This window comes from Pseudoclavibacter sp. RFBG4 (assembly GCF_002931515.1).
In the GTDB taxonomy this organism is placed as follows: Bacteria; Actinomycetota; Actinomycetes; order Actinomycetales; family Microbacteriaceae; genus Pseudoclavibacter.
Map to the genome: position 1 here is coordinate 112,436 of NZ_PSYC01000024.1, position 57,671 is coordinate 170,106.

50 protein-coding genes (2 of these 50 running past the window's edge) are annotated in these 57,671 nt (G+C 68.4%); 43 read left to right on the forward strand and 7 right to left on the reverse strand.

Features of this window, described 5'->3' with window-relative positions; genetic code table 11:
- From C5E10_RS07525 to C5E10_RS07555, 7 genes are all read left to right on the forward strand, one after another.
- On the forward strand, positions 1-576 hold the 3' portion of the coding sequence (locus C5E10_RS07525; RefSeq protein ID WP_104331114.1) for an alpha/beta hydrolase. Its footprint begins 63 nt before the window's first position; only the last 576 of its 639 coding nucleotides appear in the window; the start codon falls outside the window, past its left edge; it ends in the stop codon at positions 574-576.
- A 133-nt stretch (positions 577-709) separates the two neighbouring features.
- The gene (locus C5E10_RS07530; protein WP_104331115.1) at positions 710-2,311 is read left to right on the forward strand and encodes an ABC transporter substrate-binding protein; all 1,602 of its coding nucleotides are present in this window, start codon (positions 710-712) and stop codon (positions 2,309-2,311) included.
- A gap of 4 nt (positions 2,312-2,315) precedes the next feature.
- Positions 2,316-3,350 carry an ABC transporter permease gene (locus tag C5E10_RS07535; protein WP_104331116.1) on the forward strand — a complete coding sequence of 345 codons (1,035 nt, stop codon included), beginning with the start codon at positions 2,316-2,318 and terminating at the stop codon, positions 3,348-3,350.
- The gene (locus C5E10_RS07540) at positions 3,347-4,306 is read left to right on the forward strand and encodes an ABC transporter permease (protein ID WP_104331117.1); all 960 of its coding nucleotides are present in this window, start codon (positions 3,347-3,349) and stop codon (positions 4,304-4,306) included. Before C5E10_RS07535 ends, C5E10_RS07540 begins: the two co-directional genes overlap by 4 nt.
- On the forward strand, positions 4,303-5,967 hold the full coding sequence (locus C5E10_RS07545) for an ABC transporter ATP-binding protein (RefSeq protein WP_181062686.1): 1,665 nt from the start codon (positions 4,303-4,305) through the stop codon (positions 5,965-5,967). Before C5E10_RS07540 ends, C5E10_RS07545 begins: the two co-directional genes overlap by 4 nt.
- A complete protein-coding gene (locus C5E10_RS07550) occupies positions 5,964-8,006 on the forward strand; it encodes an FAD/NAD(P)-binding domain-containing protein (protein WP_219820336.1) in 2,043 nt (680 codons plus the stop codon). Before C5E10_RS07545 ends, C5E10_RS07550 begins: the two co-directional genes overlap by 4 nt.
- A complete protein-coding gene (locus C5E10_RS07555) occupies positions 7,933-8,721 on the forward strand; it encodes a DUF1684 domain-containing protein (RefSeq protein ID WP_104331118.1) in 789 nt (262 codons plus the stop codon). Before C5E10_RS07550 ends, C5E10_RS07555 begins: the two co-directional genes overlap by 74 nt.
- 105 nt (positions 8,722-8,826) lie before the next feature.
- On the opposite strand, the gene C5E10_RS07560 is transcribed toward C5E10_RS07555, so the two are convergent.
- Positions 8,827-9,252: an RNA-binding S4 domain-containing protein gene (locus C5E10_RS07560; protein ID WP_104331119.1), complete on the reverse strand. Its 426-nt coding sequence runs from the start codon at positions 9,250-9,252 to the stop codon at positions 8,827-8,829.
- A gap of 166 nt (positions 9,253-9,418) precedes the next feature.
- Between C5E10_RS07560 and C5E10_RS07565 the strand changes: the two genes are divergently transcribed.
- Complete coding sequence (locus tag C5E10_RS07565) at positions 9,419-9,991, forward strand: CDP-alcohol phosphatidyltransferase family protein (RefSeq protein ID WP_104331120.1); 573 nt, start codon at positions 9,419-9,421, stop codon at positions 9,989-9,991.
- On the opposite strand, the gene C5E10_RS07570 is transcribed toward C5E10_RS07565, so the two are convergent.
- On the reverse strand, positions 9,963-10,868 hold the full coding sequence (locus tag C5E10_RS07570) for a DUF3097 domain-containing protein (protein WP_258071036.1): 906 nt from the start codon (positions 10,866-10,868) through the stop codon (positions 9,963-9,965). The genes C5E10_RS07565 and C5E10_RS07570 overlap by 29 nt on opposite strands.
- Before the next feature lie 167 nt (positions 10,869-11,035).
- On the opposite strand from C5E10_RS07570, the gene C5E10_RS07575 reads away from it, so the two are divergent.
- The 3 genes from C5E10_RS07575 (at position 11,036) to C5E10_RS07585 (ending at position 13,074) form a co-directional block, all read left to right on the forward strand.
- Positions 11,036-11,536 (forward strand): FHA domain-containing protein, encoded by a 501-nt coding sequence (locus tag C5E10_RS07575; protein ID WP_068478243.1) that lies wholly within the window; start codon positions 11,036-11,038, stop codon positions 11,534-11,536.
- 65 nt (positions 11,537-11,601) lie between these two features.
- On the forward strand, positions 11,602-12,231 hold the full coding sequence (locus tag C5E10_RS07580; RefSeq protein ID WP_308471709.1) for a MerR family transcriptional regulator: 630 nt from the start codon (positions 11,602-11,604) through the stop codon (positions 12,229-12,231).
- Positions 12,232-12,531: 300 nt separating this feature from the next.
- Complete coding sequence (locus C5E10_RS07585) at positions 12,532-13,074, forward strand: MerR family transcriptional regulator (RefSeq protein WP_104241118.1); 543 nt, start codon at positions 12,532-12,534, stop codon at positions 13,072-13,074.
- 47 nt (positions 13,075-13,121) lie between these two features.
- Here the strand turns inward: C5E10_RS07585 and C5E10_RS07590 are convergent, their stop codons facing one another.
- A complete protein-coding gene (locus C5E10_RS07590) occupies positions 13,122-13,988 on the reverse strand; it encodes a ParA family protein (RefSeq protein WP_104331122.1) in 867 nt (288 codons plus the stop codon).
- Positions 13,989-14,065: 77 nt separating this feature from the next.
- Between C5E10_RS07590 and C5E10_RS07595 the strand changes: the two genes are divergently transcribed.
- The 3 genes from C5E10_RS07595 to def are packed head-to-tail and all read left to right on the forward strand — an operon-like array spanning position 14,066 to position 19,435.
- Complete coding sequence (locus tag C5E10_RS07595; RefSeq protein WP_104331123.1) at positions 14,066-17,488, forward strand: pyruvate carboxylase; 3,423 nt, start codon at positions 14,066-14,068, stop codon at positions 17,486-17,488.
- On the forward strand, positions 17,481-18,887 hold the full coding sequence (locus C5E10_RS07600) for a mycothione reductase (RefSeq protein ID WP_104331124.1): 1,407 nt from the start codon (positions 17,481-17,483) through the stop codon (positions 18,885-18,887). The genes C5E10_RS07595 and C5E10_RS07600 overlap by 8 nt, the downstream gene beginning before the upstream one ends.
- The gene (gene def, locus C5E10_RS07605) at positions 18,884-19,435 is read left to right on the forward strand and encodes a peptide deformylase (RefSeq protein ID WP_104331125.1); all 552 of its coding nucleotides are present in this window, start codon (positions 18,884-18,886) and stop codon (positions 19,433-19,435) included. Before C5E10_RS07600 ends, def begins: the two co-directional genes overlap by 4 nt.
- A gap of 45 nt (positions 19,436-19,480) precedes the next feature.
- Here the strand turns inward: def and C5E10_RS07610 are convergent, their stop codons facing one another.
- Positions 19,481-21,301, reverse strand: coding sequence for a long-chain fatty acid--CoA ligase (locus tag C5E10_RS07610; RefSeq protein ID WP_104331126.1), 1,821 nt, complete (start codon positions 21,299-21,301; stop codon positions 19,481-19,483).
- A gap of 175 nt (positions 21,302-21,476) precedes the next feature.
- Between C5E10_RS07610 and C5E10_RS07615 the strand changes: the two genes are divergently transcribed.
- The 3 genes from C5E10_RS07615 (at position 21,477) to C5E10_RS07625 (ending at position 25,617) form a co-directional block, all read left to right on the forward strand.
- Positions 21,477-22,196, forward strand: coding sequence for a 1-acyl-sn-glycerol-3-phosphate acyltransferase (locus C5E10_RS07615; protein ID WP_104241124.1), 720 nt, complete (start codon positions 21,477-21,479; stop codon positions 22,194-22,196).
- Between the two features lie 169 nt (positions 22,197-22,365).
- Positions 22,366-23,751, forward strand: a complete 1,386-nt coding sequence (locus tag C5E10_RS07620; RefSeq protein WP_104331127.1) for a class II 3-deoxy-7-phosphoheptulonate synthase — start codon at positions 22,366-22,368, stop codon at positions 23,749-23,751.
- A gap of 162 nt (positions 23,752-23,913) precedes the next feature.
- Positions 23,914-25,617, forward strand: coding sequence for an acyltransferase (locus C5E10_RS07625; RefSeq protein ID WP_104331128.1), 1,704 nt, complete (start codon positions 23,914-23,916; stop codon positions 25,615-25,617).
- A 51-nt stretch (positions 25,618-25,668) separates the two neighbouring features.
- Here the strand turns inward: C5E10_RS07625 and pknB are convergent, their stop codons facing one another.
- Positions 25,669-27,684 carry a Stk1 family PASTA domain-containing Ser/Thr kinase gene (pknB, locus tag C5E10_RS07630; protein ID WP_104331129.1) on the reverse strand — a complete coding sequence of 672 codons (2,016 nt, stop codon included), beginning with the start codon at positions 27,682-27,684 and terminating at the stop codon, positions 25,669-25,671.
- A gap of 134 nt (positions 27,685-27,818) precedes the next feature.
- Between pknB and C5E10_RS07635 the strand changes: the two genes are divergently transcribed.
- Positions 27,819-28,163, forward strand: coding sequence for an Rv2175c family DNA-binding protein (locus tag C5E10_RS07635; RefSeq protein WP_104241128.1), 345 nt, complete (start codon positions 27,819-27,821; stop codon positions 28,161-28,163).
- A gap of 122 nt (positions 28,164-28,285) precedes the next feature.
- Here C5E10_RS07635 and C5E10_RS07640 read toward each other — a convergent pair whose 3' ends face one another.
- Entirely contained in the window at positions 28,286-29,368 is a 1,083-nt protein-coding gene (locus C5E10_RS07640; RefSeq protein ID WP_104331130.1) for a polyprenyl synthetase family protein, read from the reverse strand.
- An 87-nt stretch (positions 29,369-29,455) separates the two neighbouring features.
- Between C5E10_RS07640 and C5E10_RS07645 the strand changes: the two genes are divergently transcribed.
- From C5E10_RS07645 to C5E10_RS07760, 24 genes are all read left to right on the forward strand, one after another.
- Complete coding sequence (locus tag C5E10_RS07645; RefSeq protein WP_104331131.1) at positions 29,456-29,839, forward strand: DUF3040 domain-containing protein; 384 nt, start codon at positions 29,456-29,458, stop codon at positions 29,837-29,839.
- A 269-nt stretch (positions 29,840-30,108) separates the two neighbouring features.
- Positions 30,109-30,540: a division/cell wall cluster transcriptional repressor MraZ gene (mraZ, locus tag C5E10_RS07650; RefSeq protein WP_104241131.1), complete on the forward strand. Its 432-nt coding sequence runs from the start codon at positions 30,109-30,111 to the stop codon at positions 30,538-30,540.
- 192 nt (positions 30,541-30,732) lie between these two features.
- Positions 30,733-31,734, forward strand: a complete 1,002-nt coding sequence (gene rsmH, locus C5E10_RS07655; RefSeq protein ID WP_258064748.1) for a 16S rRNA (cytosine(1402)-N(4))-methyltransferase RsmH — start codon at positions 30,733-30,735, stop codon at positions 31,732-31,734.
- A complete protein-coding gene (locus tag C5E10_RS07660) occupies positions 31,731-32,294 on the forward strand; it encodes a hypothetical protein (RefSeq protein ID WP_104331133.1) in 564 nt (187 codons plus the stop codon). The genes rsmH and C5E10_RS07660 overlap by 4 nt, the downstream gene beginning before the upstream one ends.
- A 36-nt stretch (positions 32,295-32,330) precedes the next feature.
- A complete protein-coding gene (locus tag C5E10_RS07665) occupies positions 32,331-34,100 on the forward strand; it encodes a penicillin-binding protein 2 (RefSeq protein ID WP_104331134.1) in 1,770 nt (589 codons plus the stop codon).
- Positions 34,101-34,123: 23 nt separating this feature from the next.
- Positions 34,124-35,656, forward strand: coding sequence for a Mur ligase family protein (locus C5E10_RS07670; RefSeq protein WP_104331135.1), 1,533 nt, complete (start codon positions 34,124-34,126; stop codon positions 35,654-35,656).
- Between the two features lie 4 nt (positions 35,657-35,660).
- On the forward strand, positions 35,661-37,079 hold the full coding sequence (gene murF / locus C5E10_RS07675; RefSeq protein ID WP_104331136.1) for a UDP-N-acetylmuramoyl-tripeptide--D-alanyl-D-alanine ligase: 1,419 nt from the start codon (positions 35,661-35,663) through the stop codon (positions 37,077-37,079).
- Positions 37,076-38,173, forward strand: a complete 1,098-nt coding sequence (mraY, locus tag C5E10_RS07680; protein WP_104331137.1) for a phospho-N-acetylmuramoyl-pentapeptide-transferase — start codon at positions 37,076-37,078, stop codon at positions 38,171-38,173. The genes murF and mraY overlap by 4 nt, the downstream gene beginning before the upstream one ends.
- Positions 38,170-39,681, forward strand: coding sequence for a UDP-N-acetylmuramoyl-L-alanine--D-glutamate ligase (murD, locus tag C5E10_RS07685; RefSeq protein WP_104331138.1), 1,512 nt, complete (start codon positions 38,170-38,172; stop codon positions 39,679-39,681). The genes mraY and murD overlap by 4 nt, the downstream gene beginning before the upstream one ends.
- Positions 39,641-40,870 carry a putative lipid II flippase FtsW gene (gene ftsW / locus C5E10_RS07690; protein WP_104331139.1) on the forward strand — a complete coding sequence of 410 codons (1,230 nt, stop codon included), beginning with the start codon at positions 39,641-39,643 and terminating at the stop codon, positions 40,868-40,870. The genes murD and ftsW overlap by 41 nt, the downstream gene beginning before the upstream one ends.
- On the forward strand, positions 40,867-41,952 hold the full coding sequence (murG, locus tag C5E10_RS07695) for an undecaprenyldiphospho-muramoylpentapeptide beta-N-acetylglucosaminyltransferase (RefSeq protein ID WP_104331140.1): 1,086 nt from the start codon (positions 40,867-40,869) through the stop codon (positions 41,950-41,952). The genes ftsW and murG overlap by 4 nt, the downstream gene beginning before the upstream one ends.
- Before the next feature lie 87 nt (positions 41,953-42,039).
- The gene (gene murC / locus C5E10_RS07700; RefSeq protein WP_104331141.1) at positions 42,040-43,449 is read left to right on the forward strand and encodes a UDP-N-acetylmuramate--L-alanine ligase; all 1,410 of its coding nucleotides are present in this window, start codon (positions 42,040-42,042) and stop codon (positions 43,447-43,449) included.
- On the forward strand, positions 43,446-44,168 hold the full coding sequence (locus C5E10_RS07705) for an FtsQ-type POTRA domain-containing protein (protein ID WP_104331142.1): 723 nt from the start codon (positions 43,446-43,448) through the stop codon (positions 44,166-44,168). Before murC ends, C5E10_RS07705 begins: the two co-directional genes overlap by 4 nt.
- A 253-nt stretch (positions 44,169-44,421) precedes the next feature.
- Positions 44,422-45,648 carry a cell division protein FtsZ gene (gene ftsZ / locus C5E10_RS07710; RefSeq protein WP_104241143.1) on the forward strand — a complete coding sequence of 409 codons (1,227 nt, stop codon included), beginning with the start codon at positions 44,422-44,424 and terminating at the stop codon, positions 45,646-45,648.
- A 7-nt stretch (positions 45,649-45,655) separates the two neighbouring features.
- Entirely contained in the window at positions 45,656-46,372 is a 717-nt protein-coding gene (locus tag C5E10_RS07715; RefSeq protein ID WP_104331143.1) for a YggS family pyridoxal phosphate-dependent enzyme, read from the forward strand.
- Positions 46,373-46,405: 33 nt separating this feature from the next.
- Positions 46,406-46,909, forward strand: a complete 504-nt coding sequence (locus tag C5E10_RS07720; RefSeq protein WP_104331144.1) for a cell division protein SepF — start codon at positions 46,406-46,408, stop codon at positions 46,907-46,909.
- Between the two features lie 118 nt (positions 46,910-47,027).
- Complete coding sequence (locus C5E10_RS07725) at positions 47,028-47,312, forward strand: YggT family protein (RefSeq protein ID WP_104241146.1); 285 nt, start codon at positions 47,028-47,030, stop codon at positions 47,310-47,312.
- 305 nt (positions 47,313-47,617) lie between these two features.
- On the forward strand, positions 47,618-48,364 hold the full coding sequence (locus C5E10_RS07730) for a DivIVA domain-containing protein (protein WP_104331145.1): 747 nt from the start codon (positions 47,618-47,620) through the stop codon (positions 48,362-48,364).
- A 10-nt stretch (positions 48,365-48,374) separates the two neighbouring features.
- Positions 48,375-48,926, forward strand: coding sequence for a signal peptidase II (gene lspA / locus C5E10_RS07735; protein ID WP_236558404.1), 552 nt, complete (start codon positions 48,375-48,377; stop codon positions 48,924-48,926).
- Entirely contained in the window at positions 48,926-49,852 is a 927-nt protein-coding gene (locus C5E10_RS07740) for an RluA family pseudouridine synthase (protein WP_104331377.1), read from the forward strand. Before lspA ends, C5E10_RS07740 begins: the two co-directional genes overlap by 1 nt.
- Positions 49,853-49,928: 76 nt before the next feature.
- Positions 49,929-53,438: a DNA polymerase III subunit alpha gene (gene dnaE / locus C5E10_RS07745; protein ID WP_104241149.1), complete on the forward strand. Its 3,510-nt coding sequence runs from the start codon at positions 49,929-49,931 to the stop codon at positions 53,436-53,438.
- Positions 53,439-53,501: 63 nt separating this feature from the next.
- Entirely contained in the window at positions 53,502-54,806 is a 1,305-nt protein-coding gene (gene hisD / locus C5E10_RS07750) for a histidinol dehydrogenase (RefSeq protein WP_104331147.1), read from the forward strand.
- Positions 54,806-55,315 (forward strand): transcriptional regulator NrdR, encoded by a 510-nt coding sequence (gene nrdR / locus C5E10_RS07755; protein WP_104331148.1) that lies wholly within the window; start codon positions 54,806-54,808, stop codon positions 55,313-55,315. The genes hisD and nrdR overlap by 1 nt, the downstream gene beginning before the upstream one ends.
- Positions 55,312-56,343: a quinone-dependent dihydroorotate dehydrogenase gene (locus tag C5E10_RS07760; RefSeq protein ID WP_104331149.1), complete on the forward strand. Its 1,032-nt coding sequence runs from the start codon at positions 55,312-55,314 to the stop codon at positions 56,341-56,343. Before nrdR ends, C5E10_RS07760 begins: the two co-directional genes overlap by 4 nt.
- A 212-nt stretch (positions 56,344-56,555) precedes the next feature.
- On the opposite strand, the gene C5E10_RS07765 is transcribed toward C5E10_RS07760, so the two are convergent.
- A complete protein-coding gene (locus C5E10_RS07765; RefSeq protein WP_160071698.1) occupies positions 56,556-57,140 on the reverse strand; it encodes a DUF3043 domain-containing protein in 585 nt (194 codons plus the stop codon).
- 40 nt (positions 57,141-57,180) lie between these two features.
- Here C5E10_RS07765 and C5E10_RS07770 point away from each other — a divergent pair, with 40 nt between their 5' ends.
- On the forward strand, positions 57,181-57,671 hold the 5' portion of the coding sequence (locus C5E10_RS07770) for a dipeptidase (RefSeq protein ID WP_104331151.1). It continues 928 nt past the right edge of the window; only the first 491 of its 1,419 coding nucleotides appear in the window; it begins with the start codon at positions 57,181-57,183; the stop codon falls past the right edge of the window.

Genomic DNA, 57,671 nt, shown 5'->3' on the forward strand with positions numbered 1-57,671 from the left:
CTCCTGCTCATGCACGGCTACGGATCGCACGAGGACGACCTCACGAGCCTCCTGCCGTCCCTCGGCGACGGCTTCGACTGGGCCTCCCTGCGCGCGCCCCTCGTCCTCCGCGAGGAGACGCCCGCCGAGGTCGGCTCCTACGCCTGGGTGCCCATCGACCGCCCGGGCCTGCCCGACCCGGCCAAGGCCTCAGCGGCCACGGACGCCGTGCTCGCCTGGCTCGACCAGAACACGGCACCGGCCGCGAACGTCATCCCGATCGGCTTCTCGCAGGGCGGGCTCATGGTGACCCAGCTGCTGCGCCGGGAGCCGCAGCGCTTCGAGCGCGGGGCCGTCCTCTCCGGCTTCTCCCTGCAGGGCGAGCAGCCGGGCGACGAGGAGCTCACCAGCATCCGTCCACCCGTGTTCTTCGGGCGCGGGGACCGGGACCAGATCATCAGCGACGCCACCTTCGATCGGACCACCGCGTGGCTGTCCGGTCACGCGACGGCCAGCGAGCACACCTACCCGGGCCTCGCGCACGGCATCTCGCCGCAGGAACTGGAAGACCTCGCCGGGTTCCTCCGCGCAATGTGACCCTGCGTGTCCTCCTGGTACCTGAGATTTCGGCCGTCCACCTGAGTGGGCGGCCGTCTTCCTAGTCTCTGGACATCCCCGTTCCTGGGACGGATCCCGCAATCGGGGTGCGTGCCGCCTAGAAGGAGTCCAGATGACCCGCTCGACCAGACCGCTCTCCGCCGCCGCCCTCGCCGCGGTCGGGATGATGGCGCTCGCCTCGTGCGCAGCGCAGTCTGGAGCGGTTCCGGCGGCCGACGCAGAGCCCGTCCAGGGCGGCAACCTGCGCGCCGGCATCCTCAGCGACATCGGATGCATCGACCCGGCCCAGGTCGGCAACAACAACAACGTCAACATCGCCCGCCAGACCGTCGCGTCGCTCACGACGCAGGACGTCGAGACCGGCGAGGTGCTTCCGTGGCTCGCCGAGTCCTGGGAGATCTCGGACGACGCGAGGGAGTTCACCTTCACGCTCGCCGAGGGGCCGACCTTCGCCGACGGCACGCCCATCGACGCCGAAGCCGTCAAGGCCAACGCGGAGGGCGTCCAGGCGCTCGGTGCGAAGTCGGCGCTCGGCAACCTGTACCTCGCCGGCCTCGAGTCGGTCACCGTCGTGGACCCGCAGACGGTCACCTACACCTTCGCCGAGCCGTCGGCGCAGTTCCTGCAGGCGACCTCCACCTTCACGCTCGGGCTCGTCTCCACGGAGAGCACGAAGCTCAGCCAGGAAGCGCGCTGCGCTGGCGACTTCATCGGCTCAGGGCCCTTCTCCGTCGAGAGCTACACCCCCAACGCCGAGACGGTCCTCGCCGCCCGCGAGGACTACGCGTGGGGTGCCTCGACGACCGGCAACACCGAGCGTCCCTACCTCGACACGATCACGTACTCCGTCATCCCGGAGGCATCGACGCTCACCGGGTCGCTCCAGTCCGGCCAGCTCGACGTCTCGACCGACGTCTCCTTCGTCGACCTCGACGCACTCAAGGGCGCTGGCGCGAACGTGCAGAACCGTGCCAACCCCGGTGTCGTCTACAACCTCATCCCGAATGCCTCGCACCCGATCCTCTCCGACAAGAACGTGCGCCTCGCCGTGCAGAAGAGCATCAACCGCGAGGAGCTCCTCGCCCTCCTGACGCCAGAGGACAGCCCAGCCACGAGCGTGCTCGCCACGTCGACGCCCTACTACAGCGACCAGAGCGACATCCTCGAGTACGACGTCGAGGACGCCGCGAAGCTGCTCGACGAGGCCGGCTGGGTCGAAGGCGCGGACGGCGTCCGCGAGAAGGACGGCCAGAAGCTGAGCTTCGAGCTCGCCTACTGGCAGCCGACCACCAACGTCCTCGAGCAGGTGCAGGTCCAGCTCGCCGCCGTCGGCATCGACCTCCAGCTCCGCGAGGCTCCCATCGCCGACGTGACCGCGATCAACGATGGCACGCAGCCGTTCACCTGGGCGAACATCACCCGCGCCGACCCGGATGCGCTCCGCGTGTTCTTCTCAGCTGAGGGCGGCAACAAGTACAACTACCGCGAGGTCGGCCCGATCGACGAGGTGCTCAACTCGCAGGCCGCCATCGTCGACGCGGATGCGCGCCAGACCGAGGTCGATGCGGCCGTCACCCAGCTGCTCGAGGAGGGCTACGCAGTCCCCGTCATCCAGCTCTCCACGAACCTCGTCCAGGCGCCCGGCGTCCAGGGAGTGCAGTTCGAGGCGTCCAGCAGGCTCGACTTCTCGGCAGCCTGGAAGGCCGCGGAGTAACCGTATGGCTCGCTACTTCGCGTGGAGGCTCGCCCTGGGGATCCTGGTCCTCTGGGCGGCCTTCACCCTGTCGTTCCTCCTCCTCTACCTCCTCCCGGGCGACGCGGCGGCCGTGGCCGCGGCCGGCGGGGGAGAAGGGGCCGCCGACCCGGTCGCCATCGAGGCGCTGAGAGCGGAGCTCGGGCTCGACGCTCCGTTCCACGAGCAGTACCTGGCAGCCCTCGGTGGAGCCCTGGTCCTTGACTTCGGCAGCTCCGTGCAGAACGGCATCCCCGCCACCGAGGTGCTCGCCCGCGCGCTTCCGTCGACGGCAACCCTCGCGGGGGCGGCCCTCGTCCTCTCCGTCATCGGCGGCATCGGACTCGCGCTCGTCAGCAACCTCATCCGGTCGTCCTGGCTGCGCGGCATCCTCCAGTCGCTGCCCTCCCTCGCCATCGCGGTTCCGACGTTCTGGCTCGGGCTCCTGCTCCTGCAGGTCTTCTCCTTCCAGCTCGGCTGGGTGCCGGCCTTCGGCAGCACGGGGTTCGTGGGGCTCATCCTCCCGGCGCTGACACTCTCGATCCCAACCGGCGCCTACCTGGCCCAGGTGCTCACCCGCAGCCTGCACGAGACCCTCGCTCGGCCCTTCATCGAGCAGGCCAAGGCGAAGGGTGCCGGCGACACGCGCATCCTCGTGCGCCACGCGCTCAGGAACGCGGCCCTGCCGACCCTCACGATCGGCGGGGTGCTCGTCGGCCAGCTCCTCGCGGGAACCGTCGTCACCGAGACCGTCTTCTCCCGCGACGGCGTCGGCCGCATGATCGTGACCGCCGTCGCCAACCGCGATATCCCCCTCGTCATGATCGCGGTCGTCTTCGCCGCCGCGATCTTCGTCGTCACCAACCTCATCGTCGACGCGCTCTACCCGCTCGTCGACCCCCGCCTCTCGCACTCCACGAAGCAGCGCCCCGCGACCAAGGGGCGTCCGACACCCCCATCGGCGCCCGGCGCCGCTTCCACGGAGCCCGGCAGGACACGAACGAATGAGGTCGCAGCATGACCCAGCCCCTCCTCACACCGCCGTCGGACCTCGCTGCGCTGAGTCGTACCGAGCGGTACGTCGCCCCCGGCAGTTCTGGCGGCGCCGCCGCCGAGCGGACCCCGCAGCCCGTGCCTGCCGCCGTGAAGCCGTCGTCGTTCGCGCGCTTCCGCAGCCTCCTGCGCCTCCCGTCCCTCATCCTGGCGGTCGCCGTGCTCGCCACCGTCATCGCCTGGGCCGTCGCGCCGTCGATCTTCACGCCATACGACGCCATCAACGGCACCCTCCTCGACCGCCTCCAGCCGCCGAGCCCAGCGCACCCCTTCGGCACCGACAACCTGGGCCGAGACACCCTCGCGCGCTTCATCCACGGCTCGCAGACCACCCTCCTCGCATCCGGCCTCGCCGTCGTCATCGCGCTCGGCACCGGGGCGCTCCTCGGGCTCCTCGCCGGATACCTCCGGGGATTCGTCGACGAGGCGATCATGCGCTTCATGGACGTCATCCTCGCGATCCCCGCCCTGCTGCTCTCGCTCACCATCATCACGGGACTCGGCTTCGGGACGCTCAACATCGCGATCGCGGTCGGCCTCGCGTCCACCGCAGCCTTCGCGCGCATCATGCGCTCGCAGGTCCTCTCGGTCGCCACCGCCGGCTACATCGAGGCGGCGAAGCTCTCGGGCGCTCGCTGGCCGAGCATCATCTTCCGCCAGGTCCTCCCCGCCGCGATCACCCCGGTCCTCGCGCTCGCCGCCATCGAGTTCGGCGCCGCAGTGCTCGCCATCTCCGCCCTCAGCTTCCTCGGCTTCGGAGCCCCGCCGCCCCAGCCGGAGTGGGGCGCCCTCATCTCCGAGGGCCGCGACTACCTCCAGGCCGCTTGGTGGCTCACCACCCTGCCCGGACTCGTGATCGTCGCGGTCGTGCTCTCCACGGCGCGCATCTCGCGCTGGCTCCAAGAACGAGGAGACCGCTCATGACCTCCACACCCCTGACCCAGCAGGCAGGCAGCGAAACGCAGCCGCTCCTGTCCGTCCGCGACCTCCAGCTCGCCTACAAGGGAGCCACGACGCTCGCCGTCGCCGGCGTCTCCTTCGACGTGTACCCGGGGGAGCAGGTCGCCATCGTCGGCGAGTCCGGCTCGGGCAAGACCAGCGTCGCCAAGTCGATCGTCGACCTCCTGCCCGCGAGCACCGCGGTGACCGCGAACGCCCTCCGCTACGACGGCCTCGACCTCACCGCCCTGACGCCGCTCGAATGGCGTGCCGTCCGCGGCGCACGCATCGGCCTCATCCCGCAGGACCCATCGGCGTCCCTGAACCCGTTGCAGACCGTCGGAGCGCAGGTCGCCGAGGTGCTCCTCATCCACGGCCTCGCCACCAAGAGGGATGCACGCGCGCGAGCCGTCGAACTCCTCCAGGATGCCGGCATCCCGGATGCGGCCAAGCGTGCGGCGCAGTACCCCCACCAGTTCTCCGGCGGCATGCGGCAGCGCGTCCTCATCGCGGCCGCGCTCGCAGCCTCGCCCGGCCTCATCATCGCCGACGAGCCGACGAGCGCCCTCGACGTGACCGTCCAGCGCCAGATCCTCGATCTCATCGCGGAACGGGCCGCAGTCGCATCCACGGCCGTGCTCTTCATAACCCACGACCTCGGGGTGGCAGCCGATCGGGCCGACCGCATCCTGGTCATGCAGCACGGAGCGATCGTCGAGGCCGGCCCGGCTGCCCAGGTCCTCGAGGACCCACAGCACCCGTACACGAAGCGACTCGTCGCGGCCGCACCCACCAGGACCTCGACGCGGCTCGCGCCGGCCACCGGCGCCCTCGGCATCGACCGCAGCCGCCCCGTGCTGGAGGTCAGGGGACTGAGCAAGACCTTCCGGCTGCCGGGAGGTGCACGGGTCGACGCGACCAAGGACGTCGCCTTCTCGATCGCCCGCGGCGAGAGCTACGCGCTCGTCGGCGAGTCGGGGTCCGGCAAGAGCACAACCGCACGCCTCGCCCTGCTCCTCGAACGACCGGACCAGGGGAGCATCCGCCTCGACGGCCTCGAGGTCGCCGGCGCCAGAGGCAGCGCCCTGAGAGCCTTCCGCCGCAGGACCGGGCTCGTGCACCAGGACCCCTACTCATCGCTCGACCCGCGCTTCACCGTCGCGGACTCCATCGAGCAGCCGCTGCGGGCCTTCGGGATCGGCGACAAGCAGTCGCGCCGCGCGCGGGTGCTCGAGCTGCTGGACGACGTCGCGCTCCCCGCCGATTTCGCTCACCGGCGCTCGACGCAGCTCTCCGGAGGGCAGCGGCAGCGCGTCGCCATCGCACGAGCACTCGCCCTGAAGCCAGAGCTCATCGTCCTCGACGAAGCCGTCTCCGCCCTCGACGTCTCCGTCCAGGCCCAGATCCTCCAGCTCCTGGTCGACCTCCAGGCCGAGCACTCGCTGAGCTACCTGTTCATCACCCACGACCTCGGGGTCGTCCGCCAGATCGCCGACCGCGTCGGCGTGCTCCGCGGCGGCGAGCTGCTCGAGGAAGGCACCGTCGACGAGGTCTTCGAGCGCAGCACCAACGCATACACCCGAGCGCTCGTCGACGCCATCCCCGGGGGCAAGCCCACCGAGCGCGTCCTGGAGGCGATCGCATGACATCCGCGGCCAGGCTCATCGACATCGACAGCACCAGGGGAGCCAGGTGCATCGCGGTCCTCGGCGCCGGACCTCGCGGAGCGGGGCTCCTCGAGCGCATCGTCGCCAACTACGACGGGGACATCACGGGCCCGCTTGTCGTGCACCTCATCGACCCGCACCCGCCTGGAGCCGGACGCATCTGGCGAGATGCCCAGTCCGGGCTCCTGAAGCTCAACTCGCTCGCGGCCGACGTCACCATGTTCACCGACGAGACGAGCACCATCGAGGGCCCGGTCAGGCAGGGCCCTTCCCTCGTCGAATGGGCTGAGCTCGCGAGCCGCGGCGAGCTGGACGGGTACGACCTCGACTCGGAGGACCAGCAGGTGGCCGCCGAGGTGCGCTCACTCGGTCCGTCCAGCTTCCCCACGAGGCGCCTGCAGAGCAGGTACCTGGGCTGGTTCTTCGAGCAGGCGGCGGACGCGGCGCCAGAGGGCCTGACGGTCCTCGTCCATGCCGCCGAGGTGACGGGCGTCACGACGATCGACAACGGCGCGCAGCGCGTCGAGCTCGACACAGGCGACAGCCTCACCGTCGACGTCGTCGTCTACGCGCTCGGCCATTCCGGAACACTGGTCCACGAAGGAACGAGAACCGCCGAGCTGAGCGAGTTCGCGGCCCGCCACGACCTCGCCTACGTGCCGCCCTCGTTCACGGCAGACGCAGACTTCAGTGCAGTGGAGGCCGGGGAGCCCGTCATCGTCCGCGGTCTCGGCCTCGCCGCCGTCGACCTGCTCGTTCTGCTCACCGAGGGGCGCGGGGGAGCGTTCGTGCCCGGAGACGAGCCGGGACGCCTCAGGTACCGTCCCTCCGGCCGCGAGCCGCGCATCCTCGTCGGCTCCAGGCGGGGTGTTCCCTACCACTCCAAGGTCACGAGCGTGCTCCAGGGGGAGCCGTTCGAGACCCGCTACTTCACGGCGGACGTCGCCCGCGAGATCGTCGCCGAGCACGAGATCCTGGACTTCCGCACGCACTTCTGGCCGCTCCTCGCGAAGGAGATGCTGCACGGCTACTACCGCGAGCTCTTCACGGGTCACCCGGACCGAGTGCGCGTGTCCTGGGTCGAGTTCCGAGCCGAGCTCGACCGATTCGCCGCGCAATCACCCGAACTCCACGAGGCGGTGCTCGCCGCGCTCGTCGACCCGAGCGACGAGCTCGACATCGAGACCTTCGACCACCCCCTGCGCGGGGCCGCGGCAACCGACGTCGGCTCGGTCTCGGTCGCCCTCCACGAGTACATCCGGGAAGACCTCCGCAGGAGGAACAGCCAGCAGCACAGCGAGAACCAGGGGCTCTTCCTCGCCCTCCTCTTCTCCTTCATGACCTTCGTCGAGTTCCAGGACGCCCCCAACTGGTCGCCGGCATCGCTCGCCGGAGACGTTCGCGTCTGGTGGAAGGGCTTCTTCAGCTACGTCGCGTCCGGCCCGCCAGGACACCGTCTCGACGAGCTCCTCGCGCTCAGCGAGGCCGGCGTCGTGCACTTCCTGGGTGGCGAGCTGCGCGTCTGGGAGGACGAGGAGGCCGGCCTCTTCCGGGCCAAGGGCACGACGCTCGAGCGACAGGTGTCTGCGCGCGCGCTCATCGACGCCTGGCTTCCCGACGCCGACGTCGCCCACACCGACAATCTGGCGCTCAGGCAGCTCATCGAGTCGGGCGAGGGGCGCGAGCGCATCGCCGCCACCCCGGAGGGCAGCCTCGCCACCGGCGTCATCGAGGTGCGCCGCGAGGACTCGAGGATCGTGCAGGCAGACGGGACGACGCATCCCCGTCGGTTCGCCATCGGCCCGTACACGTCCAATCCATTCGTCGGGGCGTTCTCCCGCCCCCGGACCAACGCCGTCTCGTTCCGCGAGAACGACGCCGTCGCCCTGAGTGCGTTGAGACTCGTCGGCGAGATCAGCAGAGAGAACGAGGAGAGGGAACAGCATGAGCACGCAGCAGAGCACCACTACCGGAGACCACTTCAGCGCACGCTGGGCGGTCTGGCACGAAAGTCGTGAGCGCGCAGTCCGTGCCCCGTACGGGCCGGCGGCCCTCGTCGCGACCAACTGGCTCGCCGATGGCGTCGAGCTCGAACTGGAGGGCGTCGCGGGAACCTGGAGCATCGTCGACGGCACCGTCGTCGGCAGCGGGCTCGCTGAGAGCGGGTACGTGGACGCCTCCGGCTCCGGAGTCGGCGACCGCGTGACGCTGAAGACGGGCGAGGAGCTCCGCGACGGTGCGCGCATCCTCCGGGCGTTCGCACGCGACGATCAGCGGGCCCTCCGAGTGCTCGACCCCGAGGCGTCGGGGCGAGCCGCGCTTCTCGGCATCGACAGCTACCAGCCCGACGACGACTACGTCGTGTCTGCGAGCTTCCGTCCCTCGACCGAGCAGGTCGACGTGCTCCAAGCAGACGGCTACGTGTCCAGGAAGGACCTCGGCGGGAAGCTCGACTTCGAGCTCGGCGGCTCGGCGTTCTCGATCGACGCCGACCACACCGAGGCAGGCCTCCAGGTCGTGTTCGCCGACACGACGAGTGGTGTCGAGAGCTACCGTTTCCGGTTCCTCACCGTCCCCGCCCCCGAGGCCGACGGGACGACGACGATCGACTTCAATCGCGCCTACCTGCCGCCGTGCGCCTTCAGCGACCACTTCGTCTGCCCGACGCCTGCCGCCGACAACCGGCTCAGCGTGCCGGTCAGGGCTGGCGAGCGGAACGCCATCAAGGCCTGACGCCCCAGTGCGGTCGCTGACGACGATCGCGAACCGCGCCCGGCGGAACCCAACCCGCAGCGCGGTTCGCGTTCGTCGCCCTCGCCGATCACTTGTGCGCGCCGATCACTCGTCCGGGTCGAGCAGGGGCCGCTCGTCGCGGCCGCGGATGCGATCGATCTCTCGACGCTCCCGCTTCGTCGGACGCCCGGCCCCACGGTCGCGGTATGCGATGGGGGAGGCGAACTCCCGAGGGGGAGGCGGAGGGGAGTTGTCGATGAGCGCCTTCGCCGCGATCGGCGCGCCGACGCGCTTCTTGAGGAGCTCCTGCGCGACGAGGACCCGATCGCGGTCGGTCCGCACCCGAACCTCGTCGCCGACGTGGATGCGCTGCGCTGGCTTGGCCCGATCGCCGTCGATCTTGACGTGCCCGGCCTTGCACGCCGCGGTCGCGGCACTGCGGGTCTTGTAGATGCGGACCGCCCAGAGCCACACGTCGACCCGCACGGAAGCGGGTCCTGGCTGGTGGTAGCCCTGCTCGTCTCGGTCCATCCGATGATGGTATCGAGTTCGTGAGGCCGCGCCCAGCGGTCGTGCCCAGTGGTCTTGCCCTCCTGCGCGCACAGCAGATGGCGTCACCACGTGTCGCCCCGCGCGGGCTTCACCGACACGCAGACGCGCCGAGACACGCGAGGCGTGCCACTGCGACAATGACCTCATGGCAGGCGACCGGCACGAGAGCCCGATGCGGTGGGCGACGCTGCCCAACGCCATCTCGGTGGCTCGTCTGCTCGTCTTCGTGCCCCTCACCATCTGGCTCGCCGCCGACGGCCGGGAGCTGGCCGCCACCCTGAGCCTGGCCGCGTTCGGGGCGACCGACTGGATCGACGGCTTCCTCGCCCGCCGCCTCGGCCAGGTCTCCCGGGTGGGGGAGGTCCTCGACCCGGTCGCCGACCGGCTCGGCATCATCATCATCGGCTTCGGCCTGGCACTCCTCGGCTACTTCCCGTGGTTCGTGCTGATCACGATCTTCCTCTGCGATCTGGCGCTGCTCGTCATCGGGCTGGCGCGGCTCGAGCGGGTCCGCGAGGGGCGCGTGAACCTGCTCGGCAAGGCCAGGTCGGCGTTCATCATGGTCGCCATGCCGCTCCACCTGCTGTCATACGCCGAGCAGGTGCCCGCCGAGCCGCTGCGCACCATCACGTGGTGGATGCTGCTGATCGGGACGGTCCTGCACGTCGCAGCAGGAGCCGTCTACGCGGTCAGGTACCTGCGCCGCCGGGCTCCGTGACGAAGTCGATGAGCTCCTCCACCCGGCCGAGCAGCGACGGCTCCAGGTCCCGGTAGTCGCGGACGCGCTCCAGGATGCGCTGCCAGGCCCTCGCCGTGTCCGCCTGCTCCTCTGCGGGCCAGCCGAGGGCCCTGCAGATGCCCTTCTTCCAGTCCTGCCCTCGAGGAATGACGGGCCATGCCTTGAGCCCGAGGCGCTCGGGCTTCACCGACTGCCACACGTCGACGTACGGGTGACCGACGACCCGCACGTGCGAGGCGCCGAAGCGCCGCATGATGTCGTCGGCGATGCGCTGCTCCTTCGAGCCCTTGACGAGGTGATCGAGCAGCACTCCGACGCGGCGCGTCGGGCTCGGTCCGAACACCGTCAGCACTTCGGCGAGGTGGTCGGCGCCCTGCAGGAACTCGACGACGACCCCGTCGATGCGCAGGTCGTGGCCCCAGACCTTCTCGACGAGCTCGGCGTCGTGCTTGCCCTCCACGAAGATTCGCCCGGCCCGCGCGGTCCTCGCCTTGGCATCGGCGACGTGGAAGGAGCCGGACGCGCTGCGTGCTCGCCCAGACTGCTGCTTGGCCGCCGGGGGCCCGAGGAGGATGGCCTCGTCCTCGAGCAAGAAGATCGAATCGGCGGGGAACGCCTTGCGCTGGCCGTCGAAGTCCTGCAGCGTCACGGTCTGCTTGTTCGCCGACGCGAGGCGGCCGTAGAAGCCGCTCGCCGCATCCTCGAGCCACATGCCGCTGGCCATGGGCACCTTCCGCGTGAGGGGCGCGGACTTGCGCTCGCGCATGCGAGCGATGGGGTCGCCCGAGTAGCGGTCGTCGGACTCGGCGCGGCCGTCGAAACTCGCGCGATCGCCGAAGAGGGAGTCGTCTAGCACTCCGGAAGTGTACGCCGAGGGTGAAAATCGGGCTCGATCTCCGCGCTCGTTTCGACAACACTCAGTCGTCTGACGCACAATGGCAGGCGGTGCTGCTGCAATTAACCGACCGGAATTCGGGCACCCCCGATTCCGCTACGCTTGAGCATCGACTCGAGGAGGCAAATATGGCTGGTTCTGACGCTGAGGCGCGGACCCCTGAAGGCGACGGCGTCGTCGATGAGCAGACACAGTCTTCGACGATGTCGTTCACCGGCGATTTCAGCGCGCAGCTCGCTGCGCTCATCGCAGGTGGTGTGTCGAAGGAGGAGATGGAGTCGATAAGTGCGCTTCCCTCCGGGTCCGCGCTCCTGATCGTCCGTCGCGGTTCCAACGTGGGAGCCCGGTTCCTGCTCGACACCGACCTCCAGGTCGCCGGCAGGCACCCGAACGCGGAGATCTTCCTCGACGACGTCACCGTGTCCCGACGTCACGCCGAGTTCACTCGGCACGGCCGCGAGTTCCACATGCGCGATCTCGGTTCGCTCAACGGCACGTACTACAACGGCGAGCGCATCAACTCCGCGGTCCTCACCAACGGCGGCGAAGTGCAGGTCGGCAAATTCCGCCTCACTTTCTACAGCTCCCCGCTTGACACCAGCCTGACTTCCGCGTCTGCCGGGAACTGATCGTGGCCGCTATGGCGGCGGCGGCTTCTGCGCGGGGACCAGGTCGGACGCTCAGCATCGGTCAGGTGCTGCAGCGGCTGAACGTCGAGTTCCCTGAGCTGAGCCCCTCCAAGCTCCGCTTCCTCGAGGACAAGGGCCTCGTGCACCCCGAGCGAACGCCGAAGGGGTATCGCAAGTTCTCCGCAGCCGACGTCGCTCGCCTGCGCGAGGTGCTCACCATGCAGCGCGACCTCTACCTGCCGCTCAAGGTGATCGCCGAGTACTTCGACGACCTCGATCGGGGCCTCGAGCCTGAGCTCCCGGGATCGCGGGCACCGCAGCGGCAGACCATGCTCGCCGCGGGCACCGTCCTCGATCGCGCGCAGCTGCTCGAGCGCTCTGGAGCCAAGCCCGCCCTGCTCGAGCAGGCCGTGAGCGCCGGACTCATCCCGGCGGCGAGTCGGTACCAGGAAGACGAGCTCACCATGCTGAGCACGCTCGTGGAGCTCGAGCGAGTGGGCATCGAGCCCCGCCACCTGCGCCCATTCCGCGCTGCCGCACATCACGAGTACGGGCTCATCGAGCAAGCACTCTCGACGAACACCCGGCGAGCACGCTCGCACGGCGAGGCCGTCGAGCGCGCCAACGAGCTCGCCGAGCACCTCGGGTCAGTTCGCCGGTCCCTCATCCGCCAAGCGGTTCGCGGTCGCAGGTAGGTTCATCCTCCACTTGAACGTGAAGTGGATTCGGGGGCGGCCACCTCGTGCCACGACACGCCGCAGGCCTGCCGAGGATGCCTGAAATCCGGGGCAAGTCGGGTCAGGATCACATCGTTGTCGTTCGGAAGTAGCCGAGCGGCATGCACTCCAATAGAATCGACCCAGACGGCTCGGGACTTACCTCAAGTTCCCTTGTGGTACAAGGCTTCCCCAGGGCGCATCGGCTCCCCGGAGCGCAGGGCTTGCTCCAGGAGTACGGGGCGCTGAGTTGGTCGAAAACGTGTGAAAGGTGCAGGCATGAGCGAGCAGGGACAGGGCGACGCGCCAACCGGCGGCGAGTTGGTCTTCACCGACGGCATTCCGGACCTCGATCCGGGCTCCGGGTACCGTGGCGCTGTTGCCGCGCGTGCCGCGGGCATCACCTACCGGCAGCTCGACTACTGGGCTCGCACCGGCCTGGTCGAGCCGACGGTTCGCGGGGCGAAGGGCTCAGGCTCGCAGCGTCTCTACTCGTTCCGCGACATCCTCGTCCTCAAGCTCGTGAAGCGACTGCTCGAGACGGGCATCTCGCTCCAGCAGATCCGCACGGCGGTCGACCAGCTCGCCGAGACCGGCGTCGTCGACCTCGCGCAGACGACGCTCATGTCAGACGGCGCAAGCGTCTACCTGTGCACCTCGAACGACCAGGTCATCGACCTCGTGCACCGCGGGCAGGGCGTGTTCGGCATTTTCGTCGGCCAGGTGCTCCGCGAGGTCGAGTCGACCCTCGTCGACTTCGAGCAGCAGACGCTCGACCCAGTCGACGAACTCGCAGCTCGCCGCGCCAGCCGCGCGAGCTGAACCCGCAGGCGGCCCCGCTGCCGAGGCCCTCGGTTCTCGGAAGCTCGCTAGTTGTTCGACCTGCCCCGTTGACGCCCTCGCGTCACCGGGGCTTCGTCGTCGCCGGTGGCGGGGGCTTCCGCATAGGTGCCGAGCCGGCCGGCCCGCATGATGCGGTCGAGCAGCTTGTCGAAGTTCGACGCCATCTCCTCGGCTGAGCTTCCCGGCCAGAGGTGCACGGGCTTGGCCGCCCCCTGCGCCTGCTGCAGGGAGGTGCGCTCCGGGAGCGCGGGGGAGAGCACGAGGGGGCCGAACATGTCCCGGAGCTCACCGAGACGGAACTGGTGCTCGAGGGACTGGTGCTTCGCACGGTTGACGATGATGCCGAGCGGCTGGAGCCGCGGCGACAGCTCGCGCCTGATCTCGTCGACGGCCCGGAGCGCGCGGTCGGCGGCGGCGACCGAGAAGAGACCGGGCTCGGTGACGACCGCGACACGGTCAGAGGCGGCCCAGGCCGTGCGCGTGAGCGCGTTGAGCGAGGGTGGGCAGTCGATGAGGACGAGGTCGTAGTCCTCCTCGACGACGGCAAGTGCCTCCTCGAGGCGCCAGATCTCTCGGATCGAGGGATTCGGGGTATCGAAGCTCAGCGCTGCCGGGCTGCCCACCATGAGGTCGATGACACCGCGGCTGCCTTCGCCCCAGGCCGAGCGCGCGATCGCGGCGCGGACCGTGCTGGGCTTCGGTGAGCGGAGGACGTCGGAGATCGTGGCGCCATCCTGCGCGCGGGCATCGAGCCCTGTGGAGACGTCGGACTGGGGATCCAGGTCGACGACGAGGGTTCTGAGCCCGCGGGCCCAGGCGGCGGAAGCGAGGCCAAGGGTCACCGTGGTCTTGCCGACGCCGCCCTTGAGGGAACTGATGCTGAGGACGAACACCAGCCCAGGCTACATTCACTAGGCTTGAGGTCACGTTGCTGCTTGCCCCTGTCGTGTTGTCGGAAGGTGGAACACCGGTGTTCAAGAAGATCCTGGTCGCGAATCGAGGCGAGATCGCGATCCGCGCATTCCGCGCCGCAGTCGAGCTCGGAGCGCGGACGGTCGCGGTGTACCCGTACGAGGACCGCAACTCCCTGCACCGCCTGAAAGCTGACGAGGCGTACCAGATCGGCACCGTCGGCCAGCCGGTGCGCGCCTACCTCGATGTCGCCGAGATCCTCCGCGTCGCGAAGGAGTCGGGGGCTGACGCCATCTACCCGGGCTACGGCTTCCTGAGTGAGAACCCGGAACTCGCGCGCGCTGCCCAGGAGGCCGGCATCGCGTTCATCGGTCCGCCGCCGCGTGTCCTCGAGTCCGCGGGCAACAAGGTCACGGCGAAGAACCAGGCCATCGCCGCCGGCGTGCCGGTGCTCGCCTCGAGCCAGCCCTCGACGGATCTCGACGAGCTCTGCGCTGCCGCCGACGAGATCGGCTTCCCGATCTTCGCGAAGGCCGTCGCAGGAGGCGGCGGGCGCGGCATGCGTCGCGTCGAGCGCCCCGAGGACCTTCGCGAGGCCCTCGAGTCCGCAATGAAGGAGGCAGAGAGCGCCTTCGGCGACCCGACGATGTTCGTGGAGCAGGCGGTGCTCCGACCTCGCCACATCGAGGTGCAGATCCTCGCCGATGAGCACGGCAACGTCGTGCACCTGTTCGAGCGCGACTGCAGCGTCCAGCGGCGACACCAGAAGGTCGTCGAGATCGCTCCCGCTCCCAACCTCCCGCAGGAGGTCAGGGACAAGCTCTACGCGGATGCCGTCGCCTTCGCGAAGTCCATCGACTACGTCAACGCCGGCACCGTGGAGTTCCTCCTGGACACAGCCGGGCCGCGCGCAGGTCAGCACGTCTTCATCGAGATGAACCCTCGCATCCAGGTCGAGCACACCGTGACGGAAGAGGTCACGGACGTCGACCTCGTCCAGGCGCAGATGCGCGTGGCCTCGGGCGAGCGCCTCGACGACATGGGCCTCCAGCAGCACCAGCTGGAACTCCACGGCTTCGCGCTGCAGTGCCGCATCACGACCGAGGACCCCTCCCAGGGCTTCCGTCCAGACACCGGCGTCATCACGACGTACCGCTCCGCGGGCGGCTCCGGCATCCGCATCGACGGCGGCACCATCGCAACGGGCGCGGAGGTCCTGCCGCACTTCGACTCCATGCTCATGAAGCTCACGGCTCGCGGACGCGACTTCCCCGCAGCCGTCCGGCGGGCCCGTCGAGCGCTCTCCGAGTTCCGCATCCGCGGCGTCGCGACGAACATCCCCTTCCTCCTCGGCGTGCTCGACGACCCCGACTTCCAGCGTGGCGACGTCGCGACCGACTTCATCGAGAAGCGTCCCGGGCTGCTCGAGTACCGCCGGCCCGGCGACCGGGGGACCAAGATCGTCAACTGGCTCGCCGACGTCACGGTCAACGCCCCGCACGGCGCTCGGCCGACCTCCGTCGAGCCCCGCTCGAAGCTCCCTGAGCTCGACACCGCCCTCCCGCTGCCCGGCGGGCGCCGACAGGAGCTGCTCGAGCTCGGGCCGACGGCCTTCGCGGCGCAGCTGCGTTCGGAGCGGCGACTCGCCGTGACCGACACCACGTTCCGCGACGCGCACCAATCGCTCCTCGCGACGCGCGTCCGCACGCGAGATCTCGTCACCGCCGCCCCCTACCTCGCGCGGCTCACGCCTGAGCTGCTCTCCATCGAAGCCTGGGGAGGGGCGACGTACGACGTCGCGCTCCGCTTCCTCGGGGAGGAGCCCTGGGAGCGCCTCGCGAGCCTTCGCGAGGCTGTCCCGAACATCCCGCTGCAGATGCTGCTGCGCGGGCGGAACACCGTCGGCTACACGCCGTACCCCGAGGCCGTGACCAAGGCGTTCGTGCACGAGGCGACCGCGACGGGCGTCGACATCTTCCGCATCTTCGACGCGCTGAACGACGTGTCGCAGATGAAGCCCGCCATCGACGCGGTGCTCGAGACCGGCACCGCCGTCGCCGAGGTCGCTCTCTGCTACACCGGCAACCTCGCCGACCCCGCTGAGCCGTTCTACACGCTCGACTACTACCTGCGCCTCGCGGAGCAGATCGTGGAAGCGGGCGCGCACATCATCGCGATCAAGGACATGGCGGGACTCCTGCGCCCGCAGGCGGCTTCGATCCTCGTCAAGGCTCTGCGCGAGCGCTTCGACCTGCCCGTCCACCTGCACACGCACGACACCGCTGGTGGACAGCTGGCGACGCTCCTGGCGGCAAGCGAGGCGGGCGTCGACGCCGTCGACGTTGCCAGCGCTCCGATGTCTGGTACGACCAGCCAGGCGAGTCTCTCGGCACTGGTGGCATCGCTCGAGCACACGGAGCGGGACACCGGCATCAGCCTCACGAACGTCACGGATCTCGAGCCCTACTGGGAGGCAGTCCGCCTCGTCTACCGCCCCTTCGAGTCGGGTCTCCCCGGCCCGACCGGTCGCGTGTACAAGCACGAGATCCCGGGCGGTCAGCTGTCGAACCTCCGCCAGCAGGCCATCGCACTCGGACTCGCGGACCAGTTCGAGCGCATCGAGGACATGTACGACGCGGCCGACAAGATCCTCGGCCGCATCCCCAAGGTGACGCCCTCATCGAAGGTCGTCGGAGACCTCGCCCTGCACCTCGTCGCGGTAGGCGCAGACCCGGCCGACTTCGCCGAGAACCCGGGCAAGTTCGACATCCCGGACTCGGTCATCGGCTTCATGGCGGGCGAACTCGGCGAGCTGCCCAACGGATGGCCGGAACCCTTCCGCAGCAAGGTGCTCGAGGGTCGCGACGTGAAGATCGAGATCACGCCGCTCTCCGCGGCCGACGAAGCCGGCCTCGCCGGCGACAGCCTCGAGCGCAGGCGCACCCTCAACAGGCTCCTGTTCCCGCAGCCGACCGCGAGCTACGAGGACACGGTCCGCCTCTTCGGCGACCTGTCCGTGCTCGACACCCTCGACTACCTGTACGGGCTCGAACCTGGCGAGGAGCACGTCATCCACATCGGCAAGGGCGTGCAGCTCTTCGTCGGGCTCGAGGCCATCGGCGAACCGGATGCGGACGGCATGCGCACCGTGATGGCCACCCTGAACGGCCAGCTGCGGCCCGTCTTCGTGCGCGACCGCAGCATCAAGGTCGACACGATCGAACGCGAGAAGGCCGACAGCGGAAATCCCGGCCACGTGGCAGCGCCGTTCTCCGGCGTCGTCACGCTGCGCGTGGACGTCGGCGAACGCGTCGCCCAGGGGCAGACCGTCGCGACGATCGAGGCGATGAAGATGGAGGCCGGGATCACCGCACCCGTCGCGGGAGTCGTCGAACGCCTCGCGATCACCTCACCGCTCGAGGTCGGCAACGGGGACCTCCTCGTCGTCGTGCGTCCGGGTGCCGAGAGCGCCGATGCCTGAGCGCACCGACGCCGAGCACTTCGGCCTCATCATCATCGGCGCAGGCTCGGGGAACTCCCTCCCCCCAGGCGACGAGAGCGGGCCGAAAACCGCGATCATCGACGACGGTCCGCACTTCGGAGGAACCTGCCTCAACGTCGGCTGCATCCCGACGAAGATGTTCGTCCACGTGGCGGACATCGTGCGTGTCGCGCGCGACGCCGACCGCCTCGGCATCCACGACGTCCGGCTGCGCCCGTCGTGGCCGGAGGTGCGGGACCGCGTGTTCGGGCGCATCGACCACATCAGCGACAGCGGAGAGCGCTACCGGGAGAGCGGCAACCCTCGGGTCACGCTCGTCCGAGAGCGAGTCGAGATGCTCGGCGACCGCGAGGTGCTCACGGCATCCGGCAGACGCCTCACCGCCGACACGCTGGTGATCGCCGCGGGAAGTCGCGCGCGCCACCATGACGTCGTTCCGCTCAGTTCGCCGCTTGTGCACACCTCCGACACGATCATGCGCATCGATGACGCGCCTCGCCGCCTGGCGATCATCGGCGGCGGCTCGATCGCGTCTGAGTTCGCGCACGTCTTCAGCGCCTTCGGCTCCGAGGTGACGCAGCTGGTTCGCGGGCGCGTGCTCTCCTCGCTCGATGCCGACGTCGCCGAGACCTTCGCGGACGCGGCACGGGAGCGCTGGCGCCTCGAGACCAGCACCTCCGTCGTCGGCTTCTCCGACGACGGCGGTGTCGCGACGCTCACGACCGACTCGGGAGAGCGCATCGAGGTCGACGCTGTGCTCGTCGCGATCGGGCGCATCCCGAACACCGACACGCTCGGCACCTTCGAGGTCGGCTTCGACCACCACGACGACGGTCGTCTGCGCGTGGATGCCTACCAGCGCGTCCTGCGCGACGGCCACCAGGTGCCTGGCGTCTTCGCCCTCGGCGACATCGACTCCGAGCACCAGCTCAAGCACGTCGCCAACCACGAGGCGCGGGTCGTCGCCCACAACATCGCCGTCGAGCCCGGTCGTCGCCTCATGAAGAACACCCTCGGCCCGGTCCCGGACGTGGTGTTCACCGAGCCGCAGATCGCGAGCTTCGGGGCAACCCTCGAACGGGCCGAGCAGCTCGGCTACGACGCCTTCGAGGTCGTGCACGAGTACGGGTCCACCGCATGGGGGTGGGCGCTCGAAGACCAGCGCAGCTTCTGTAAACTCGTCATAGCGCGTGGAAGCGCGACCATCCTCGGGGCGCACATCGTGGGCCCAGACGCGGCGGTCCTGCTCCAGCCCCTCGTCCTCGCGGCGAGCTTCGGGCACTCCATCCGGGGCCTCGCGCGCGGCCAGTACTGGCCCCACCCCGCGGCTAGCGAGGTGGTCGAGAACGCGCTGCTGCGCGCTGAGGAGGAACTGTGACCGTTCGCCCCATCCGCTTCTACGGAGACCCGGTGCTGCGCACGCCCGCCGAGCAGATCACTGTCGTCGACGACCGCATCCGCAGTCTTGTCACCGACCTGCTCGACACGACGGCACTCGACGGCCGTGCCGGGGTGGCCGCTCCGCAGATCGGGGTCGGGCTCGCCGCGTTCTCGTACAACATCGACGGGCGGACCGGCTACGTGCTCAACCCGGTCCTCGAGAGCACCTGGGGAGACGTCGAGGAGATCGACGAGGGGTGCCTGTCCGTCCCGGGCCTCTGGAACAAGACGCCACGGTACGAGCACGCTCGGGTCACCGGAATCGACCTGGACGGCGAGCCCGTTGTCCTCGAGGGCTCCGGCCTCATGGCTCAGATGCTGCAGCACGAGACCGACCACCTCAAGGGGGTCGTGTACATCGACACGCTCGCTCCAGAGCACCGCAAGGAGGCCATGCGGGAGATCCGGGGCAGCGAGTGGTTCGCACCAGCGACCGTTGCTGCTGGATCCGCGAAGGCCAGCGCCTTCGGCCGCACGTCGCGCTGACGATACTGGCCTTGGGCGCTGGCCGCGAGGGTCCGGCGCTCGGCGCTACTTGAGCGTGATGCCCTGCGTCGCCGGTGCGGCGTTGTAGATGCCCTCGATGATTCCCCGGTACTTCTCGAGGATCACATGGCGCTTGATCGACATCTTCGGCGTGAGCGTGCCGTCGGCTTCCGTGAACTCGCCGTCGAGCACGACGAACTTGCGGATCGACTCGGCCCGGGAGACGCGCGTGTTCGCGAGGTCGACAGCATGCTGGATCTCGGCCAGCACCTTCGGGTGCTCAGCGGCCTGCGCGACCGAGATGCTCGGGTCCTCGCCGTTGTTGGAGAGCCAGGTCCTCAGCATCTCGGGGTCGAGCGTGACGAGCGCGGAGATGAACGGGCGCTGGTCTCCGACGACGACGATCTGGCCGACGAGCGGGTTGGCTCGGATCGGGTCCTCGAGCGCTGCGGGGGAGACGTTCTTCCCGCCGGAGGTCACGATGATCTCCTTGATGCGCCCGGTGACGGTGATGTAGCCGTCGTCGTCGATCGAGCCGAGATCTCCCGTCTTGAACCATTCGCCGTCGAAGGCCGCGGCCGTGGCCTCGGGGTTCTTCCAGTACTCGCGGAACACGTTGATGCCCTTGACCTGGAGTTCGCCGCTGTCATCGGTGCGCACGGCGACGCCCGGCAGTGCCGGGCCGACGGTACCGATCTTCGACTTCTCCGCCAGGTTCACGGACGCGGGAGCCGTGGTCTCGGTGAGGCCGTAGCCCTCGAGGATGTTCACGCCGATGGCCCGGTAGAAGTGGCCGAGACGCGCGCCGAGTGGCGCGGAACCCGAGACGGCGTGCTTGACCCGGCCGCCCATGACCTCGCGCAGCTTCGAGTAGACGAGCTTGTCGAACAGCTTGTACTGGAGGCCGAGGACAAGCGGCGTCCGGCCCGCGTCCTGCGATTCCGAGTAGCGGACCGCGACGTCTGCCGCCTTGCGGAAGATCTTGCCTCGGCCGCCGGTCTCCGCCTTCTGCTCCGCCGAGTTGTAGACCTTCTCGAACACGCGGGGCACCGCGAGGAGGAAGGTCGGGTGGAAGGTGCCGAGCGACTCCACGAGCTTCGAGGTGTCGTGCTGGTGCCCCACCTTGACCCCGCCGTAGATGCAGAGGACCGAGATGAAGCGGGCGAAGACATGCGCGAGCGTGATGAAGAGCACCGTGGATGCGCCGGGGTAGATGAGCGCGCCAAGCGGGTCCTTCACGTTGCGGCACAGCTCGACGAAGTTCGAGTGCGTGATGACACACCCCTTGGGGCGTCCCGTCGATCCCGAGGTGTAGATGAGCGTCGCGATGTCAGCGCCGTTGGCGATCCCGCGACGACGCTCGATCTCCGCGTCCTCGACGCCGGCCCCGAGGCGGATGAGCTCCTCGATCGCCCCGGCATGCAGCGCGTAGCGCACGCGCAGCCCGGAGACGGTGTCCGAGATCTCGTCGAGCTTGTCGTCGTGCTCTGGGAGCTCGGAGATGATGCCGACGGCCTCCGAGTCCTCGAGCATCCACTCGATCTGCGCTGACGAGCTGGTCTCGTAGACCGGCACCATCACCGCGCCGGCATACCAGAGCGCGAAGTCGACCAGCGTCCACTCGTAGTTCGTCTTCGCGACGAACGCGATGCGCTCCCCGGGCTCGACGCCAGCGGCGACGAAGCCCTTGGCGAGGGTGTGCACCTTCGCGTGGAACTCCTTGACCGGCACGTCGCGCCAGGTGCTGCCTTCTGGCAGGGCGAAGAGGGCGAGATCCGGCGATTCTCGAAGTCGGTACTCGAGCAGATCTGTGGTGTTCCAGCTCGGCTCGGGGCTGACGACGGCGGGGGTCTCGGATAGCTTCATTGCAACTCCTGAGTGTGGTCCTGGCCGTGAGCCGCCTGAACGCCCATCGTCCGGACCGATTCGACTTCACGTTCCGTGGCTCCCAACCCTACCGTTTCGGAAACGGGGAGCGGCGCAACGGGGCCGGGCATGTCCCGAGTACACTGATGTGCCATCGCCTATCGGGAGGCCACGCATGTTGTATTGGGTGCTCAAGCATCTCTTCGCAGGTCCCTTGGTGCGCGGAACCTTCCGCCCTTGGGTGCGCGGCGTCGAGAACATACCGGCGAAGGGGCCGGTGATTCTGGCGTCGAACCACTTGTCGGTCATCGACTCGTTCTTCATGCCGTTGTCGATCGACCGCCGCGTCTACTTCCTCGCGAAGAAGGAGTACTTCACCGGCACGGGGATCAAGGGCTATCTGACGGCGCAGTTCTTCAAGTCGACGGGCATGCTCCCGATCGACCGGGGCGGCGGAGCAGCGAGCGAGGCGTCCCTGCAGACGGGCCTGCGCGTACTCGGCGAGGGCAAGGTGCTCGGCATCTATCCGGAAGGCACTCGCAGCCCCGACGCACGGATGTTCCGCGGGCGCACGGGAATCGCGCGCATGATCATGCAGGCGGACAAGCCCGTCACGGTCGTCCCCGTGGTCATGGTCGACACGGAGCGCGTCCTGCCCATCGGAGCGAAGGTTCCTCGTCTCCGCAAGGTCGGCATGGTCTTCGGCGAGCCGCTCACCTTCACGCGGTACGAGGGCATGGCCGCCGACCGCTTCGTGCTCCGCTCCATCACGGACGAGATCATGAGCGAGCTGCACGCCCTCAGCAACCAGGACTATCGCGACATCTATGCCTCGTCCATCCGAACCAAGATGGACGCAGAGGCCAAGGCGCTCGCCGCCGCACAGAAGCACTGAATCGCCCAGCAGGTCTGAGCGTTCGAGAAGCCCTGAGCGATCAACAGAGCAGAGCGCCGCGGCCCCGAGTATCGTCGGGGCCGTTCGGCGTGAGATCCAGCAACACACCAGCGCTGCAGCGCACAAGCTGCCAGCATGAGATCAGAGACACGAGATCAGAGAAGCGAGCATGAGCCAATTCACCTCCACCCACACAGAGTCGATCCCGACGCCCCCCGGCGTGCTCGAGGGGCTCGACGCCTGGCGCGAGCTGCCGATCCGGCAGCAGCCGCAGTGGGGCGACGCGACCAAGGTCGCGAGCGTCTCAGGTGAGCTCGCGTCGCTGCCGCCACTCGTCTTCGCCGGCGAGGTCGACCGCCTTCGCGACCGTATCGCGACGGCCGCTGCCGGGCAGGCGTTCGTCCTGCAGGGTGGCGACTGCGCCGAGACCTTCGCGGGCGCGACGGCAGACAAGATCCGTGCGCGCGTGCGCACGATCCTGCAGATGGCCGTCGTGCTGACGTACGGCGCGTCGATGCCGGTCGTCAAGATGGGCCGCATGGCAGGTCAGTTCGCGAAGCCCAGGTCGAGCGACAACGAGACGCGCGGCGACGTGACGCTGCCCGCGTACCGCGGAGACATCGTCAACGACTTCGATTTCACCGAGGAGGGCCGGACCCCGGATCCGGAGCGCATGCTCCGCGGCTACCACACGGCCGCTTCCACGCTGAACCTCGTCCGGGCCTTCACGACGGGCGGCTTCGCCGACCTCCGCGAGGTGCACTCCTGGAACCAGGGCTTCGCCGCGAATCCCGCCAACGCGCGCTACGAGCAGCTGGCAGCTGAGATCGATCGTGCCGTGCGCTTCATGGCGGCCGCCGGAGCTGACTTCTACGCGCTCCGTGACGTCGAATTCTTCGTCGGCCATGAGGGGCTCCTCATGGACTACGAGCGACCCATGACCCGCATCGACTCCCGCACCGGTCTGCCGTACGACACGTCCGGCCACTTCATCTGGATCGGGGAGCGCACGCGCGACCTGGACGAGGCGCACGTCGACTTCTTCAGCCGTGTGAAGAACCCCATCGGCGTGAAGCTCGGGCCATCGACGACACCCGAGACCATGCTGCGGCTCATCGACAAGATCGACCCGAACCGGGAACCTGGTCGCCTCACGTTCATCACCCGCATGGGCGCAGGCAAGATCCGCGACGCGCTTCCACCCCTGCTCGAGGCGATCAAGAGCAGCGATGCGCAGCCGCTGTGGATCACCGACCCGATGCACGGAAACGGGATCACGACTCCGAACGGCTACAAGACGCGTCGCTTCGACGACGTCGTCGACGAGGTCAAGGGCTTCTTCGAGGCGCACCGCGCCGCCGGGACGCACCCGGGCGGCATCCACGTCGAGCTGACGGGCGACGATGTCACCGAGTGCCTCGGCGGTTCCGAGCACATCGACGAGAAGACCCTCGAGACGCGCTACGAGTCGCTGTGCGACCCGCGACTCAACCACATGCAGTCGCTCGAGCTCGCCTTCCTCGTGGCTGAGGAGCTGCGCGCGGGCAAGCACTAGAGCGACTCGGCCGTGACCCGCTTGGCGGCGCTTCCGGTCGTGTGACGAGGCCTCCTGGGGTGGTTGAGCTGTGAGCTCTGCCATCACCAGGAGGCCTCTGTCAGAGTGTGGGAGCACGAAGCCTGAACTCCGTCGTCGCGTCGCCCGTGAAAAGATGAGCGCATGACGGCTGACGGCGTACGCAGAGTCGATTTCCTCCCGTGGGAGTACGATCCCCACTCCGCCGACGGAGCCGCCCAGGCTGAGCGGCTGGGCGAATTGGTGGCGTCGGGTGCCGCGATCGGCGACCGGGTGTTCGTCTCGGCGAGTGCCGCCTTCTTCTGCGACCGGCTGTCGATCGGCGACCGCAGCTATATCGCCGCCAACGCCTACGTCACCGACAACGTCGCGATCGGCGCGGACTGCTCCGTCAACCCGTTCGCCGTGGTCCGCGGCGACGTGCAGATGGGCGACGGCGTCCGAATCGGCGCACACACCTCGATCCTCGGCTTCAACCACGTGATGGAGCCGGACGCTCCGGTCTTCACCCAGGGGCTCTCGAGTCGAGGGATCGTCCTCGGAGACGATGTCTGGATCGGCTCGCAGGTGACGATCCTCGACGGGGTGGTGGTCGGCGACCACGTCGTCATCGGCGCCGGTTCGGTGGTCACGAAGAGTGTCCCCGACCACGCGATCGTGGCAGGCAATCCGGCGCGTGTCCTGCGCGACCGCCGGGCGCCGGTCCGCCAGGCCGGGCTCGGGGAGGCGCTCCGACGCTTCGGGGACACGGCTCGGGCTGAGATCCCGGCAGTGCTCGAGCGGTGCTTCGAGGGCGGCCGCTTCGTCGATCGCCCGGGCACGGCTGCGGTGCCCACCCTGCGCCCATGGGCCGACGCGGTCGAGCTCGCCGACCTGCTGCTGGACGCGCCGCCGCCGGGCTTCGCCGCCGCGGACCTGCTCCGGCGGCTGACGGCGAGGCAGGATCCTGCGACGGGGCTGGTCGCCGACGGCGATCTCTCGGACGCCGGCCTCGAGCGAGCGCCGACGTGGCCCGATCGGCAGCCATCGGAGCCGCTTTCGGTGTTCGACGGGCCGGCGAGCTACCACGTCCTCAGTGTCAGCTACGCCGTGCGACTGCTGGGCGGGCGGATGCCCCACCCGACCAGTGCTGTGCACGGGCTCACGGGATCGGACCTGACGGCGACCCTCGACGCCCGCGACTGGGCGGCTGGCGCCTGGGGCTCCGGTGCCGCGGTCGACGCGGTCGCGACGGCGTGTGCGGCGAACATGCTGGATCATTCCGACGCCTTCGACGACGGCGGAGACGGGCCTCTCCTCACCTTGCTCGGCTGGGCGGTCGCACGAGCGGACCCGCGAACAGGCCTGTGGGGGGAGGAGCTGCCCGGCTCGGAGTCGCCACGGCTACAGGCCGTGAATGGCTTCTACCGGCTCACCCGCGGACTCTTCGCGCAGTTCGGACTGCCGCTGCCGTATCCGGTCGCGACGATCGACACCGTCCTGCTGCACGCCGCGGACCCTCACCTCTCCACGCCAGCCGGCTGGACGGCGTGCAACGTGCTCGATATCGCGCATCCGCTCTGGCTCGCTTCGCAGCAGACCCCGCACCGCCGCGGGGAGATCGCGGAGTGGGCGCGCGGGGCGCTCGAACAGACGCTCGGCCAGTGGGCTCCCGGCGAGGGGATGGCGTTCGCGCCCCGATCCTCGGGGGAGGACGGCGAACCAGGGTTGCAGGGGACCGAGATGTGGCTGAGCATCATCTGGCTGCTCGCGGACCTGCTTGAAGCATCGGGTTCGCTGGGCTACCGCATGCGCGGGGTGCATCGTCCTGAGCCCATCGCGGCACTTCGGCCGGCGTCACGCTCATAGCGCTCGGTCGCGGAGAAGAAAGCCCGGGCAACGCCCCAGCGGCCAGAGCGCCTACAGCGTCGCGGTGGCCGTCAGCGTGACATTCGACCCGGCAGGCACCTCGACGCCCGCTGCGGGCGACTGCGTCGAGACGACGAACTTGATGACCGGGTTCGGGTCGTTGACGATGCCGGGAGGAACGTTGTGGCCGACCGTCAGCCCGAGTCCCTCGAGCGTCGCGATGGCTTCGCCGATGGGTGCTCCGACGACGTTCGGGAGGACGACGGGTGCTGGCCCCTTCGAGACCGAGATGTTGATGGTGTCGCCCGGAACGACCGGATCGGTGGTGGTCGAGGAGGCGATGACGACGCCGCTGGCCACAGAGGCCGAGAACTCCCGGCTCGACACGTTCACGACGAGTCCTGCCTCCTCGATGAGCTTCGTCGCGTTCGCTTCCGTCTCGCCTGCCACGTCCGGCAGGATTCCTGCCGAGGCGACGAGTCGGATCGGCTGGCCCTCTGCGAGCGTGGAGGGAAGTGGGGCGCCGGTGGTGTCCGTCGCCGCGATCACGACATCGGCTTCCTCGTCTGAGAACTGGCGCAGGGTCGTGGCCTGGTCGTAGGTGAAGCCCGCCTCGGTGATGGCGGACTCCGCCGCTTCGAGGGTCAGTCCTTCGAGGGCCGGCACCGTGAGCATCTCCGGCCCGGCGGAGACGACGAGGGAGATCGGCGTCTCGGGTGCGAGCGACGTGCCGGCCTGCGGGTCCATGTCCATGACGGTGCCGGCAGCGACCTCGAGCGAGAACTCCTGCGTGACGTCGCCGACGCTGAAGCCGGCAGCGGTGATCGCGGACTCGGCGTCCGCCTGCGTCAGCGAGACCGCCTCGGGGACGGTGTTGTAGGACCCCGGTCCGAGGCCGAACCACCAGCCGATGCCGCCGGCCGCCGCGACGAGGGCGATGACCAGGATGGCGATGACCGCCCCGAGGGTGCGTCGCTTGCTGGCGCCCTGCTCGGCCGTCGAGGTCGCTTGAGGGAGCGAGGGCTCGAGCTCCGCTGCACTCGTCTCCGGGAAGACCGGGGCCCCGACCACGGTGGGGGAGTCTCCGGGTCGGAAGGGCTCGACGTGTCCGTCGGAGAACTCGGGAGGGGAGGATGCGGACGACATCTGGCTCGTGATGAGGGCGAGCTCCGTCGGGTCGGTGTCCTCGACGTCACTCTGGCTCGCCGTGGCCAGAACGGTCGTCGGGTCGACAGGCCGAGCCGACTGGCCGAGCTCCGCTTCCGCGCGCCGCAGCGCTTCGAGCATGACGCCGGCGTCCGCCGGACGAAGCTCGGGATCGCGTTCCGTCGACCAGGCGACGAGCTCGTCGAGCTCGTGCGGCACGCTGGCGTTGACCTCGCTGGGAGCGGGCACCGTCTCGTTGGCGTGGCGGTACGCGATGTTGACGGGCTGGTCGCCGCGGTACGGCTGCTCGCCCGTCAGCATCTCGAAGAGCATGATGCCCAGCGAGTAGATGTCGCTGCGCACGTCGGCCGTGCCCTTGGTCACGAGCTCGGGACTCAGGTAGGCGATCGTGCCGAGCAGGACCTGCCCGGTCGCCGTGTTCGCGCTCGCCGCACGCGCAAGACCGAAGTCGCTGAGCTTGATGCGGCCGTCGTCGGCGAGCAGGACGTTCTCGGGCTTGAGGTCGCGATGCACGATGCCGAGCTTGTGCGCCGCCTGCAGGCCCGCGAGCACGGCATCCATGACGTCGATCGACTGCTCCGGGGTGAGCCGGTGATGGTCGTGGAGCAGGTCGCGGAGCGTGATGCCCGGGATGTACTCCATCACCATGTAGGCGAAGACCTCGTCGTCACCCTGGTCGTAGACGTTCACGACGTTGGGGTGGGTGATCTTCGCCGCGGAGCGCGCCTCGCGGATGAACCGCTCGCGGAAGCGCTCGTCGGCGGCGAGGTGGTCGTGCATCACCTTGATCGCGACCCTGCGCTCGAGGCGCAGATCAGTGGCGACATAGACCGTAGCCATGCCGCCCTTGGCGATCAGAGAGCGCACTTGATATCGGCCGTCGATCAGACGGCCGATCATGTCGTCGGGACCAACGGGACTCACGTCGTGCAGGATAGCCCGACGAGGCACGCGCCTCCCGGATGAAACACCGCACGGCGCCGAGGAATCGCTCGGGCTCGCATCGATGCGCCGAGTCTGCGACCATGTGAGGCGTGAGCGACGTCTTCAGTACCCGTGAGTGGTACACGATTCCCCAGGCAGCATCCGAGCTCGGTGTCTCGACGGGGCGCGTGTCGACCCTGATCGAGGACAAACAGCTGCTGTCGTTCCGCATCGAGCGAGAGCCGCGCATCCCGCAGGAGTTCATCAAGGACGGCGAGCCGCTGGCCGGCCTCCGGGGAACGCTCTTCCTGCTCGGCGACGCGGGTCTCAGTGCGCACGACCAGATGGTGTGGCTCCTGAGCGTCGATGAGACCCTCGGCGTCGCGCCCCTCGACGCGCTCGTGCAGGGACGCAAGACGCAGGTGCGTCACGCCGTCCAGCTGCTCGCCATCTAGACGGTCACCGCGTCTCGAGCACCCTGCTCGATCAGCGCTGTTCGATCAGTGCTGCTCGACGGCTGCTGCGTCTCGCCGCCGCCGGCCGACCGGCTGCTGTCACCGAGCGGGTTGTCAGCTGGTCAGTGCTCCCGGTGAGCCGTGCGCTCCGCGAGCTGCTCGAGCAGTTGTCGCGACCCGGGGTCGAGCTCCAGGCTCTGCAGCCCGGCGAGCGCCTCGACAAGTGAGGAGGTGATCAGCTCCTCCACACGCTGCAGTCCGCCGGACTCCGCGATGAGCGCCTGCATCCAGGCGATCTGCGAGTCGTCCAGCCTCTGGTCTCCGAGGAGCTCGTCGAGCCGTGCCGAGTCCGAAGGCGATGCGAGCTCCTGAGCTGCGGCGATCATGAGCGTTCGCTTGCCCTCTCGGAGGTCGTCTCCGCTGGGCTTGCCGGTGACCGCCTCGTCCCCGAACACGCCGAGGACGTCATCCCGAAGCTGGAAGGCGAGGCCGAGGGGAAGTCCGAACGCGCGAATCTGCTCCACGAGGTCATCGGAGGCACCTCCGAGGAGTGCTCCGAGCACAAGAGGCTCCTCAACGCTGTACCTGGCGGACTTCGAGATCGCGATCGTCGTCGCCCGGGACGCGCGCGCGTCGATGGGGATGACCGGCCACGCGACCTCCTCGACGAGGTCGAGGTACTGGCCGATGGTCACCTCGCTGCGCATCTTGCTGAACTCGGCTCGTGCGCGAACGGCGTCCGCGGGGGGCACGAGGGCGCAGGCCTCCACGAAGAGCTGGTCGCTCCAGACGAGCAACAGGTCGCCGAGCAGGATCGCGGCGCTGAGACCGAAGTGCTCCTCGTCGCCGGCCCAGCCGGCGGCGCGGTGGTGCTTCGAGAAGGCGCGGTGGGTGGAAGGGGCGCCCCTGCGAGTGTCGGAGCGATCGATGATGTCGTCGTGGACCAGGGCTGCGGCGTGGAAGAGCTCGATCGAGGCCGCAGCGAGGATCACCGCCTCGCTCTGCTCGGGCGTGCCGGCGGCGCTGCTGTACCCGGCGGCGCAGAACGAGGCCCGGAGGCGCTTGCCGCCCGTTGTGAAGGCGCCGGCCTGCTCCAGGAAGGCGGGCACATCGACGCCGATCGGCCCCAGAACCTGAAGATTCTCGGCAATTGTGGCGTCCAGACGACGCTGGACTTTGGAGGACAGCGTAGAACTCTCAGACACGACACCACTCTACCCAGGTGCGCGCGCCTACAATGGGCGCAATACTTCGGAGCGGGGCTCCGATCGCCCCCTGAGCACGAGGTCAACATGGCACTATCTGAGCAAGAGCAGCGGTTGCTTGATGAGATGGAGCGCAGCTTCTACCAGAACGATGCGGACGTGGTGTCCACATCGCCGAGAAGCGGCGCTGCGGTCACCACGCGAGCCGTCGTGGTCGCGTTCCTTTCCGTCGCAGTCGGCATCGGCGTCGTCGTCGCCGGCGTCGCTACCAACATCCCGGTCCTGGGTGTCGTCGGGTTCGTCCTGATGCTCGCGGGAGTCGTGTACGCGTTCGCCGTCCCGAAGGGCGGGGCTTCGCAATCCGATCCACTGCCGACCGGTCGCCCCTCATCGAAGAGCGGCGATTCGTCTGACGGTTCCTTCATGGACAAGCTCGGCAACCGCTGGGACAAGCGGCAGCAGGGGGAGTAGCGGCGGGGGAGTTCCCCCACCGCCCTCCACCTCGCACCTTCCCTCACCACCCCACTTTCGTACCTCGGGACCGGCCACCTGGCCGGTCCCATTTTTTGTGCCGCCGTGAGGCGAAAACGACTCCACTTCCCTCCACCCTTGAGAGGCCAGTAATTTACTGGCCTCCTTCTGCATTCACAGGCGGAAAAGAGCGCGTTTGCGTAGATGTGTGGTGCGTTGTGGAGTAAAGTGGAGCCTGTGGGAATTCAGCGACAGGGAGGGAGGCGTGCATGTTCCTTGGCACGTACTCGCCCAAGCTCGACGAGAAGGGCCGGCTCATCCTTCCGGCCAAGTTCCGCGACGAGCTCGAAGAGGGTGTCGTGCTGACTCGCGGGCAGGATCGCTGCGTCTACGTCTTCTCCACGAGCGAGTTCGAGGAGCTCCACAACCGCATCCGCCAGGCCCCCGTCACCAGCAAGCAGGCCCGCGACTACCTGCGTCTCCTGCTCTCCGGAGCCCACGCGGAGACGCCTGACCGGCAGAACCGCGTGACCATCCCGCAGCAGCTCAGGCAGTACGCAGGGCTCGACCGCGAGCTCGCCGTGATCGGTGCTGGCAGCCGCGCCGAGATCTGGGATGCCGAGGCCTGGAACACCTACGTCGCGGCCAACGAGGCCGCCTTCTCCGAGACCGCGGAGGAGGTGATCCCGGGACTCTTCTGACCCTGACCGCCGATTCTCAGCCGTTCCGCTCTGAAGCGCCTTCCCTCGCAGCAGAGCTCAGCAGCACCGCGGAGCCCCATCTGAAGCCACTTCCCCGGCGGCAGACGGAATCTCCACTTCGCTCCCCTCGCGCATCGCCGCGGGGAGAGAGAACGGATGGGAATCAGTGATCAGGGAGGAACCCGCATCGTCATGACAGAGAACAGCCAGAACACACAGCCGGAGAACGACAGCGAACGCGACCCGGCATCGCTGCACACGCCAGTGCTCCTCGAGCGCTGCGTGGAGCTCCTCGCGCCCGCGCTGCAGGCCCCAGGCAGCATCTACGTCGACGCGACGCTCGGCATGGGCGGCCACAGCGAGGCAGTTCTCGACCGCTGCCCGAACGCACGCCTGGTCGGATTCGATCGCGATTCGGAGGCGCTCGGCCTCGCCGGACGACGCCTCGCCCGCTTCGGCGATCGGGTCACGCTCGTGCACGCCGTCTACGACGAGTTCGAGTCCTCGCTCGACGAGCTCGGGATCGACACCGTCGACGCCGTCCTGTTCGACCTCGGCGTCTCGTCGCTCCAGCTCGACGAAGCGAGCCGCGGCTTCTCCTACAGCCAGGACGCGCCCCTCGACATGCGCATGGACGCCACGAAGGGCGTCACGGCGGCAGAGATCGTCGCCACGTACGGTGAGGAGGAACTCAAGCAGCTCTTCTACCGGTACGGCGACGAGAAGCTCGCTCCTCGCTACGCGAGCTGGATTGTGCGCGAGCGGGCCCAGGCCCCGATCGCGACGACCGGACAGCTCGTCGACGTGCTCCAGCGGGCCACGCCAGCCGCGAAGCGCGATGCCGGTCACCCTGCGAAGCGCGTCTTCCAGGCCCTCCGCATCGAGGTCAACGCCGAGCTGGGCGCACTCGAGCGTGCCCTCCCGCAGGCCCTCGATCGAGTCGCCCTCGGCGGGCGCGTCGTCGTCGAGGCCTACCAGTCCCTCGAGGACCGCTTCGTGAAGCGTCTGTTCGAGGCGAAGACCACGTCGACCGCGCCGAGCGGCCTCCCGGTCGAGCTGCCCGAGCACAAGCCCGAGTTCGAGCGCCTCGTGCGCGGCGCGGAGCGGGCCGGCGCCGACGAGGGCGAGATCAATCCACGAGCACTTCCCGTGCGCTTGCGCGCGGTGGCGAGAGTTAGGAGCCCACGGGCATGACTGCAGCAACGAGCCTCCTCCGCGGGTCCACCTCCACGCGTCGCCAGAAGTCGCCCCCCAGAGAGGCGACCCCGTCGCCGCGCCTGCGACTCGTCGAGGCTCCAGGCACCCGGAGGCTCCCGAGTCTCCGCTCGATGCTCATCTCCCTGGTGGTCCTCGCCGGGGTCTTCGTCACGCAGCTCGCGCTGAGCATCGCGATCTCCCAGGGCGCCTACGAGGTCAGCGGGCTCGAGCAGTCGCAGACCGAGCTCGCCCGCACCGAGTCGGCGGCGCTCGAGGAGCTCAGCGCCATGTCCTCGGCGCAGAACCTCGCCGTCGAGGCCACGAAGCTCGGCATGGTGCCGACGGACTCGCAGGCGTTCCTGCAGGTCGGCAGCGGCTCGCTCGCCACCGATGCGGCCTCCACCGGCACCTCCGCTCCCATCAACACGGGGCTCGTCACCAACGAGGTCACGCAGCCAGCTGCACCGGTCGCCGACCCCAACGGAGTTTCAACGGAGCAGGCCGCCGCGCCTGCCGTACCCTCGGTCACCGAGCTGCGTTCTCCCTCCACGAGGTAGACCCACCACGAGCAACACCAAAGGGGGAGGACCAACGTGTCACCGAAAGTGTCCAGGCGCAGGGCAGGCCTCGTCATCATCCTGGTGACCGCGGTGCTCGTCGCCTTCGGAGTGCGCCTCATCGACGTGCAGCTTGTCTCCGCGTCGACCATCAACGCCGACGCCGAGTCCAAGCGCGGCGTCTCCAGCACGATCTTCAGCGAGCGCGGGTCGATCATCGACAAGAACGGCGAGATCCTCGCCGACTCCGCCGACCGCTTCGACCTGACGGTCGCCCCCGCGAATGTCGACGAGTTCGATCGCAAGGGCGAGGACGGCAAGACCACCACGGTCTCCAGGGACCAGGCGCTCGGCGAGATCGCAGCCATCACCGGGCAGCAGCAGGCCGAGCTCATCGGCGTCATCGACGGGGCACTCGCCATCGACCCCGAGAGCAACTTCGCGTACCTCAGCCGGGGGCTCGAGCTCGCGGCCTATCAGAAGGTGCGCGCGCTCGAGATCCCATGGATCTACCCCAAGCGAGAAGCGGCGCGCGTCTACCCCAACGGCCAGGTGGCCGGAAACCTCACCGGCTTCCTCGGCGCCGACGGCGAGCCCCTCGCCGGACTCGAGTACTCCGAGAACCAGTGCCTCGCGGGCGTCGACGGCGAGGAGACCTACGAGCGGAGCGCGGACAACGTGCGCATCCCCGGCACCGAGGTCACGCTGACCGAGGCGAAGCAGGGCGGCACGCTCAAGCTCACGGTCGACGCCGACCTGCAGTACTACGCACTCCAGGTGCTCGCTCAGCAGGTCACGGCGATGGGCGGCCAATGGGGGCACGTCATCGTCCAGGAGGTCGACACCGGCAAGGTCCTCGCCGCGGCGGACTACCCGTCCGTCGACCCCAACGACCCAGGCGCCACGGCGACCGAGGACCGTGGCTCCCGCGCGTTCACGGCACCGTACGAGCCCGGCTCGACGATGAAGGCCCTGACCGCCGCGATGGTCTTCGACAAGGGACTCTCCACGCCCGCTGAGCAGTTCACCGTGCCCGGCCGCTTCGAGCAGACCGATGTCAGCTTCGGCGACGACTGGGCGCACGGAGATGAGCGCTGGACCGCGGCGGGCATCATGACGCGCTCCTCCAACATCGGCATCGCCCTGATGGGGCAGCGACTGAGTGCTGGCGAGCGCTACGACTACATGCTCGACTTCGGCCTGAACGCCGACACCGAGGCCGGCTTCCTCGGAGAGGAGGCCGGAACGGTCCGCCCCTACGACGAGTGGGACCCGCAGACGAACTACGCCACGATGTTCGGCCAGGGCCTGCAGGTCACGGCCCCGCAGATGGCGAGCGCCTACCAGACCATCGCCAACGGCGGTCAGCGGCTTCCCGTCCAGCTCGTCGAGGGCTGTGAGACGGAGGACGGCTTCGTGCCGACCGAACCCGGTGAGGCGCGGCAGGTCGTCTCCGCGAAGGCCGCAACGGACACGCTGACGCTGCTCGAAGCCACGGCGCAGAGCGGGAGCCTCGCGAACGAGGTGGCGATCCCCGGCTACCGTGTCGGCATCAAGACGGGCACCGCTGAGGTCTCCGACGGACAGGGGCAGTACGTCGCGGGCAGCTTCATGACCTCGATGGCGGGGGTCGCTCCGATCGACGACCCCAAGTACGTCGTGACGGTCTCGATCATGAACCCAACTACGATGAGGGGCAGCGCCGCCACCGCGCCAGCATGGCACGATGTCATGGCCTACGTCCTCCAATCCAACCGGGTGGCACCATCGCCGAGCCCGTGGCCGACGATCCCGACCACGTTCTGATCCGCACTACTGCACAGGAAGTCATGCCCGCAGCAAGCATTCGTCCATCCCACCCAGTGCCGCGCTCGCTCTCTGAGCTGTGCGCGCACTTCGGACTCGACGCCCCAGAAGGCGTCGACCAGGTCGAGGTGACCGGCGTCTCCATCTCATCACTGGACGTCGAAGCCGGAGACCTGTACGTGGGGCTCCCCGGTGCTCGCGTGCACGGGGCCAGCTACGCCGCGAACGCGGCTGAGGCCGGCGCCGTCGCGGTCCTCACCGACGCCGCCGGGGCCGAGCTGGCCAGCGACCTCGGAGTGCCGGTCCTCGTGACCGAGGAGCCGCGTCTCGCGCTCGGCGACGTCTCCGCCTGGATCTACCGCACCGACCCGGACCAGCCGAAGCTCTTCGGCGTCACGGGAACCAACGGGAAGACGTCCGTCGTCTACATCCTCGACGGCCTCCTGCTGCAGCTCGGGGTCGTCACCGGCCTCACCACGACGGTTGAGCGCCGCATCGGCGAAGAGCGCATCGAGGCGAGCCTGACGACGCCAGAAGCCAGCGAGCTGCACGCACTGCTCGCCCGCATGCGCGAGGTCGGCGTCCACGCGGCCAGCATCGAGGTCTCCGCGCAGGCCATCACGAGGCACCGGGTCGACGGCATCGAGTTCGACGTCGTCGGCTTCATCAACCTCTCGCACGACCACCTCGACGACTATGTCGACTTCGACGCCTACTTCGGCGAGAAGCTCAAGCTCTTCACGCCGGAGCGCGCTCGACGCGGCGTCGTGTCGCTCGACTCCGAGTGGGGCGCGCGCGTCGTCGAGGACTCCCGCATCCCCGTCACGACCATCTCCTCCAAGCCCGGGACCGATGCCGACTGGAACCTGGCCGTCACCGACTCCAGTGGTGGCAGCACGAGCTTCACGCTCACGGGCCCCGATGACCGGGTGCTGCACACGAGCATCCCGATGCCCGGCTGGTTCTCGGCCGCCAACGCGGGACTCGCGATCGCGATGCTCGTCGAGTCCGGCTACGACCTGGGCGAGATCGCCGAGGTGCTCCAGCGCGACGGCGGCATCGACGCCTTCGTGCCTGGGCGCCTCGAACTGGTCTCCGGTGAGCGAGGCCCTCGCCTGTACGTCGACTACGGGCATACCCCGGACGCGTTCGAGCAGACGCTCGGTGCGCTTCGCGCGATGACGACGGGACGCCTCTTCATGGTCTTCGGTGCCGACGGCGACCGCGACCGGACGAAGCGGCCCGAGATGGCGCGAGTCGCCGCCGCAGGCAGCGACGTCGTCATCATCACCGACTACAACCCCCGCACCGAGGACCCGGACGAGATCAGGCGCGTCCTCGTCGAGAGCGCCAGATCGAGCCACCCGGACCGCGAACTCTACGAGATCGCCGACGCGAGCCTCGGTCTGCGCAAGGCGGTTTCGCTTGCGGGCGCAGAGGACACTATCCTCGTTGCCGGTCCGGGCCACGAGAGCTACACCGAGGTCGCGGGCAAGAAGATCCAGTATTCGGCACGAGAAGAGGCCAGAGCGGCGCTCAGGGAAGCAGGGTGGTGAGCGGATGATCGAACTCCGACTTCGCGAGATCGCAGAGATCACCGGGGGAGAAGCCCGACCGGCGGCAGGCGACACCCTCGAGAGCGTCTTCTCCGGAACGGTCGACACCGACTCCCGGCTCATCCGAACCGGCGACATCTTCGTCGCCAAGCCGGGCGAGTTCACCGACGGGCACCTCTTCGCGCCGAAGGCGGTCGAGAACGGAGCCGCGCTCCTGCTCGTCGAGCGCTTCCTCGACCTCCCCGTCACCCAGGTCGTCGTCGATGACGCCGTCCTCGCGCTCGGGCGCCTCGCCACAGAGGTCGTGACCCGCGTCAAGGCACGCGGCGAGCTCGTGACGATCGCCGTGACCGGTTCCAACGGCAAGACGACGACCAAGAACCTCCTGCGCGAGATCTTCTCGGCGCGCGGGGAGACCGTCGCCCCCGTCGCCAGCTTCAACAACGAGGTCGGAGCCCCGCTCACGTTCCTCAAGCTGACCGAGGGCACGCAGACCCTCATCGCCGAGATGGGTGCGAGCGCACCCGGCGAGATCAGCAGACTCATCGCAATGGCCAAGCCCGACGTCGGGATCGTGCTCACGGTCGGCCTCGCCCACGCCGGCGAGTTCGGGGGCATCAAGGTGACGCTGACCTCGAAGACCGAGATGGTGCAGGGCCTCGTCGCCGGCGACACCGCCGTGCTGAACGCCGACGACGGTCGAGTCGCCTCGATGGCCGACAAGACCGAGGCCGATGTCCTGTGGTTCGGCAGGGGAGCTCGCGCGGATGTCCGTGCCAGCGATGTCTCGACGAGCCTCGCCGGCACCCAGTTCACCTTGCACCTGCCCGGTGAGGACGCCGTCCTGGTGCGCTTCGGGGTCATCGGCGAGCATCACGTCACCAACGCGCTCGCCGCGGCAGCCGCGGCGCACACGCAGGGAGTGCCCGCGACCGAGATCCGCGATGCGCTCGAGCGCGTCACCCGCGCGGAGCAGTGGCGCATGGAGCTCCAGCATTCGGGCCAGGTCAACCTGATCAACGACGCGTACAACGCGAGCCCGGACTCGATGGCGGCTGCGCTGAAGACCATCGCGCAGGTCGCACCGACGGGGTCTCGGACGGTCGCGGTGCTCGGTGCCATGAGCGAGCTCGGCGACGCGTCGATCGAGGAGCACGATCGCCTCGGACTCCTCGCGGTGCGCCTCGGCATCGACCAGCTCATCGTCGTCGGCCGGGATGCGCGTGCGCTCCACCTCGGGGCCATCGCGCAGGGCTCCTGGGATGGCGAATCCATCTTCGTCGAGTCCATGGACGAGGCCTACGAGCTCCTCGTGCGGGAGACACGCCCAGGCGACCTCGTGCTCGTCAAGTCTTCGAACTCAGCGGGCCTCCGACACCTTGGGGACCGTTTCGCCGAGCACCTCAGGGGGCACTTCGCGTGATAGCGATCCTTATTGCCGGGGGCGTCGGCCTGGCGTTCACGCTCTTCATGACGCCACTGTTCATCCGGCTCTTCCATCGTCTCGAGTGGGGTCAGTTCATCCGGGAGGACGGGCCGCAAGCCCACCACTCGAAGCGGGGAACCGCGACGATGGGCGGCATCGTCTTCATCGTGGGGTCAGTGCTCGCCTACTTCGCGGCGACGCTCGCGACGGGCGACCAGGTGACGGCCGCGGGGCTCCTCATCCTCGGCATGATGGTCGGCCTCGGCGTCATCGGCTTCATCGACGATTTCCTCAAGGTGCGCAAGCAGCAGTCGCTGGGCCTCGGCGGATGGTCGAAGATCGTCGGCCAGGTGGTCGTCGCCGGACTCTTCGCGGTGGTCGGCCTCCAGTTCCGAAACAACGACGGCGTCCCCGTCATCTCGACGCACATCTCCTTCATCCGCGACCTGCCCATCGACTTCATGGCGCTCGGCGCCGTCGCGGGAACGATCGCGCTCATCGTCTGGATCGTCGTCATCACGACGAGCACGTCGAATGCCGTGAACGTGACGGACGGCCTCGACGGCCTCGCCACGGGGGCCTCGATCATCTCGATCGGCTCGTACGGCATCATCGCCTACTGGCAGTTCAACCAGGCCTGCGGGACCGAGCGTCTCGCTGAGTCACTCGAGTCGGCGTGCTATACGGCGTACGCGCCCCTCGACGTCGCGATCGTCGCGGCCGGCATCGCGGGAGCCCTGATCGGCTTCCTCTGGTGGAACACCTCGCCTGCGCAGATCTTCATGGGCGACACCGGCTCGCTCGGCTTGGGCGGTGCCATCGCCGCCTTCGCCATCATCACCCGCACCGAGCTGCTCCTCGTCCTCATCGGCGGTCTGTTCGTCATGACCACCGGATCCGTCATCGTGCAGCGCATCTACTTCAAGCTCACCAAGGGCAAGCGCATCTTCCTCATGAGCCCGATCCACCACCACTTCGAGCTGAAGGGCTGGGCTGAGACGACGGTTGTCGTCAGGTTCTGGATCATCGCGGGGCTGTGCGCCGCGCTTGGCATCGGCCTCTTCTACGCGGAGTGGGGAGTCACGACGTGACCCGCGACATCGAGGCGCTGCGGAGCTGGCACGACGACTGGAACGGCGTCGCCGTCGCGGTGCTCGGACTGGGCAAGACCGGGTTCTCGGTCGCCGACACCCTCACCGAGCTCGGTGCGAGGCCGCACGTCATCGCCCAGTCCCACGACGAGGAGCGCGAGCGCATCCTGGAAGTCCTGGACGTCCCCGTCACGATCGCCGAGAGCGATGACGTCGCTGTCGAGGCGCTGCGGGGCCTCGGTGCCGACCTCGTGGTCGCGTCTCCCGGCTTCGCGCCGAGTCACCCGCTCATCGCGGCGGCTGAAGCGCTCGGGGTTCCCCTCTGGGGCGACGTGGAGCTTGCCTGGCGCCTTCGCGACAAGTTCGGGGAGCCGGCCCCGTGGCTCGCGGTCACCGGCACGAACGGCAAGACGACCACCACACAGCTCGCAGCGCACATGGGGCTGGCCTCTGGCATCCGCACCGCGCCGTGCGGCAACATCGGCGTGCCGGTCCTCGACGTGCTGAGGGACCCGGCAGAGTTCCAGCTGCTCGTCGTCGAGCTCTCCAGCTTCCAGCTGCACTCGCTGCACTCGATGTCGGCGCACGCGGCCGTCGTCCTCAACATCGCGGACGACCATCTCGACTGGCATGGCGGAGCCGAGGCCTACCGCACAGCGAAGGGGCGCGTCTACGAGCGCGCCCAGGTCGCCTGTGTCTACAACAAGGGCGACGAGGCCACGCTCGATCTCGTCGAGGCGGCCGATGTGGTCGAAGGCTGCCGTGCGATCGGCTTCGGCACGGACGTGCCCGGCCCCAGCGATTTCGGTGTCGTCGACGGCATCCTCGTCGACCGCGCGTTCCTCGATGATCGAGCGCGCACCGCGCTCGAGCTGACGACGCTGGATGAGCTGCGCCTGCGCGGGCTCTCCTCGAAGCACCTCGTCGAGGACGTACTGGCGGCCGCCGCTCTCGTCCGTGCGGTCGGGGTTCCCGTCTCCGCCATCTCGGCTGCGCTCTCGACGTTCTCCGTCGACCGGCACCGCCACGAGGTCCTCGCCGAGCGCTCGGGCATCCTGTGGGTCGATGACTCGAAGGCCACGAACGTGCATGCGGCCGACGCCTCCCTCGCCGCCCACCGCAGCGTCGTCTGGCTGGTCGGCGGGCTCCTGAAGGGCGTCGACATCGCGCCCCTCGTCGCCAAGCACGCCGGACGGCTGCGGGGCGCCGTCGTGCTCGGAACCTCGCGCTCCGAGGTCGTCGACGCGTTCGCGCAACACGCGCCCGAGGTCACCTTCATCGAGATCGACGTGAGCGAAACTGACTCCATCATGAGTCGTGCCGTGGCGGAAGCCGCTCGGCTCGCGCAGGACGGGGACACCGTGCTGCTCGCGCCGGCGGCAGCCTCCATGGATCAGTTCGTGAGCTACAGCGACCGTGGTCAGCGATTCGCGCTGGCCGTCGCGTCGCATCTTGAAGGGGGCCTGCATGCCGAGACAGAAGGCTCCCCGGACCGCACCCCCGAGTAGTCCAGGCGGCCCGAGCGCGCGCAGCGCGCCCGCACGCAAGAGCTCCTCGACCGCCGTCGTGGTCTCGCTCGGCAAGCGCATCCGCGGCGTGAACAGGAACTTCGTGCTCCTGCTGTCGATCACGCTGTTCCTCGTCGCCTTCGGCATCGTCATGGTGCTCTCGAGCTCCTCGGTCGAGGAGTTCGCGGGAGGGAACGCAGTCTCGTCGCGGTTCGTGAGCCAGGCGACGTTCGCGGCGCTCGGCATCCCGCTCATGCTCTTCGCATCCCGGATGCCCCTCAGCTTCTGGAAGAGGTCGGCGTGGGCGGCGCTCGCCGTCGCCATCATCCTCCAGGCGCTGGTCTTCACTCCCATCGGCGTGGACATCAACGGCAACCGGGCGTGGATCAACCTCGGCTTCACGACGATGCAGCCGGCCGAGGTCGTCAAGGTCGCGCTCGTGCTCTGGCTCGGTCTCATCATCGGCCGCAAGCAGGGCAAGCTCCACATCGGCAAGGAGGTCGCGGTCCCGATCGTGCCGGTCCTGGTCCTCTGCTTCGGCATCATGCTCCTGAGCAAGGACCTCGGCACCATCATCGTGGTCGGGGCGCTTGTGCTCGGCGCGTTGTACTTCGGGGGAGTTGCGACCAGATACCTGCTGCTGGCTCTCACCGTCGCCGTCGCCGGGGCAGTGCTGATGTCGGTCTTCAGCGACAACCGCATGGCCCGCATCACCAACTTCTTCGGCGGCGACGTCGACTACGAGTCGTGGGGGTGGCAGAGCGCCCACGGCCTCTACGCGCTGGCGGCCGGTGGCCTCTTCGGCTCCGGCCTCGGGAACTCGAAGGCCAAGTGGTCGTGGCTGCCTGAGGCCGACAACGACTTCATCTTCGCGATCATCGGCGAAGAGCTGGGGCTCGTCGGCGCGATCGTGGTGATCGGGCTCTTCGTCCTGCTCGCCGTCGTTCTCGTGCGCATCTACCACGAGGCGAGCGACTGGACAGCGAAGACGATCGTCGGCGGGGTGCTGACCTGGATCGTCTTCCAGGCCTTCGTGAACATCGCGGTGGTCATCGGCTTCCTCCCCGTGCTCGGCGTGCCGCTCCCGCTCGTCTCCTCCGGTGGTTCCGCGCTCATCACGACGCTCTTCGCGATTGGCATAGTCTTGTCGATCGCCCGCAACCCGAAGAGATCGGAGTCACGCACGTGACCAACTACCTGCTCGCCGGAGGCGGCACGGCCGGCCACGTCAATCCGCTCCTCGCCGTCGCCGACGCGCTGCGCGCCCGTGACCCGGAATCGAAGATCTTCGTCCTCGGTACGAAGGAGGGGCTCGAAGCGCGCCTCGTGCCAGCCCGCGGATACGAGCTCCTGACCATTCCGAAGCTGCCGTTCCCGCGACGCCCGAACGCCCAGGTGCTCACGTTCCTGCCGCGGCTTCGCGAGACCGTCACCTCCGTCCGGCGCATACTCGCCGAGCACGGCATCGATGCGGTGGCAGGGTTCGGCGGCTACGCGGCCGCTCCCGCCTACCTGGCCGCCCGGGGACGGGTGCCGATCGTCGTGCACGAGGCGAACGCGCTCCCCGGCATGGCGAACAAGCTCGGCGCGCGCTGGGCGAAGCGGGTCGGCGTGGCCTTCGACGGCACCCCGCTCCGCGGGGCCGTGACCGTCGGCATGCCCCTGCGCGCCGAGATCGAGCACCTCGATCGAGCGGCGAAGCGGAGCGAGGCCGTCGAGTTCTTCGGACTCGACCCGGCACGCCGCACCCTCCTCGTCACGGGAGGCTCGCTCGGTGCGAGGCGCGTCAACGAGACGGTGAGGGCCGTGGTCCCCGCGCTGATCGCAGAGGGGTGGCAGGTCCTTCACCTCGTCGGCGGGCTGTCCAAGTTCGAGCACGACGAGCTCGACGGCTACCACGTCCTCGAGTACTGCGACCGAATGGATCTGGCCTTCGCGGCGGCCGACCTGGTCGTGGCCCGCGCTGGCGCGTCGACGGTGAGCGAACTCGGCGTCGTCGGACTCCCAGCCGTCTACGTGCCGTACCCCGCGGCCACGGGCGATCACCAGACGATCAACATCCGCTCGGTGCTCGCCGCCGGCGGCGCCCTCCGCGTGACGGACGCCGACTTCTCCCCGGAGTGGGCGTCGAGAGAGCTCCTCGCACTCGCGCGCGACGAGGAGCGCCGCGCTCGCATGGAGGCCGCGACCCTCGCGTCCGCGCAGCGCGACGGCGCTGCTCGCGTCGTCACGCTCCTCGACGAGGCGCTGCGGAGCCCTCAGGAGCGCTAGCCCCCACCTCGGTCAGGCGGAGTACCCTCGACCATCGACGCGGCACACGCCGCGCAGCTCGAAGACCGAGCGAACCCAGGAGCAGAGATGATCAATCCAGACGCCACCGCGCAGATCCCCGATGAGATCGGCAAGGTGCACTTCATCGGCATCGGCGGCTCAGGCATGAGCGGCATCGCACGCATGATGCTCGACCGTGGCCTCTCCGTCTCCGGCAGCGATCGCACCGAGAACTACGCGACCAGGGAGCTTCGCGAACGCGGAGCCCGGGTGGAGATCGGGCACGCCGCCGAGCACCTCGGCGACGCCGACACCATCGTCGTGACGAGCGCACTCTGGCCAGACAACCCGGAGCTCGTCCTGGCGAAGCAGCGCGGACTCAACGTCCTGCACCGCTCGCAGGCACTCGTCTGGCTGACGCGCGGAAGCCGACTCGTCTCGGTCGCAGGCGCACACGGGAAGACCACGTCGACCGGCATGGTGGTCACGGCACTGGACGCGCTCGATGCCTCCCCGAGCTTCGTGAACGGCGGCATCATCTCGGCGCTCGGCACGAGCTCCGCCGTTGGCTCCGGTGAGGCGTTCGTCGTCGAGGCGGACGAGTCCGACGGGTCCTTCCTGTTCTACGACACGGCGATCGCGCTCATCACGAACGTCGACAACGACCACCTCGACCACTACGGCACCGTCGAGGCCTTCGAGGCCGCGTTCGTCCAGTTCGCAGACGCCGCCACCGAGGCCGTCGTCATCTCGAGCGACGACCCGCTCGCCGTCGAGCTGACCGGGAAGCTCTCCCACGACCGCATCCTGACCTTCGGCCAGGATCCGTCGGCCGACGCGCGCGTCTCCGACATCGCGTCCGAGGGCGGGGAGACCCGGTTCACCGTCACCTGGCAGGGCGTCGACTACCCGGCGCTCCTGCACGTGCCCGGCGTCCACAACGCGCTGAACGCGACCGGCGCGTTCGTCGTCCTCGTGCAGCTCGGCTTCGAGCCCGCCGCCGTCCTCGACGCGCTCTCGGAGTTCGGAGGCACCAAGCGCCGTTTCGAGCTGCACGGCACGGTGAACGGTGTCAGCGTCTACGACGACTACGCCCACCACCCGGCCGAGGTCGCGGCAGCGCTCTCCGCGGCTCGCACCGTCGTCGGCTCCGGCCGCCTCATCGCCGTCCACCAGCCCCACCTCTACTCGCGCACGCTGGCGATGAGCGACGTGTTCGCCGAGGTCTATGAGCGCCTCGCAGACGAGACCGTGGTGCTCGACGTGTGCGGAGCTCGCGAGGATCCGATCGAGGGTGTCACCGGGGCCCTGGTGGAGAACGCCTTCGTCGACCAGAGCAAGGTCGCCTATCGCCCCGACTGGCAGGATGCGGCCGACACCGTGGCGCAGATCTCCCGAGACGGCGACTTCGTGATCACCTTCGGCTGCGGCGACGTCAACCTCATCGTGCCCCAGCTCCTCGACGCGCTCGGCGCGAAGGAGCAAGGCCAGTCGTGAGCGTGCTCGGCGACGAGGCGCGCCGATTCACCTGGCGCGCGCGGCGGCGCCGTCGCATCCTGCTCTGGATCGCGGCGGCCCTCGCCGCCCTCGTGGCGTTCGTGGCGGTCGCCGTCTACAGCCCCATCATGTCCGTGCGGGAGATCGTCGTGTCCGGTGCCGAACGCGTCGACAAGGCGCAGGTCGACGCATCCCTCGCCGATCTCAATGGCCAGCCGCTCGCACTCGTCACGAACGAGGACGTCGAGAGCCGGTTGCAGTCCTACGTTCTGGTGCAGAGCTACTCGATCCGAGTCGAGCCGCCGAGCAGGCTCGTCGTGACGATCGTCGAGCGCTCCCCGATCGGTACCGTCCAGGTGCCGGCAGGCTACGACGTCATGGACGCAGCCGGAGTCGTGCTGTGGACGCAGCCGGAACCCGCCGCCGACATCCCCACCCTCGAGCTCGATGGGCAGGGAGTCGACTCCGAGGCGTTCGCGTCGGCAGCCGCAGTGTCGCTCGCGCTGCCCGTCGAGTTCCGCTCCGGAGTGGCTGCGGTCACGGCCAAGAGCATCGACGACGTTCGCCTCACGATGCGAAGCGGCGCCGAGGTTGTCTGGGGGAGCGCAGAGGAGTCCGACCGCAAGGCCGAGGTGCTCGCGGCCCTCGTCGCGGCGACAGCCGAGCAGTCCATCTCGAGCTACGACGTGTCGAGTCCGGAGACACCCGTCACCCGCTGATGCGAGCCCGCGGTGGCGGTCGCGGGGAAACCTTCAAGTGGGGGTTGAAGCGACTCGCGGTCATTCGCCGCGCAAAACGCAACACACCTGCGGACTGCACGGATCGTGCGGGCTTCGCGACCTAGCGTCGAAGCAAGCAATCAGGAAACCGCATATCTCTGAGCTTCAAGTAGAGGTTGAAGCTCTCGGGCTTCTCGCCGAGGTGTGCACTCCGTACTTCATCCACACCACACGCCAACGAGGGGCCGGACACGTGTCGAACACCAACAACTACCTCGCCGTCATCAAGGTCGTCGGCATCGGCGGCGGCGGCGTCAATGCAGTCAACCGCATGATCGAGCTCGGCCTCCGTGGCGTCGAGTTCATCGCGATCAACACCGACGCTCAGGCGCTGCTCATGAGCGACGCCGACGTCAAGCTGGACGTGGGCCGCGAGCTCACCCGAGGTCTCGGAGCAGGGGCCGACCCAGAGGTCGGACGCCGTGCCGCCGAGGACCACGCCGAGGAGATCGAGCAGGCGCTCGCCGGTGCCGACATGGTCTTCGTGACCGCAGGAGAAGGCGGAGGCACCGGAACGGGTGGCGCTCCGGTCGTCGCCCGCATCGCCAAGTCCATCGGCGCGCTCACGATCGGTGTCGTCACGAAGCCCTTCAGCTTCGAGGGTCGCCGCCGCATGCAGCAGGCCGAGCAGGGCGTCGCGACCCTGAAGGAAGAGGTCGACACCCTCATCGTCGTCCCCAACGACCGTCTCCTGGAGATCAGCGACCGCGGAATCTCGATGATCGAGGCGTTCTCCACGGCAGACCAGGTGCTGCTCGCCGGTGTGCAGGGCATCACCGACCTCATCACGACTCCTGGCCTCATCAACCTCGACTTCGCCGACGTGAAGTCGGTCATGCAGGGTGCGGGCTCCGCCCTCATGGGCATCGGCTCCTCCCGAGGCGCGGACCGTGCCATCAAGGCTGCAGAGCTCGCCGTGGCCTCGCCGCTGCTCGAGGCGAGCATCGAGGGTGCCCACGGCGTCCTGCTGTCGATCCAGGGTGGCTCCAACCTCGGAATCTTCGAGATCAACGACGCCGCCAAGCTCGTGCAGGAGGCCGTCCACCAGGAGGCCAACATCATCTTCGGTGCCGTCATCGACGACACCCTCGGCGATGAGGTGCGCGTGACGGTCATCGCAGCAGGCTTCGCCGGTGGCGAGCCCAAGACGATCCAGGAGCAGCAGGCGGCCCCTGCGGTCGCCGCGGCCCCCGTGCAGCAGGCGAACACCGGGGCGATCGGCCTTGGTGCCGCTGCAGCCGCGGTGGCCTCGGCCCCCGCCGCGCCCATCGAACGGGAGCCCGTCCAGGCCCCGGTCCCCGTAGCCCAGGCCCCGTCCTGGTCGACGGCAGAGGCTCCCACGATCGCTCCGCGCCGTGAGCCAGAGGCGGCGTACGACGACGCCGAGGACATCCTCGACGTCCCGGACTTCCTCAAGTAGGGCGCACATGCCAGAGCATGCAGTGGAGGCGCTCGGCCAGGGTCATTCGACGCTGGCCGAGCGCCTCTCGGCGATCCAGGCGGCTATCGGCGAGAGCTGCAGTGCCGCGGGCCGGGACGTGTCCGAGGTCACCCTCATCCCGGTCACCAAGTTCCACGGTCCAGAGCTCGTCGCCGAGCTCATCGACCTCGGACTGCGCCGCTTCGCGGAGAGCAGGCATCCGGAGGCCAGGGACAAGGCCGAGGCGCTCGCTGGCCGCGCCGAGCTCGAGTGGCACTTCGTCGGTCAGATCCAGACGAAGAAAGCAAGGCAGATCGCCCAGTACGCGGATGCCGTGCACTCGATCGACCGTGTCGGCCTCGTCGACGCCCTGTCGACGATCGAGCGCGAGCAGCCGCTTCCCGTCTTCGTGCAGGTCAACATGACGCCAGACGTCGCCCGGGGTGGCGTCCAGCCCGAGGAGCTCGAAGCACTTGTCGAGCACGTGCTCCGCACTCCGACCCTCGAGCTGCAGGGCCTCATGTGCGTTGCCCCACTGGGGGAGGAGCCGCGCGCATCCTTCGGCGAGCTCAGGCTGCTGGGCCAGCGCATCCAGACGCTGGCCCCCGCTGCCACCGGACTCTCGATGGGCATGTCGAACGATTTCAGGGAAGCCATCGAAAACGGTGCGACACACCTAAGGATCGGCGCGGCAATCACGGGAAAGCGCCCCGACCGGACGTAGCGTGGACGCACGCCGAACACACGGAGGAGCACAATGGCCAACCCGCTGCGCAATGCCATGGTCTACCTGGGCCTTGCTGACGAAGACGAGCAGAATCTGCACGACGAGACGCCCCAGGCGCAGCAGCAGAGGCAGTCGCCCACGGCGGCCCCCTCGCCGCAGCTCTCCCCGGTGGTCACCGAGCGCCCCAAGCCGGCGCCTGTGACTCCGATCACCAAAGCTCCCAAGCACACTTCGACCCCGGCGATGGCGGAAATGAACGAGATCCTCACGGTCCACCCGAAGGCCTACAACAAAGACGCGCAGGTCATCGCCGAGAACTTCCGCGATGGCGTCCCTGTCATCATGAACCTCTCGGAGATGGACGAGACTGAAGCCCGTCGCCTCATCGACTTCGCGAGCGGACTCTCTCAGGGCCTGTATGGCAAGATCGAGCGCGTGACGAGCCGGGTCTTCCTGCTCTCTCCGCAGCACATCGCCGTCCACGGCGAGTCGAGCAAGCTCGAGGCGGAGAAGGAAGCCTCGTTCTTCCAGTAGCCCCATCCAGTCAGGCTCTGCCGCCAGGCGGACCGGCCCGCATTCGCGCGAACGGTGAGACGGTGCATCCAGTGGGTGCACCGTCGCCGTGTCTGCGCGACAACATCTCAGGAAACGAATGAACATCCTCGGCGCGATCCTCGGCTTCATCATCGGCCTCTACATCATGGTGATGTGGGGGCGGCTGATCCTCGACTACGCGCGCATGTTCGCCCCGCGCTGGAAGCCGAAGGGCTTCGTCCTCGTGCTCTGCGAAGGCGTGTACTCGCTGACCGACCCGCCCCTCCGTGCGGTCCGCAAGGTCGTCCCGCCTCTGCGCATCGGCAACATCGCGCTCGACCTCGCCTGGATCATCGTGATGTTCGCCCTCGTCATCACCTCGAATCTCGTCCGCCTCCTCTGAGCGTGGCGGCTGCCCGGGCCCGCTTCTGCCTCACGAACGGCCGGAATCGGCGTTTCCGCGAGGTCGATGCCGACTTTCCCGTCAGAATGTGACGCGCGGGACCCAAGTGCCGTAATGTGACCTATGTGCTGTGCAGCACAGCAACGTTCTGCGCGCACACCTGTGCAACGCTAGTGTTGTCAAGTCAGACCCAGTGTCTTGAAGCAAGATCCAATGTCTTGAAGTCAGGCCCAGAGTCTTGAAGTAAAACTCAGTGTCTATACCAGATACAGACCAATCGCAGAGAGAGTCGAAAGGTGGCCGACATGGCACTCACTCCTGAGGACGTCATCAACAAACGCTTCCAGCAGACCAAGTTCCGCGAGGGGTACGACCAAGATGAGGTCGACGACTTCCTCGACGAGGTCGTTGCAGAGATGCGCCGCCTCGTGGGGGAGAACGAGCAGCTTCGTCAGCAGCTCGAAGAGGCACAGGCTCGCGCGGATCACGCGCCTGCTGCAGCCGCTCCCGCCCCGGTCGAGGAGCCAAGCGTCGAGGTCGAGGCAGCGCCCGAGCCCGAGCCGGAGCCCATCGCTCCGCTCGCTCAGCCCGCAGCTCCCGCCCCCGTCGTCGCACAGGGCGAAGACGAGGCCGAGACGAGCAGCTCGCTCATCGCGCTCGCCCGTCGCCTTCACGACGAGCACGTCGAAGAGGGAACTCGCAAGCGCGACGAGATCATCGCGACGGGTGAGACCCGTGCACGAGAGATCGTCGCCGAGTCCGAGAACCGCGCCCGTCAGATCGAGGGCGACAGCGAGAAGCGTGCCCGCGAGATCACGGCCGAGTCCGAGGGTCGTGCCCGCACGATCGTCACCGAGGCCGAGGCCAAGGAACGCGAGACCCTGGGTCGCCTCGAGGAGACCAAGACGAAGCTCGAGGCTCGTATCGAGGAACTCCGCATCTTCGAGCGCGAGTACCGCAACAACCTGCGCTCCTACATCGAGGGACAGCTCAACGACCTGAACCGTCAGGCCAGCGACGTCCTCGAAGGCTCCGCACCAGCGGGCCAGTAGCATTCGGAACGTGGAGGACACACCTCTGCAGACCACCGAACGGCGATCGCGACCGAGCATCCGCATTCTTGCGATGCTCGCCGCGGTCGCCGTCGGCGCGTTTGCGCTCGACCAGATCAGCAAGGCCGCCGTCGTCGGATCGATGACCGAGGGCCAGACCATCGAAGTGCTCGGAGGATTCCTCCAGTGGCATTTCGTCAGGAACCCCGGCGCGGCCTTCTCCTTCGCCGCAGGCTCGACGTGGATCTTCACGGGCGTCTCGACCATCATGGTGATCGTCATCATCGTCGTGGCCAGGAAGCTGGGTTCGAAGCTGTGGGCCGCCGTCTTCGGGCTCGTGCTCGGCGGGGCGCTCGGCAATCTCTGGGACCGGCTCTTCCGCGAGCCGGGCTTCGGCGTCGGTCACGTCATCGACTTCATCTACACGCCCTGGATGCTTCCAGCGATCTACAACGTCGCGGACATGTGCATCGTCGTGGGGATGTCGGCGTTCGTGCTGCTCACCCTGTTCGACATCGGATTCGACGGCAAGCGCCGACCAAAGGCGAAGAAAGACGCGTGATGCAATCCAGGACGATCCCGATCCCAGACGGTCTCGAGGGTTCCCGCGTCGACGCGGGAGTCTCGAAGCTCCTCGGGCTCAGCAGGACACAGGTGGCCGACATCGCTGCAGCCGGCGGCATCACGATCGACGGCAAGCAGGTCGGCAAGTCCGACCGGATGATGGCGGGCTCCGTCATCTCCGTCGAATGGCAGCAGGCAGGGCCGGTCGAAGTCGTGCCGATCGCGGTGCCGGACCTCAAGATCGTGCACGACGAGGACGACTTCGTCGTGATCGACAAGCCCGTCGGCGTGGCAGCCCATCCATCGATCGGATGGGATGGGCCGACGGTCCTGGGGGCGCTCGCAGCGGCGGGCTTCACGATCTCGACGTCCGGGCAATCGGAGCGCCAGGGCATCGTGCATCGCCTCGACGCGGGCACCAGCGGACTCATGGTCGTCGCGAAGAGCGAGCTGGCGTACGCGCAGCTCAAGAAGGCGTTCCACGACCGTGAGGTCGACAAGGTCTACCACGCGGTCGTCCAGGGCCACCCCGATCCGCTCTCCGGGACGATCGACGCCCCCATCGGCCGACACCCCGGGTCCTCGTGGAAGTTCGCCGTGACAAGCGAGGGCAAGCCCTCCGTCACGCACTACGAGACCACGGAGGCGTTCCGTCGTGGAGCCCTCCTCGAGGTGCACCTCGAGACGGGGCGCACGCATCAGATCCGCGTGCACATGGCCGCACAGCGCCATCCCTGCATCGGCGACCCGCTCTACGGATCCGACCCGATCCTCGCCGCGAAGCTCGGCCTCAAGCGACAGTGGCTGCATGCCAAGGAGCTCGGGTTCGCGCACCCCAGAACAGGTGAGCCCGTGCGGTTCACGACCGAGTACCCCGACGACCTGGCGCACTCGCTCGAGGTGCTCCGCGAGGGCGAGCTGTAGTCCACAGGCACGCTCGCGGACCCGCTCCAGCGATCTAAGATGGGTGCGCCGATCCACCCTTCTTCCCGGAGAGACATTGCCTTCAGCAGACTCGTTCGCCCACCTCCACGTCCACAGCGAGTACTCGATGCTCGACGGGGCAGCCCGGATCGGCGAGCTCATGAAGGCCGCTGTCGAGCAGGGCATGCCCGCGGTGGCGATGACCGACCACGGCAACGTGTTCGGCGCCTACGAGTTCGCGAAGGCCGCCAAAGAGCACGGCATCAAGCCGATCATCGGCACCGAGGCCTATCTGACGCCGGGGACGCACCGTGGCGACCGGACTCGGGTGAAGTGGGGCAACGGCGGGGGAGACGACGTCTCCGGTTCCGGTGCCTACACGCACATCACGATGCTCAGCGAGACGACGCAGGGCATGCACAACCTCTTCCGGCTCTCGAGCCGCGCGTCCATGGAGGGGTATTACTTCAAGCCGCGAATGGACCGCGAGCTGCTCAACACGTACTCGAAGGGCCTCATCGCGACGACCGGATGCCCCTCCGGCGAGGTGCAGACGAGGCTGCGGCTCGGGCAGTACAACGAAGCTCGCGCCGCCGCCGCGGAGTTCCGGGACATCTTCGGCGCGGAGAACTACTTCTGCGAGATCATGGACCACGGCATCGACATCGAGCGCCGCGTGATGCCCGACCTGCTCAAGCTCGCGAAGGACCTCGGCCTTCCGCTGGTCGCGACGAACGATCTTCACTACACGCACTCGCACGACGCTGACAGCCACTCTGCGCTCCTCTGCGTCCAGTCCGGGTCGACCATGGACGACCCGAACCGCTTCCAGTTCTCCGGGACGGGGTACTACCTCAAGTCGGCCGCCGAGATGCGCGCGATCTTCCGCGACCACCCGGAGGCGTGCGACAACACGCTGCTCATCGCCGAGCGCTGCTCCGCGGAGTTCGACGAGAGCGCCAACTACATGCCGCGCTTCCCCGTGCCGGAGGGAGAGACGGAGAGCAGCTGGTTCATCAAGGAGGTCGACACCGGCCTCGGCAAGCGCTACCCGGGCGGCATCCCGAGCGACGTGCGCAAGCAGGCCGACTACGAGATCGGCGTCATCAACCAGATGGGGTTCCCCGGCTACTTCCTGGTCGTCGCCGACTTCATCAACTGGGCGAAGGACAACGGCATCCGCGTCGGTCCCGGCCGTGGATCCGGTGCCGGGTCGATGGCGGCCTACGCGATGGGCATCACCGACCTCGACCCACTGCGCCACGGCCTCATCTTCGAGCGCTTCCTCAACCCCGACCGCGTCTCGATGCCCGACTTCGACGTCGACTTCGATGATCGCCGCAGGTCTGAGGTCATCAAGTACGTCACCGAGAAGTACGGCTCGGAGCGCGTCGCTCAGATCGTGACGTACGGCACCATCAAGGCCAAGCAGGCCCTCAAGGACGCCTCTCGCGTGCTCGGCTACCCGTTCTCCATGGGCGACCAGCTCACGAAGGCGATGCCGGCGGCCGTCATGGGCAAGGACATCCCGCTCAGCGGCATCTTCGACAAGGAGCACAAGCGCTACTCGGAGGCTTCCGAGATGCGCGCCTTCATCGAGAGCAACCCGGACGCGAAGAAGGTCTTCGACACGGCGAGCGGACTCGAGAACCTCAAGCGCCAGTGGGGTGTGCACGCGGCTGGCGTCATCATGTCGAGCGATCCGCTCATCGACATCATCCCGATCATGAAGCGGGAGCAGGACGGCCAGATCGTCACGCAGTTCGACTACCCGGCGAGCGAGTCCCTCGGCCTGATCAAGATGGACTTCCTGGGCCTGCGCAACCTCACGATCGTGAGCGACGCGCTGGTCAACATCAAGGCGAACCGCGACATCGATCTCGTTCTGGAAGATCTCGAACTCGACGACGTCGGCGCCTACGAGCTGCTGACCCGCGGAGACACGCTCGGCGTGTTCCAGCTCGACGGCGGCCCGATGCGATCGCTCCTGCGTCTGCTCAAGCCCGACAACTTCGAGGACATCTCGGCCGTCATCGCGCTGTACCGCCCGGGCCCCATGGGCGCGAACTCGCACATCAACTACGCGCTGCGCAAAAACGGCGAGCAGGAGATCACGCCGATCCACCCGCAGCTCGAGGAGCCCCTCAAGGAGATCCTCTCCACCAGCTACGGCCTGATCATCTATCAGGAGCAGGTCATGGCCATCGCGCAGAAGGTCGCAGGGTTCTCCCTCGGCCAGGCGGACATCCTGCGTCGAGCGATGGGCAAGAAGAAGAAGTCGGAGCTGGACAAGCAGTTCGCGGGCTTCCAGGGCGGCATGCACGCGAACGGCTTCTCCGACGAAGCGGTCAAGATGCTCTGGGACATCCTGCTGCCCTTCTCCGACTACGCCTTCAACAAGGCGCACTCCGCTGCCTACGGCGTGGTCTCCTATTGGACGGCCTACCTCAAGGCGCACTACCCGGCCGAGTACATGGCCGCCCTGCTCACGAGCGTCGGCGACTCCCGCGACAAGCTCGCCATGTACCTCAACGAATGCCGCCGCATGGGCATCACCGTGCTCGCACCGGACGTCAACGAGTCCTTCGTCAACTTCTCCGCGGTCGGCGAGGACATCCGCTTCGGCCTCGGTGCCGTCCGCAACGTGGGCGCGAACGTGGTCGAGGAGATCCAGAAGGCCAGGGAATCGAAGACGGCGTTCACGTCGTTCCACGACTTCCTGAAGAAGGTGCCGACGACGGTGGCGAACAAGCGCACCGTCGAGTCGCTCATCAAGGCCGGCGCGTTCGACTCGCTCGGCAACACCCGCCGCGCGCTCGTCGAGGTCCACGAGAACGCCATCGACGTCGCGGTCTCGCGGAAGCGGAACGAGGCGCACGGCCAGGTCGACCTGTTCGCGGGACTCGACGAGTTCGAGGCGGAGGAGGACGACGTTCCCGTCCGCCCCGAGTTCAACCGCAGAGACAAGCTCGCCTTCGAGCGCGACATGCTCGGGCTCTACGTGTCCGACCACCCGCTCGCGGGTCTCGAGCGCGACCTCGCGAAGCTCGCGACGACGAGCATCCTCGACCTCACGCAGGCCGAGAACCTGGAAGACGGCTCCCAGGTGACGATCGCGGGCCTCATCACGAGCGTGCAGCACCGGGTCGCCCGCAACTCGGGCAACCCCTACGGCATGATCGAGGTCGAGGACTTCGGCGGCACCATGACGGTGATGTTCATGGGCAAGACCTACCAGGAGTTCCAGACGCAGCTCCAGGGCGACGTGATCGTGGCGGTCAAGGGCCGTGTCTCGAAGAGAGACGACGGCATGAACCTCCACGCGCAGGGGCTGACCCTGCCGAAGATCTCCGCGGCCGAGGACGCCGGCACGCTGACGCTCACGATCCCGGATACGCGTGCCACCGAGCCCGTCGTGGACGCGCTCGGCAAGGTGCTGCGGCGACACTCGGGCGAGAGCGAGGTGCGGCTCAGGCTGCGGACTCCCGGTGTCATCCGCCGCTTCGAGCTGCCGCACCGCGTGCGCATCACGCAGGACCTCTACGGGGAGCTGAAGGCGCTCCTCGGGCCGAGCTGCCTGGAGTAGAGCCCGCCTCGGCCGTTGCCGTCGCGACGGCACTCCCTCCTGCCTGACTACGATGGAGAAACCATGATGCAACTCATCGATCTGCGTGGTTCTGCGCTCAGCGCCTCCGAGCTTCGGAACATCCTCCCTCGTGCCGAGCTCGACGTGACGCGCGCCCTCGGCACGGCAGCGGAGCTCATCTCCGCGGTCCGCGACGAAGGCGGTGCCGCCCTGCGGGAGCAGGCCCTTCGCCTCGACGGCGTCGAGCCACCCCATCTGCGGGTCCCTCAGGAGGACATCGACGAAGCGACGGCTGGCCTGGACCCTCGGGTCCGCGCTGGTCTGGAGGCCATGATCGAGCGGGTGCGGGCCGGATCCGCGGCGCAGGTCCCCGCGCCGCGTGTGACGACGCTCGGAGACGGCGCCATCGTCGAGCTCCGCTGGCACCCCGTCGCCCGCGTGGGCCTGTATGTGCCAGGCGGCAAGGCCGTGTATCCGTCGAGCGTCGTCATGAACGTCTGTGCGGCTGCGGCCGCCGGGGTGGCCTCCATCGCGATCGCGTCGCCGCCTCAGCGCGAATTCGGCGGGAGCGTCCACCCGACGATCCTCGGTGCGGCTGGCCTGCTCGGCATCACGGAGGTCTACGCCATGGGCGGTGCCGGCGCGATCGGTGCGCTGGCGCACGGCGTCCCGGACATCGGCCTCGAGCCCGTTGAAGTCATCACGGGCCCTGGCAACATCTACGTGGCAGCCGCGAAGCGCATCGTGCAGTCGTTCGTGGGCATCGATTCCGAGGCCGGACCCACGGAGATCCTCGTGCTCGCCGACGACTCGGCGGATCCCGATCACGTCGCCGCCGACCTCGTCAGCCAGGCGGAGCACGACGAGCTCGCCTCGGCTCTCCTCGTCACACCGGATTTCGAGTGGGCCGAACGAGTGCTCGAGCGTGTCGCCGCCAGAGCCGCGTCCACGAAGCACGCCGAACGGGTCCGCATCTCGCTCGGCGGACGCCAGTCCGCGCTCATCCTCGTCGACGACCTCGCCGCCGGGGCCGTGGTCTCGAACGCATACGCACCCGAGCACCTCGAAGTGCAGACCCGCGAGCCCGAGGCCGTGCTCGCGACACTCCACAACGCCGGTGCGATCTTCATGGGGGCGAACTCGCCCGTGAGCCTCGGCGACTACCTCGCAGGGTCGAACCACGTGCTCCCGACGGGAGGGCAGGCCGCCCACACGCCCGGCCTCGGGGCGCACACGTTCCTGCGACCGCAGCAGGTCATCCGCTATGACCGCGAGGCGCTGCGGACGGTGAGCGGTCACGTCGTGGCCCTCGCCGAAGCTGAGGACCTCCCCGCGCACGGCGAAGCAGTGACGGCGAGGTTCAGCTGATGCACTGCCCCTTCTGCAGGCACCCCGACTCGAGGGTCATCGACTCACGGACCAGCGACGACGGCTTCGCGATCCGTCGGAGGCGGCAATGCCCCGAATGCGGTCGCCGTTTCTCGACGACCGAGACGGCGAGCCTGGCCGTGATCAAGCGCAACGGCGTCGTCGAGTCCTTCTCGAGGGACAAGGTCGTCGCCGGGGTGCGCAAGGCCTGCCAGGGGAGGCCCGTCACCGACACGGATCTCGCTCTGCTGGCCCAGCGCGTCGAGGAGAGCATCAGATCGACGGGGGCATCCCAGATCGAGGCCAACGACATCGGGCTCGCGATCCTGCCACCGCTTCGTGAGCTCGACGATGTCGCGTACCTCCGGTTCGCGAGCGTGTACCAGGGCTTCGCGAGCCTCGACGACTTCCGAGCAGCCATCGAGCAGATGCACGAGGACGGCATCAGGGCGCAGTACGCCACGGAATCGGCAGACGGGGAGTCCACCATCGAGGAAGAGGCCAGATGAACGCCGCGTACCGACTGCTCTTCACCCACGTGCTGTCGAAGATGGACACGGAGCGTGCCCACGCCCTCGCATCCGGCGTCATCAGGACTCTCGGGCGTCGCATTCCCGCCAGGATGGCGTCGCCGTTCACGGCCCCGGCCGAGTCGCTGGCGGTCGAGGCGATGGGGCTTCGCTTCGCATCGCCGTTCGGTCTCGCAGCAGGATTCGACAAGGACGCAGAGGATATCGACGGGCTCGCGGCCCTCGGTTTCGGACACGTCGAGGTCGGCACGGTCACGCCGCGACCGCAGCCCGGGAACCTGGGTCCTCGCCTCTTCCGGCTCGTCGCGGATGGCGCGCTCATCAACCGCATGGGATTCAACAACCGGGGTGCAGAGCTCGCGGCGGCGAACATCGCGGCTCGCCGAAACCGCACCGTCATCGTCGGCGTCAACATCGGCAAGAACAAGACCACCGAAGCAGAGGACGCTCACCTCGACTACGCCGCGGCCGCGTCGGCCGTGAAGGACGTCGCCGACTACCTGGTCGTCAACGTCTCATCGCCGAATACGCCCGGCCTTCGCAGCCTGCAGTCGCTCGAGTCCCTGACGCCCATCCTGCGGGCGGCCCGCGACGCGGCGCCAGACGTGCCTCTGCTGGTCAAGATCGCACCAGACCTCACGGACGGCGAGATCCGCGAAGTGACGCAGCTGGCCATCGATGAGGGGCTCGCTGGCGTCATCGCCGCGAACACGACGATCTCGAGGTCCGGGCTCCGCACATCCTCGCGGGTCGTCGAGGCCTTCGGTGCTGGAGGCCTCTCTGGACGACCGCTCACGGAACGCTCCTTCGACGTGCTGCGAATCGTCAAGGAGACGGCGGGGGAGCGCCTCTGCATCATCTCCGTCGGAGGCGTCGCCGATGCCGCCGAAGTGCAGCGGCGTCTCGACGCCGGCGCGACGCTCGTGCAGGGGTACACGGAGTTTCTCTACGCCGGCCCTGGCTGGGCTGCCAGCATCAACCGGGGGCTCGCGCGCCTGAGGCCCTGAGAGCAGGCCTCGCTGCTCGCAGATCGTGCCGTCTTCGCGATTCTCAGGCAGCTGACACCTGCTGGGCCCCGTGCAGGTCTAGATTGTGAAACAGCGAAGGCCCGAGCGGAATACCGTTCGGGCCTTCGAATTTCTGTTGTGTCGCGGTTTCGCGGTGTCGAGTTTCTACGGTGTGGACTTCCCGCTGACGAGCAGGAAGCTCCGGGCCAGGACTACTTGCCCGTGAACTCGATCTTCGCGCCGCGCTTGACCTGCGACTTCGGCATGCGCATGACGCGCAGCTGGAGGCTCCGGGCGATCGTGCCGATCATGATGCCCTTCTCGACCTTGTCCTTGCCGACGACAGCCGCGATGCGTCGCTTGATGATGTTCGCGATCATGACGGCTTCGAGCACGCAGACGGCGAGGAAGGCCCAGATGAAGCTCATGGCCCAGATGCCGACAGACTGGCTCGGGATGAAGGTGGCGAAGATGACGAGGAACATCATCGGGAGCAGGAGCTCGCCGATCGAGTACCGCGCATCGATGTAGTTGCGCATGAAGCGCTTCTGCGGGCCGCGCTCGGTGGGACGGAGGTAGCGGTCGTCGCCCTTGGCGAGCCCCTCACGTGCCTTGGCCTGCTCGATGCGCACCTTCGCCTGCATCTCGCGCTTGGCCTGCTTGCGGTCTTCGGGGACGAGGGGACGCAGGTTCTGCGCCTCGCGCTCGCGCCTCGTGGGGGTCGGCTGCTGCTTCTTGGCCGGACTCTTCGCGGGAAGCGATGCTGTCTCGGCGCTCTTGGACTCGTGCTTCGACATGATGCCTCTCAAGAACTCTGGGTGATTTAGCCTAACCGCTATGACTCTCTCCGATGCCCCACTCGATGCACATGACCAGGAACAGGCGCTCCTCCGAGCCGTGGAGGACCGCTTTCCGACCACGATCGCGCGGCTCGCCGGGCTCGTCCGCATTCCATCGGTGTCCTGGGATGCGTTCGACCGCGTCCACGTGAGACGCAGCGCAGAGCGCACCGCTGAGCTGCTCCGCGAGACGGGGGTGTTCGACTCCGTGGACATCGATGGCGTCGAGACCGCCGACGGCTACGCCGGTCAGCCCGCGGTGATCGCGACGAGGGCTGCTGAGCCCGGCCAGCCGACGGTCCTCCTCTACGCTCACCACGACGTGCAGCCGCAGGGCAGCGCCGACGACTGGCGTACTCCGCCGTTCGAGCCGACGCTTCGCGATGGCCGCCTCTACGGCCGCGGCGCCAGCGACGACAAGGCCGGGGTCATGACCCACATCGCGGCTGTCGAGGCGCTCAGCGCGGCGACGTCCGGTCGGCCGAAGAT

Coding starts and splice junctions, on each gene's coding strand:
- C5E10_RS07615 (WP_104241124.1), top strand. CDS start 21,477: ATGTTGTATTGGGTGCTCAAGCATCTCTTCGCAGGTCCCTTGGTGCGC.
- C5E10_RS07530 (WP_104331115.1), top strand. CDS start 710: ATGACCCGCTCGACCAGACCGCTCTCCGCCGCCGCCCTCGCCGCGGTC.
- C5E10_RS07715 (WP_104331143.1), top strand. CDS start 45,656: ATGCCAGAGCATGCAGTGGAGGCGCTCGGCCAGGGTCATTCGACGCTG.
- ftsW (WP_104331139.1), top strand. CDS start 39,641: ATGCCGAGACAGAAGGCTCCCCGGACCGCACCCCCGAGTAGTCCAGGC.
- C5E10_RS07585 (WP_104241118.1), top strand. CDS start 12,532: ATGAGCGAGCAGGGACAGGGCGACGCGCCAACCGGCGGCGAGTTGGTC.
- C5E10_RS07720 (WP_104331144.1), top strand. CDS start 46,406: ATGGCCAACCCGCTGCGCAATGCCATGGTCTACCTGGGCCTTGCTGAC.
- murC (WP_104331141.1), top strand. CDS start 42,040: ATGATCAATCCAGACGCCACCGCGCAGATCCCCGATGAGATCGGCAAG.
- C5E10_RS07610 (WP_104331126.1), bottom strand. CDS start 21,301: ATGAAGCTATCCGAGACCCCCGCCGTCGTCAGCCCCGAGCCGAGCTGG.
- hisD (WP_104331147.1), top strand. CDS start 53,502: ATGATGCAACTCATCGATCTGCGTGGTTCTGCGCTCAGCGCCTCCGAG.
- C5E10_RS07600 (WP_104331124.1), top strand. CDS start 17,481: ATGCCTGAGCGCACCGACGCCGAGCACTTCGGCCTCATCATCATCGGC.
- C5E10_RS07740 (WP_104331377.1), top strand. CDS start 48,926: ATGCAATCCAGGACGATCCCGATCCCAGACGGTCTCGAGGGTTCCCGC.
- C5E10_RS07730 (WP_104331145.1), top strand. CDS start 47,618: ATGGCACTCACTCCTGAGGACGTCATCAACAAACGCTTCCAGCAGACC.
- C5E10_RS07645 (WP_104331131.1), top strand. CDS start 29,456: ATGGCACTATCTGAGCAAGAGCAGCGGTTGCTTGATGAGATGGAGCGC.
- C5E10_RS07540 (WP_104331117.1), top strand. CDS start 3,347: ATGACCCAGCCCCTCCTCACACCGCCGTCGGACCTCGCTGCGCTGAGT.
- C5E10_RS07725 (WP_104241146.1), top strand. CDS start 47,028: ATGAACATCCTCGGCGCGATCCTCGGCTTCATCATCGGCCTCTACATC.
- C5E10_RS07550 (WP_219820336.1), top strand. CDS start 5,964: ATGACATCCGCGGCCAGGCTCATCGACATCGACAGCACCAGGGGAGCC.
- C5E10_RS07670 (WP_104331135.1), top strand. CDS start 34,124: ATGCCCGCAGCAAGCATTCGTCCATCCCACCCAGTGCCGCGCTCGCTC.
- C5E10_RS07555 (WP_104331118.1), top strand. CDS start 7,933: ATGAGCACGCAGCAGAGCACCACTACCGGAGACCACTTCAGCGCACGC.
- C5E10_RS07760 (WP_104331149.1), top strand. CDS start 55,312: ATGAACGCCGCGTACCGACTGCTCTTCACCCACGTGCTGTCGAAGATG.
- C5E10_RS07660 (WP_104331133.1), top strand. CDS start 31,731: ATGACTGCAGCAACGAGCCTCCTCCGCGGGTCCACCTCCACGCGTCGC.
- C5E10_RS07545 (WP_181062686.1), top strand. CDS start 4,303: ATGACCTCCACACCCCTGACCCAGCAGGCAGGCAGCGAAACGCAGCCG.
- C5E10_RS07620 (WP_104331127.1), top strand. CDS start 22,366: ATGAGCCAATTCACCTCCACCCACACAGAGTCGATCCCGACGCCCCCC.
- C5E10_RS07575 (WP_068478243.1), top strand. CDS start 11,036: ATGGCTGGTTCTGACGCTGAGGCGCGGACCCCTGAAGGCGACGGCGTC.
- C5E10_RS07765 (WP_160071698.1), bottom strand. CDS start 57,140: ATGTCGAAGCACGAGTCCAAGAGCGCCGAGACAGCATCGCTTCCCGCG.
- mraZ (WP_104241131.1), top strand. CDS start 30,109: ATGTTCCTTGGCACGTACTCGCCCAAGCTCGACGAGAAGGGCCGGCTC.
- C5E10_RS07625 (WP_104331128.1), top strand. CDS start 23,914: ATGACGGCTGACGGCGTACGCAGAGTCGATTTCCTCCCGTGGGAGTAC.
- rsmH (WP_258064748.1), top strand. CDS start 30,733: ATGACAGAGAACAGCCAGAACACACAGCCGGAGAACGACAGCGAACGC.
- C5E10_RS07565 (WP_104331120.1), top strand. CDS start 9,419: ATGGCAGGCGACCGGCACGAGAGCCCGATGCGGTGGGCGACGCTGCCC.
- pknB (WP_104331129.1), bottom strand. CDS start 27,684: ATGATCGGCCGTCTGATCGACGGCCGATATCAAGTGCGCTCTCTGATC.
- C5E10_RS07560 (WP_104331119.1), bottom strand. CDS start 9,252: ATGGACCGAGACGAGCAGGGCTACCACCAGCCAGGACCCGCTTCCGTG.
- nrdR (WP_104331148.1), top strand. CDS start 54,806: ATGCACTGCCCCTTCTGCAGGCACCCCGACTCGAGGGTCATCGACTCA.
- murF (WP_104331136.1), top strand. CDS start 35,661: ATGATCGAACTCCGACTTCGCGAGATCGCAGAGATCACCGGGGGAGAA.
- C5E10_RS07535 (WP_104331116.1), top strand. CDS start 2,316: ATGGCTCGCTACTTCGCGTGGAGGCTCGCCCTGGGGATCCTGGTCCTC.